Source organism: Nocardioides sp. (assembly GCF_030655615.1).
GTDB lineage: Bacteria > Actinomycetota > Actinomycetes > Propionibacteriales > Nocardioidaceae > Nocardioides.
Genome location: NZ_JAURVJ010000128.1, coordinates 1 through 41,069, shown reverse-complemented (window position 1 = coordinate 41,069; position 41,069 = coordinate 1). Strand labels below are relative to the sequence as shown.

The following is a 41,069-nucleotide window of genomic DNA, read 5'->3' as shown; positions in this document are numbered from 1 at the left end:
ATGAGCCAACCCACAGCTGACGGCCACGAGAATGACGACCGTCGACCCACCTGGACGGTCCAGAGCGTCTACGACCCCGACGGAGGCGGCAAGGACTTCGCCTACACCGTCGGTCTCGACGACATCGGCCACCCCGAGCTGCACCTGTGGGCACGCCCCGGGCTCGGTGACGACCCAGGCGACGACTGGATGTTCAGCCCCGCCGACCGGTGTCACATCCTCAACGAGCTGGCCTTCCAGCTCGTCGACGGCTCGATCACCGTCGGCAGCGAGATCGTCCGTCACTACGACGACGGCGACGCGACGGTGCGGTTCACGATCGGCCGGCCTGGCGACGTCCACGAGCTCGAGGCCTTCGGCGTCGCCCCGGGCGCTCTCGTGCTGCCCGTGCGATGGTCATTGAGTCGGGCCCCGGAGGGTCCGGCGAAGGCCCTGGTCGGGCGCGCGCTGGTCAGAGCCAAGGCGGCGCGTCGCGAGATCCTCGCGACGGTCGACCGCCGGCGGCCGGCACCGCCCGGCTGGGAGCTCGACGGGCCCGTGACGTGGCGACGGACCCAGCGATGGGGACCGCTCACCCCGGTCGTGCTGGCTCGCGCGGCGCAGCTGTGGCAGGCCGACGCCAACGAGCTGAGCTGGTTGCTCAGCAACGCTGTCGACGTGCGCGAGGCGGGGTCCCTGACCTGGCCGATCTCGCTGGCCCTGGCCGCCGCGCGGCCGGCTGGTCGCCGCGAGGCCATGGATCGGCTCCCGCTCGACGTGGTCGCGCTCGTCGACCACGTGGCCGACGCACCTGTGTCTGCGGCTCGCTGGTCTCAGTTGATGCAGCTGGTGTGGGGCGGGCCGATCGACGACCCGGACGACGCGCTGCGTGCTCGCCGCAGCATGAAGGGTCTGCTCGTCGACGTGACGTTGGCCTGCCTGGCCGTCGAGGTCGTCGCGGATGTCATCGATCCCCAGGTGCTGGTGCACGGACGCGGGCCCTGGGACGACGCTCTGGCACCCGGCGACGACACCGCCGATGGCTTGAGGGCGTCGCCCGAGGTCGTCGACGTCGTACGCCGCCTGCTCGACCCGCTGACGGTCCCACAGCTCAGCTCGCTCGCCACCCGGCACGCGGTGGCTCGCGACGGTGATGACGACGACGGCTTCGGTGCGGTGACGATGCGGCTGCGCGGCTGGGCGCTCGTGGGTCCGGCGGGGTGCCCGTGGCGACCGACGATTGGATCGGTCCGGGCGTGGCGCGAGCGCGCCGGGCTCGTCGGCGCGGTGCTCGGCACGGACCCCGAGCCGCACCAGGACCTGCGGGAGTGGGCGACGGTGGTCGCGAGCGCCCTCACCCACCGGGCCCGCTTGTCGGCGGACGAGGTGCACACGATCGCCCGGCCGTTCCGAGACCTGGTTCCCCACCTCGAGACCGTGCTCAACGAGCCCATCCTGCGGCTTGGCGACCAGGCCTCGTGACCGACGTGGTCACGCCGCAGGAGTTATCCACAGATCGCGAAACCCCACTACCGCTAAGGTTCTGAGCGGCGCAGGCTGCTGCCATGTCTCGGTCACGGAAGTCACCCAGGTCCCCGTCCACCCACCCGTTCCGCTCCGTCGCGAGCCAGATGACGATGGACGACCACGTCGCCGTCGAGGAGTCCGCGGCCGCTGAGCTGCGGGGTGACTGGGCGACGGCCTACGAGAGACATCGCGCGGTCCCGATGTTCGCGCAGTCTCTGCACGGCGGCCATCTCCGCGTGATGGCTGACCTGGGCGAGGCCGCGCCGGACTGGTTGCGCACGCGGTTCGTCACGACGTTGGTGCGGCGGTGGGAGGTCTACGGCCAGCCACGACGCGCCGGACGCGTGCTGCAGCACGTCGTGCCCGTCGTCTACCCGCACGGCATCCCCTTTGCCGCGATCGGGTGCGACCACGTCGAGCAGGTCATGACCTTCATCTTCGGGCGCGACTGGGTCCTGCGGCAGGCCGACACCTACGACCTCGGCGGGCTGAGCGACCTGCTCCACCTGCCAGCGGCGGCCGGGATGGTCGCGACCGCGAGCCACCTCGCCGCGTGGAACCGGGCACCGATGGGCGGCTACCGCGTGGTCGGTGCCGACGGCGAGGTCGCCGTGGTCGCCGATGCCGAGACCGGTGAGGAGGTCGAGCTGCTCGACCTCGGACTCACCCACCTGCACGAGGTGGGCACGCACGTGCTCGGGCGTGTCGTGCCCACCTCGTCCGCACCCGGCCGCCTCTTCGACTGGCGGGCGCTGCCGATCGACGGGCGTACGGCCGCTGCGGTCGCGAGGCACCCGGAGCGCTGGCTCAAGATCCTGGCCGCCCGCGGTGCGTCGCGAGCGCTGCCGGAGGCCTACTCGCACCTCACCGACACCTCGCTCACCGCTGACCTGCCGCAGCACGCGTGGGGCGCACTGCTCGGCCAACCGGTCGACGAGGACCTGCCACGGCCGCCCCGGTCGCTCGCCGCCGACGCGCTGCGAGCGGCGCTCGGGCTCGCGGTCGACGAGGCCGACGTACGCCGGCAGCGTCACCTGGTCGCCGAGCTGCTCCTCGACGAGGCGCTCGACGCCCGGACCTTGGCGCGGTTCGCGACGTCGAAGCACCGCACCGCGTGGCAGACCCTGGCGCGCGAGCTGCCGGCGTACGCCGCCCGACGCTGCGACGAGGCGCTGTGGATGATCGACGCGTCGACCACGGAAGGGCTGGCGGGCTGATGTCGAACCGGAGGAAGACTCGTCAGCAGCGAGAGCTCAAGCGCGCGGCGCGACCGGCCTCGCGATCGGAGGCTCCGCCGCACCCGCTCGAGGGGATGGAGCCGTGGATCTGGGCGATGCAGGACGCTGACGAGGCCGAGCGGCGTGGTGACGTCGCGGGCGCGCTTGAGGTGATCATGCGTCGTCCGCTGGACCAGAACGGCGACCTGTTCTGGAGGCTGGAGCGCATCCGTCGGCTGCGACAGCTCGACGAGCTGGCGCCGGTGCTCCCCGCCTGGGTGACGTCGAGGTGGATCCTCACCCAGGCGACGCAGATCATCGACGACCGGGACCCGGGCGCACGGTCCCGGCGACTACGTGCGCTCGACGTCGCCCAGGAGCTCTCCGGGCTGGACGCCGACGAGGCGTCGTCGGTGAGCCTGATGGACCACGACTGGTTCTACCGCCAGGTGCTCCTGTGGGAGGAGGGCGCCCTCGGCGAGTTCCTCAGCCGCTCGGCGACGCCCGACCTCGTGGCGGGGGCCGACCGGATCGCCGAGTGGGCCGCCGCGCCGATGGGGGGCTTCGTCTACCTCGGCGCGGCGGCCGGTCGGTCGCGCTGGACCGACCTCGCCACGGGCGAGGTCCTCACGCTCGACGACATCGGGTCGGGCTCGATGCTCGCGCCCGACGTCCCGGCCATCGGCCGGCTCGTCCCGGCGGGCGACGGCCGGATGTTCGAGAGCGCTCCGCAGGAGACCTCGCTCGACGTGGCCACAGCGGTGGCGGCCGACCCGGCGGGCTGGCTCGACGTCGTACGGGCGGCGGGCGACGAGTTCCGCTGCGGGGAGATCATCCCGCACGTCGACGACTTCGGCCTGGTGACCGACGTCGCGCGCATGCAGTGGCTGACCTGGTTGGCGGAGTGGCGCCCGGCTCGTGGGCAGGCCCTGCAGGTCGACGACCAGCTGCTCGCCCGCACCGTCGTCGACCGGGCGGCGCGCGAGCTCGGGCTGTCGGAGCACCGATACCTGCCGCCCGGGGAGGACTACGACGCGGAGGAGCAGGAGGGCTGGGAGCCCTGGGCCTGTCTGGGTGCCGCGCTGCTCGAGCCGGGCCTGTCCGAGGCTCTGCGCGCGGTGGTGACGACCGGCGACCTGGGGGTGCTCGACCAGCTGAGGGACCGCGTCGCCGACCCCGCGCGTTCGCTGCTCGGGCAGGTCATCGCCTCGGTGCAGCAGGCCGCCTAGTCAGTGTGGCGGCAGCGCCGCGTCGGGAGCCGAGCAGGCGGCCTACCAATGATGCCCGACACCGCGGTAGATCGGATCAACCTGGTTGATCCGATCTACCGCGTTCTTCGTGACGCGATCGCCGACTGCGATGCCTCGGTAGGTCGAGTCACAACCCGCCCGGCGGCTCTCACGGCCGGCTGGGCGCGACCAGGGTGGGCCGGATCTCGATGATCTCGAGCGTGCTCGGGGTGCCGGCGACGGTCAGGGTCTCGGGGATGTCGATCCAGCCGCCACCGTTGACCCGGTAGCGGCCGGCGTAGACGGTGTCGAGAGAGGGGCTGGCACTGCCCTTGTAGAGGTACTGGTGCGTGACGTCGCCGTTCGGATGCGGGCCGCCGGGGCTGCTGGTCGCGACGCCGTCCTGGCCGTCGAAGTGGTAGACGTAGCTGGTCGGCGTGGCCTCGATCTCGACGCTCTGGCCAATGATCTGGACGGTCTGGGTCGACGGTTTCGTGTTGTCGGTGAAGAAGTACGTCGTGAAGTTGACCGCGGTCCGCTGGCCGGGCGGCTCGATGGTCAGGGGACTCTCGGGCCAGGCGAGTCGTCGGAACTCCCTCAGCACCATGCCGGGCGTGATGACGCCGAGCCCGCCGGCCTGGGCGTCGCTCAGGCAGGTCTCGCCGTAGATCTCGCCGTCGCGGTAGAGGTCCATCTCGATGCCGGGCTGGCCGTCGTCCGCGATGCAGGGCTGGCCGCCGTAGCAGATGGCCTGGCCGCCCTGGTCGTCTCCGCACTGGGGTCGGACGTCGTAGGTGTGGCCGTCCCCGGTAGGGCCTGAGGTGGCAAAGATCGCGGTTGTTTCTGAGCCGGTGAACGTGCAGTCGTAGGCCACGCTGCCGAGGCCAGTGCGAACGCACTCACTTGGGTTGGGGTCTGCTGCCGCGGGAGATACGGGAAGCAGGGCGGTCCCACCAATAGCGACGGCGGCGGCCAGAAGAGTCCTCATGTCGCGAAGAGCCCGACGTCAAGGACGTGCCACTCACCAGCAGTCTTCGTGATTTTCATTCGAATGCGGTCGTCGCCGCCGGCAAACTTCTTGATCGGACCACTTGCAGTCTCTTTGTACCGGGTGGGAGCGGATGTTCTGTCGACTTCGAACTCCACCGCCCCATCGACTCGACCGACCCTTCTGATCCGCGTCACTATGGTGCCGCCGTACTGGATGAAGCCGCCGGCGGCGTAATACTTCGCGACGATCTCAGCCGTCTCCGAGCATGGGGTGCAGTCAAGGCCGAGCGCCAAGTACTCGGCGGTCTCGCCAGTGACCTGCATCTGGTCTCCAGCCTGGTGCCAGCGACGAATGAAATCCTCGGCCGTCTCGGGCTCGGGCTCAGGCGTCGTCGTACTCGTCGGCGGGTCCGAGACCGGCTCGGTGGTCGTTGAGGACGGCGGCTCGGAGGTGGGGTCGTCGGGGTCCGGCTTCGGGTCACCGCACCCGGGGAGCGTGAGCAGCACCAGCAGGGCAAGAGCGCCAGACAGACGGTGACGCATCGCATGACCTCGATCCCATGAGGCCGTTCTCCGAGAACGACGGTGTGGCCAGAGATTAAGTCAGACGACGCCCTCGAGAACAGAGCCCTGGACGAGCCTGTGGACAACTAGAGGTCGAGCCCGAACCGTTCGAGCAGCCCCGCGACCCGCGGCCAGGCCGCGCTGGCCGACAGGTCCTCCCGCGCGGCCAGGTCTAGCAGCGCCTGCTTGAGCGCGAGGTCCCCGGGCGGGAGGCTGGAGGCGTAGGCGTCGTCGAGCAGGTACGCCGAGGACAGCTCGTGCGCGTGGGCCGCCGTCCACGCGAGTCGGTCGAGGAACATCTCGAGCACCCGCCCGGCAGCGGCCAGGTCGGTCCCGCGCGACATCGGGACCATCGTGAGCTTCTGGTAGCCCGCACGGCCGGCGTCCCGGGTGGTCAGGGCGAGCGCCGTGCCGCTCGGCACCCCACGGCTGTCACGGACGACGTCGACCTGGCGCGCCAGGTCGAGGAAGTTGTCGTCGGTGAGGCTGAAGCCCACGAACAGCAGGTGTCCGGTCAGCAGCAGGGACTGGACGACGCCGTTGAGGGCCTGGTGGTCGGCGCGGTGGGCGTCGTACTGCTCCCGGGTCAGCATCATCGACGGTGGGTGGGCGACGTCGCCGTGCAGCTTGAGCAGCCACGGCCTGCTGCCGTCGGCGACGTCACGGGTGAGGACGTCGAGCCCGTCACCGCCCACGCCCGCAACCGCTGTCTCGAAGCAGGAGTCGAAGTTGGTGGTGACGCTCTGCCGTACGCCGAGCCCGGCCAGGAGCGCGTGCCCGATGCCGTGGCGCCGCGCGGACACGCGCGCCTCGACCGAGGTCAGGAACGACGTCTTGCCCCGGGACCGCACGAGCCGCGACGCGACGTCGAGCGGGCTGGTCAGTCCGGTGACGTCGACGGCGGGTGCCTCGGCAGCGACCTGGCGCAGCAACGTGGTCCAGTCGGGCAGGCCGACAGGTACCGAGACACCCGCGCCGAGGAAGAGCGACAGCCGTCCGGCACCGGCCAGCCGCCCGAGGCGGTCGGCCTCCTCGAGAAGGGCGGGTGGCAGGCCGAGCCAGTCATCGCCGGTACGACGCTGCTGGACCGCGGCGACGTCGCGCCGGTCACGCAGCACGAGCGCCGCGTCGACCGACAGCGAGCGGGCGCGACACCGCTCGAGGAGCGCGGTCACCACCTCGCCCCGCCGGTGGCGGAGACCGCCTGCCCCGGTACCGACGAGCGGCAGCGCGACCAGCGGTACGGCCCGCCCGTCACGTGCCGGGAGGCCTGTCCCCGCCTGGTCGATCGCGTCCCAGGTGCGGTCGGCGAGCGTGGTTGGCGAGGGTCGCCGGCTGTGGGTGTCGAGGGCGAGCACGCGGCGCCCGTCGAGCTCGCCGACGTCGACGACCCCGCTGCGGCCCGGTGCGCCGATGCGCCGCCAGCCCGGGAGGTCGCCGAGAGGCAGGTCGTCCGGGAGGAGCCCGGACCACGCCCCGGTGACGTTGCCGCGTCCGTCGCACGGGACCACCACCGCGTCGCACGCGAGGCGCGTCAGGTCGCCCTGGGCGACGAAGAGGTGACCGGACACCCGCGAAGCCTCGCGGGGCCGACGCCCGCTGTCGAGTGCTGTCGAGTGCTGGCGAGACCTGTGGAGGGGCGCCGTGTCACGTGCGCTCGACGGCCCGCCCTCACTAGCCTGGCGCGCATGCCTCCCCGACAGCGCCGTGCCCGCTCGGGCAACGTCACGGCCCTGCCTGGTGTCGACCTCGCCGCGCTGCTCGTCGAGCAGGGCATCGACCTCGGCGGTCTCGATCCTCTCGACCCGTTCGCGCGCCGCCGACCGGTGCCGCTCGACGTTCCGGCCGAGACGCAGACCTACCGCGTCCGCGTCGAGCTCGACGGCGTGCGGCCCGTGGTCTGGCGCCGCCTGGAGCTGGCCGGCGACCTGACGCTCGAGGACCTGCACGGCGTCCTCCAGGCCGCCATGGACTGGGGTGACATCCACCTGCACGCCTTCGTGATGGGTCCGGGTCGGCGCGACCCACGGCTCGCCCCGTTCCTCACCGAGTTCGACCTCGACGAGACTGACGACGGCGTCCCCGAGGCGGACGTCCGGCTCGACCAGGTCCTGCGCGAGGCGGGCGACCGCCTCTACTACGACTACGACTTCGGGGACGGGTGGGAGCACCGGATCAAGGTCGAGGTGGTGCTGCCGCTCGTCGACGGTGCCCCGCGCGCGACCTGCACCGGCGGGGCTCGTGCGTGCCCACCCGATGACGTCGGCGGTGTCGTCGGCTACGACGAGATGCTCCAAGCCCTCAGGAGCGGACCGACCGATGACTGGGCGATCGAGAAGCTGGACTGGCTGCCCGAGGGCTTCGACCCCGCCGCCTTCGACCTCGCCCGGACCGACGAGCAGGTCCAGCTCGCCCTCGACGGGGCCGGCCCGGTCCTCACCGAGCTCGTCGACGGCCTCCTCGACCGGCTGACCTCCAGCGCCCACACGACCGTGTCGGCGTGGGCGGAGGCGGCCAGCCGCACCCCGATCACGTACGACGAGCAGGCGGTCGTCGCGGTCGTCGCCCCGTGGATGGCGCTGCTCGACCACGTCGGCGACGGTGTGGCGCTGACCGGTGCCGGCTACCTCAAGCCCGCCTCGGTCGAGCACCTCGTGAGCGTGCTCCGCGACGGCGGCCGCCTCGGGCGCGGCTCGGACGTCGCGATGGGCAAGGGCAACCGCGAGGAGAACGTGCGTCCGGTGGCCTGGTTGCACGGCTCGGCGCGGACGTGCGGTCTGGTCCGCAAGGCCAAGGGCCGCCTGCTGCCCACCCCGGCCGGCAACGCCTGCCGCGGCAACCCGGTCCGGCTCCTCCTCCTACTCGCCGACCGGCTCCCGATCGGGCGCAAGGGCCACGAGCTCGACGCCGGCCTGCTGGTCCTGCTGGCCGCCGTGGCCGGCGTACCGATGCCTCGCGACGGACTCCCGCAGCTCCTGACCGCGGCCGGGTGGCGGACCCCCGACCGGCAGCCCGTACCGGCCGGGGCCGCCCACGACTGGGCCCGGTCGACCGACCAGGTGCTGCAGCTCGCCGGCTGGAACGTGGACGACAGCTTCGAGCTCGCCCACGACCCGCGCGCCTCGTTGCTCGCGCTGCTGGCCGTCCGAGAGGACCGCTGACGTCTCGCCGGAGAGGGGCGCTCCCGGTTCGGCCCCGCGGCGTGACGGCGTGGGGCAGAGTGGTCGGGTGAGCGAGCTGCCGTCCTTCGAGCTGGCCAACGCGTCGTTCGTGACGCCGAGGCTGGCGGTGGGCGGCGACCTCGACCAGTGGGACGACGGTCTCGCGCAGCGCCAGCTCGGCGAGCTCGTCGCGCGCGGGGTGACCCACGTGGTCGACGTACGCATCGAGGCCGACGACCGGGCCTGGGTCGAGCGTCTGACCGACCGCATCACCTACCTCTGGCACGGGATGGACGACCTCGGCCAGCGGGTGCCGCCGGCCTGGTTCGAGTCGGGCGTGACGTGGGTCGAGGAGGTCCTCGAGGACCCCGACGCCGTCGTGCTCACCCACTGCCACATGGGCATCAACCGCGGGCCCTCGTTGGGGTACGCCGTCCTGCTCGCCCAGGGCTCGGACGTCGTCGACGCGCTCGCGGCCGTCCGTGCAGCCCGCCCGATCGCGGCGGTCGCCTACGCCGAGGACGCCCTGCGGTGGTGGCACGCACGCAGCGGGGCGACGGCTTCGCAGCGGCGGGACGACCGCGCGCGGCTCAAGGCCTGGCGTCGGGAGAACCCGCTCGACGTGGTCCGGATCATCGCGCAACGACGACGGGCCGAGGGCGGCTGAGCGTTCACCAGAACTGTCGGTGGTCGCGTCTACCGTCCTCCACGAGGGCTCGGGAGATCGTCGAGGACGGGGAGGGTGCATGAGTCATGAGCAGGACCTGACGGTCATGACGGAGGCGGCGTGGACGGCGTTCCGCGTGCGGCTGGCCGACCACGTGGCGGCGATGGTCGACGACGACGTGCTGGTGGTGGACTACGCCGATGCGGTGGCTGCGGACGACGGCGATGCGCGTGCCTCGCCCCACGTCCGGCTCTGCGCCTACGACGGGGAGTGGGTGCACCTCGAGGCGTCGGTCGCGCTGGACGGCGAGCAGGAGGGGCAGCTCGTGGCCCTGGGGTGGCAGGAACCGGTCGACGAGGCCGGGTGGACCATCTTCCACGACGACGCCGAGCGTCGCGAGGCCGACCGGGTCGCGGTGCTCCTGGTCCGCACCCTGCGCGAGGTCTACGCCGTCCCGCACCCGGTCTTCCTGGTGGCGGACGGGCTCGAGGTCGACTCCGACCACGTGCTGCCGTCTGATCCGGAGCCGGGTGCCGAGGGTGCGTACGACGCGGTCGCCTTCCCGATCGGCTCCGACGACCTGCAGGTGATGGTCGACGACGCGATGCGGGTCGTCTTTCCCGACCTCAAGCACGACGACGACGGCGACATCCCCATCATCGCCGGGCGGAGCCTGGCCTACGTGCGGGTGCTGGCCTACCGGCCCGCGGTCGAGGTGTTCGCCGAGATCGTGCTCGATCCCGACGACCTCGGACGGCTCCCGCTCGAGCTGGGGCTGCTCAACCGCGACCTGCCGCTGTGGAAGGTCGTCCTGGCCGACGACCGCGTGATGATGCGCTACGAGATGGTGGCGGCGCCGTTCTCCGCCCACCTGCTGCGCCAGGTCGTGCACCGGTTCGTCGACGAGGTCGACGCGATCGCGGGCGACCTCGTGGCGCGGGTCGGCGGGCGGCGGGTGCGTGACCTGCTTGACGGACCTGCCACGGGTGACGACCCGGGCGGGGGAGAGGGTGAGATCGACGAGGCCGACCTCGCGATGACCGGGCTGCTCGAGCTGTGTCACCTCGGTCGGCCGCGGGCCGCGACGGTGGCCGGGCTCTTCGACCACGACCGGGCCGAGATCATCCGCCAGATCGTGCGCATCCGCACCGGCCGACAGCACTGCGACGGCCACGACGTCGACGACGTCCTGACCGCCCTGCGCAAGGCCCTGCGGCTGGTGTCCGACGGCGAGCCGCGGCCGGTGCCGCTGCCGCCCAAGCCGCGCACGGTCCAGGCCACGCTCCTCGACGACGAGGAGGTGGGGGAGGACTCGCTCGACCTGGGCTGGCCGGCGTGACGTGCCGGACCGGACCCGCCGGTGTCAGGTCAGCCGCAGTTGTCGCAGACGCCGGTGGGCGGGATCGCCATGAAGCAGGTCGGGCACACGTCCGGCTCGGCCTCCTGGCGCGCCTTGCGGCGACCGCGGGTCAGCACCATGTCGTAGCGCGGCGACAGCGCGGAGTGACCGCCGTCGGCCGGCAGCGTGGCGTTGGCCCAGCGGTAGCACTCCATCCGGGCCTCGGCGGCGTGGCGCTCGCGCTCGACCTCGTCCTCGATGGGGTCCTGGCCGGTGACGCGGAGGACCTCGTCGTAGGGGGCGCCGACGGTGCCGTTGACGCGGTGGACGACCAGCGAGGTGAGGGGCGGGCGGCCCTGCGCCACGTCGTCGGCCGACGAGACGGCGAGCACGCGGCCGAGCCACGTCTGCGGGTTGCTGCGGGTGTGCACACCGGTGTCGGCCTGCAGCCGGGCGGCGAGGTCGGTGTGGGTGATCAGGCCCTGGTAGGCCGAGGCCACCTCGGTCAGGATCTGCGGGGCGCGGGCGGCCCAGAGGGCCTCCGCCTCCGCCTGGTCGACGGCGACGGGGTCGCCGGGCTCGCCCTGCTCGTCCAGCTCGGTGGGGTCCGGAGCGCGCCAGTGCGGAGAGGTGACAGTCATGGGTCCCGGTCCTGGACTGCATGGGTCACACGTGGGCGTGCGGCCTCCACGCGGGTCCGTCCTCGTCAGCCTACCGGCCCACCAGGCGCACCGCGCCTTCGCGGCGGGGGTCGGCCGCCGCCACGAGGTGCCCGTCCGCCCCCACCAGGGCCGCACCGACCCCGCCGAAGTACATGGTCGGCTCGGTCTCCTCGCGGACGACCTCGTCCGGGCGGCCGGCGCGGTGCACGTGGACCCGCGGGTGGTGGACGGCCTCCTGGAGCCCGGCGCCGGCGGCGTACCTCGCCAGCACCTGGGTGATCGCCGTGGTGATCCGGTCGGCCCCGGGGGAGCCGATCGCCAGGGTGGAGCCGTCGTCGTGGCGGGCGACGGTGGGGGCCATGTTGGAGAGCAGCCGGGTCCCGGGGGCCGCGCCGTGGGGGCCGCGCGGGTTGAGCTCCTGCTCGCCGAGGCAGTTGTTGAGCCAGATGCCGGTGCCGCGGGCGATCATCCCCGAGCCGTAGCCCGACGACACCGTGACCGAGCAGGCGAGCCCGCTGGCGTCGACGGCCGAGACGTGGGCGGTCGAGCCTGACTCGAGCACCTGCAGGTAGGTCGCCGCGTCGGCCTCGAGGTCGGTGCTGTGGTCCAGGACGTCGAGCCGGTGGCCGAGCACCCGCCGCTGGGCGTCGACGAGCCGCGCCGCGGCGTCGGAGTCCCCGGGCGACCAGCCGTCGAGGAGCCGCAGGATCGCGCTGACGACCACGCCGCCGACGGAGGGAGGCGGGGTCGTCGCGAGAGTCCAGGGCCCGAGGCGGGAGCGCAGGGCCGGTCGCACGACGGGGCGGTACGTCGCCAGGTCGGCCGGGCCGAGCAGGCCGCCGCGCTCGAGGACGTCGCGGCTGATCGCGTCGGCGAGGTCGCCCTCGTGCAGGGCCCGCGGGTCGGACGCGATCTGCTCGAGCGAGTCCGCCAGGCCGGCCACGACGACCGGCTCGGTGACGAGCTCGCCGTCGACGCCCGCGAGTGCGGCCCGGCTGGCGTCGTCCCAGCCAAAGATGTCGTCACGCACGTAGTCGAGGTAGAACCGCGTCGCTGACCCGAGCCGGAACCCGTCGCGCGCGACCGCGATCGCAGGGGCGACGACCTCGCGCCACGGCAGCAGGCCGTCGCGCGCGTGCGCCTCGCCGAAGGCGGCCACCGACCCGTGGGTCGCCACTGACCCGGGCCCGATCGTGACCTCGACGCCCCCGCCGTACTCGGTCGTGACGTCCCAGGACCGGCCCGCCCGTCGCTCGTCGTCGGACCGGCCGCGGCCGGGCACGTCCATCCAGCCGTCGACGGTGTAGGCGAGGGCCTGGCCGGCGGGCTGCACCGTGACGAAGCCACCGGAGCTGAGGGACACGATCCCGACCTCGTTGACCATTGCCACGAGGGCGGCCGCGAGCGCCGCGTCGACGGCGTTCCCGCCGGCCAGCGCGACCTGCTCGGCGGCGTCGGCGGCCACCTCGCTGGGCGCTGCGACGGCGAGTCCGGACATGCGCGCCAAGGTAGCGGTGCGCGGAACGAGCAGCTCGTCCACGCTCCCATCCACAGGCTCGAGAGTTCCGGTTGTGGGCGCGTTGCCCGTCGGTGACGGTCTGCGGCATGACATCTCGGATCCGCCTCCTGCCCGCCGTCCTCACCGTGCTCGCGCTCGTCCTCGGAGTGCTCGCGCTCGTCGTCGTACCTCCCGGAGGCGCGCCACCGGCCGAGGCCGCGACCCGCGTCGCCAAGGACACCTGCCGGCGCATCGACCCCAACCTCGTCAACGGCGCCTGCCTCCGCTACCGGACCGCCCGCGACAGCGGGCTCACCTGGATCGGCACCTACCGCGCGCCCGACGGCCGGGTCTTCTTCTGCATCGACTTCCTCTACGACTCGCGGCTCCCGCGGCGGGCCGAGCGGGTGTCGACCGAGCGGCTGGTCAACCAGCTCGGACGCCGGGTCGGTGACCCCGAGGTCGCCGCGCTCAACTACGTGATCTCGACGTGGGCCGGGCACGGCTCGACCGGCAGCGACGACCGCGACGCCGCGATCGCGCTGGTCGTGCGCGAGGTGATGGGCGACGGGGTGCGTCCGGGCGGCCTGACGGTCTACCCGTCCGGGCTGATCGTCGGCGAGCGTGTACGCCCGCCGGCCGGTGGCCTCGACGCGGCCGTCATGCGGCTGGCCCGGTCGATGTGGCGCGAGGCCTCGCGGCTGCGGGGTCCCTGGCGGTTGACGTTCCAGCGGGTCGGCCCGGGGCCGGTACGGCTGGGCCAGGTGCGCGACTACCGGCTCTCGGTCACTTCGGCTGCCGGGCGACCGGTGCCGGACGCCCGCGTGCGCTTCGCGTGCACGGGTCCGGTGACGTGCCCACGTCCCGTGGTCACGAGCCGACGCGGTGCGGTCGTCCAGGTGCGCCCGACCGACGTGGGTCGCTTCCGGGTCGTGGCCCGGGCGACGGGTCCGGCGTCCGACGGCGTGCTCTACCGGCAGCGCGGCTGGTCGACCCACGGCGGCGCCACGGCCCGCCCGGCCGGTGTGCAACGCGGATGGATCGCCCAGTCCAACACCACGGTGGCTGCGGTCGCGGCCACCTCGCGGATCAAGCAGGCCCAGCCCGTGATCAGCACCCGTACGTCGGCACCCGTGGTCGTGCCGGGGTCCTCGGTCCGCGACGCGGTCACCGTGACCGGGCTGCCTCCGGGGTACGTCGGCACCGTCGTCGCCGAGCTGCACGGCCCGTTCGCCGCTGCGCCGGGTCCGGACGACTGCACCTCGGCCACCCTGGCGGGACGGGTGACCTCGCGCGTCACGTCCGACGGCACCTACGAGACCCCAGCGGTCGTCGTACCCGCCGTCGGTCACTACACCTGGGTCCAGCGGCTGCCGCGCGACGTCGACACGCTGCCGGTCAGCACTCCGTGCGGGCTGGCGGAGGAGACGACCGAGGTCGTGCCGCGCACTCCCGCCGTCGCCACCGTCGTCTCCGACCAGCGAGCGCTGGTCGGCGCGCGGATCTTCGACACCGTGCGGCTGAGCGGGCTCGCGCCCGACGACACCGTCGAGCTGCGCTGGCGGCTGCACGGACCACTCGCCCCGCGTCGCAACCTGTCGTGCGCCGGCCTGCGCTGGTCGCGCGCCGCCGTCGCGGCGTCGGGCCAGATGGTCGTGACGGGCAGCGGCTCCTTCAGCACGCCGTCGGTGCTCCTGCGCGCGCCGGGCTGCTACACCTACAGCCAGGAGGTCCTCGCCTCCGCGACCACCACGGCCGCGTCGTCAGCGCCCGGCCTGGCCGTCGAGACCTCGCTCGTGACGCGGCCCGTCACGCAGGTGGTGCCCGAGGTGCCGTCCGGCCGCTCGACCCTGGGCCGCCCGCCCCGGGCGCCAGTCGTGCGCTCGGCCCCCGACCCGTCGCCGTACGTCCCGCAGCGCCGGGCCGAGCCCCGCTGGCTCCACAGCGACTACCGCGCTCCGGCCGGGCGGGGCGCCCGCACGAACGGGGCGACCCTGACCGTCCCGCGCGTCGGTGTCCGCGTGGCGGTCGCGTCGGTCGGGCTCGACCACGGCGCCATGGCCGTCCCGAACCGTCGTGACCGCATCGGCTGGCTCCGCACCACTGCCGCCCACGGCGACCTGGTGGGCTCGAGCGTCCTGTCCGGTCACGTCTCCGACCGGCCCGGAGGCCTCGGTGCCCTGCGCGACGTACGCCGCGGCGACGTCGTCCGCTGGTCCGCCGCCAGCGGCACCGAGCGCTACGAGGTGCGCGCCGTACGTCGCTTCGCCCGGACCCGCGGCCTGCCGGCTGACCTCTTCCGCACCGACGGCAGACGCGTCGTCCACCTGGTCACCTGCACGGGCCTGCGACGCACCCCGGACGGCAGGGTCTACTTCGTCGACAACCTCGTGGTGACGGCCGTGCGGGTGGGCTGAGAAGAACCCTGCCCACATCCCTCAAGTCGGCGCCCACGGGGCCCGATGTAGAGGTCGTGGCGAAGTGGGACAGCGGAGGCCGTGGCGCGAACGACAGCGCGCCACGGCCTCCGTGCTTCGTCGGCTGAGCCACGTCGGTGGGCCCAGCAGGCGGTCTCAGACCTGGAGCACCAAGCAGAGCAGGGGTTCGACGAGCGACCCGTCGGGGTCGAGATCGAACCCCAACGGCGTCGAATCGTCGGCGGACCTCGCTGTGTCGAGGTTCATCGGCCAATCGGTCCACATCAGCTGCACGTCGTAGCGCTGACGCACGACCGAGTAGGCCTCACCGCTGAGCTGCAGCATCTCGGACGTGTTGAGTCCGCGCTCCATGCCCCGCAGGATCCAGACGAAGTGACCAACCAGGATCACGCCCTCGGACTCGAGCGTCTCTTGGATCTCGCTGAGGAAGTCCTCTAGCAAAGTCGATGTGTTCACAGCGTCGGATTCCCCTCGAGAGCGACTTTGACGGCACGTCCGTTCTGCGACACCACGACATAGTCCCCGGTCGTGATGATGTCGGGTCGCGAGCCGCGCGCATATCCCTGCATGATCCTGATCTGCCGCCCCCTGTTGATGGGGTCGTCGAACACCATCCCGACACCGTCTCGGGAGGGTCTCGACGGCCAGTGCTCGACGAGTTCGCGTACGTCGCGTCGTGACATCCCCCGGAACAGGTGGGGATCGAGCAGCTTGGGGTTGTTGATGGTGTTCCTGAGCCTCCGGAGCGCACCCCCGTCGAGCACCGCCGAGTGCCCCCATGTCCGAATCGGCGCGGCGTTGCGGAACCGGCTCAGCTTGATCTGCACCTGTGCGACCGCCGTCGTCGTCGTGCGCAACCCGTTGGCCGCGCCGGCGGCGTACAACCGCAACGTCTCGACGAACGCCTTGAACTTCGGCACCTCGGCGGCGAGCTTGCCCGAGTTGATCCAGGCCGCGACGGCGTTGGTGCTGCCGCCGGTGACGAGGCCGAGGACGAACCCGGCGGCGGCGATGAGGACGGCGTCGCGGATGAGGTCCTTGACGAGGTCGAGGATGAGGTCGCGCTGCTTCTCGACGGCGTCGGCGTACTCGTCGCACGCTGTGGCGAGCTGCTCGCAGGTGCCGGCGAGGTCGCGGATGCCCATCCGGAGGCCGGCGATCGCGTTGGTGGCGAGCGGGACCTCGGGCGAGCGTTCCTGGAAGAGCTCGAGCATCGCGCGCCCGGAGAGGTCGACGAGGTCGTCGAGGTGGGCGGCGGCGGTGCGCCAGGTCTTCGCGGTCGAGCGGAGCCGGTCGACGTCGGCGTCGGGCCAGACGAAGCCCTCGATGTGGTCGAGGATCACGTTGGCCCAGCCGGGGAGGAACGACGCGTCGCCGCCGAGCGACGACGGCGGGGCTGGCGAGGCGGACTCGTAGAGGACGTCGGCCATCGCCGAGGGCTCGCTGGACACCACGATCGTCGAGGCGATCGAGGAGCGCTCGGCGCGCTCGTGGTTCTCGAAGGAGCAGTACGCGATCCGGCACAGCGACCCGAGTCCGCCGACCACGTCGTCGAAGGCCCCGACGGTGGCTGCCGCCGCCTCGTCGTACGCCGCCGCGAACTCGCTCGCGAACGACGAGTCACCCGCCATCGCACCGCTCCCGGCGAGCGCCGAGCTCAGGGTGTCGACGTGCACGGCCGCCCACCGGTTGGCGTCGGCGAGCAGGGCGGAGCACTGCGTGTAGCCGACGCCGTCGACGTCGACGCGGGTCACAGCGACCACATCCGCACGTTGGCGTCGATCGCGTCGAGGTAGTTGGCCCGGGCGGTCGCCGCGGCGCGGCGCATGTCGCCGAGGCCCTCGCGCACCAGCGCGAATCCGGCCTCCCACTCGGCCTGCGCGGAAGCCTGGGCCTCGGCGGTCCGCCCGGACCAGGTGTCGTGGAGCGCCCGCACGCGCAGACCGACACGGTCGAGACCGTCGTCGCACGCGTCCTCGCAGCGGGCCAGGGCGTCGATCGTGTCGAGCAGCAGGTCGAGGTCGACGGCGTACCCGGTCACGACGTGCGCATCCCGCCGTCGACCTTGGCCAGCAGGTCGCCGGCCAGCGCGCGCAGCCCGGCCGCAGCCTGCTCGTCCCTCTCGACTTGGTCGGCGCGCGCGAGCGCGATCAGCTCCGCCATCGACGCGAGCGCGGCGAGCACCTGGTCGCAGCCGGTGCGCCAGTCCTCCCAGCCCTCGAGGTAGGCGGCGGCCGCGCGGCCCGACCAGCCGCCGTCGAGCAGCACGTCGACGGCGAGGTCGGTGCGCCGTCGTTCGGCCTCGAGCGTGGACGCCACGTCGCGCAGCTCGGCGACGGTGGTGAGGAGGTCGGTGTGGACGAGGTTGAGGGTCATGACGAGCTCCCGAGCAGGCCAGCAGGACACCCCCAGCCTCACCGCAGGAGACGGTCCGCAACGGCCCGCGGAGCAATCTGTGGAGAACTCCCTGAGTCGTCCACAGGCACGCCCAGAGCCCCTGCGACACAGGTGAATCCGTGCTCCGGCTGACACACTGGCGCCATGCCGGACGACTTCGTCATCGCCCGCAACCCCGACGGCGACTCGACGCTGCCCTACCTGTTGCGGATCCCGCTGGGGGAGCGCGGCGTGATCCTCAAGGCCCGCGACACCTGGCTGCGCACGGCGAAGATCTACTGCCACCGGGTCGAGGAGTGGCCCGCGGACGTCGAGGTGCTCGAGCGGGTGCCGGTCCGCAGCTGCATCCGGCGCGGCGCCAGCATCGACCTCGTGCTCGACCGCGGGCGCGAGACCGCAGCCAGCTCGTCATGACCACGGTCAAGGGCGGGCGGCAGGCGATCTTCTGGCAGTCGGCGCGCACGACCAAGCAGGCCCGCCCCGCGGGGTCCATCCCCCGCACCCGCGCCAGCGGTCTCAAGGACCTCGAGATCGTCGTCGACTCCCACGAGCGCTACGCCTACGGCTTCGGCGACCAGCAGGCGACGACCGTCAAGGCCGCCCTCACCGCGGGCGACTACGGCGTCCTCCGCGAGGGGGCTCTCGTCGCCACGGTCGAGCGCAAGAGCCTCGCCGACCTGGTGTCGTCGCTGACGACGGGCAAGCTCAAGTACCAGCTCGCCGACCTGGCCACCGTGCCCCGGGCGGCCGTCGTCGTCGAGGACCGCTACTCCCAGGTCCTCCTCCTCGACCACGTGCGTCCGGCCGTCGTGCTGGAGGGCCTCGCCGAGTGCCAGGTCCGCTGGCCCCAGGTGCCGATCCACTTCTGCGAGACCCGCAAGCTCGCCCAGGAGTGGACCTACCGCTTCCTCGCCGCCGCCTGGGTCGCCGCGGCCGAGGAGGGGCACGGGGTCGCGGCCGTCGCCGACCTCGCCGCCGCGCCCGTCCTCGCTCCGGCCCCGGCGACGCCGGCCGAGGTGCGCGCCTGGGCCGCGCTCAACGGCTACGTCGTCAGCGACCGCGGCCGTGTCCCCCAGGCCGTGTCCCGGGCCTACGCGGCGGCCCATCCGTGAGCCACGACCCCCGGGCCCGTCTCCAGGCCGAGCGCCGTCGTACGACGGACCGGCTCGCCCGGCTGCGGGGCGACTTCGACGAGGTGGTCGCCGCCTCGCGCGACACCAACGCCGACGACGAGCACGACCCCGAGGGCGCGACGATCGCCTTCGAGCGCTCGCAGATCGACACCTTGGTGCGCCTGGCCGACCGGCACCTGGTCGAGGTCGACGCCGCGCTCGCCCGCGTCGACGCCGGGACCTACGGGCGGTGCGAGGTCTGCGGCCGCGACATCGCCCCGGAGCGGCTCGAGGTGCGGCCGACGGCCCGCACCTGCGTCAGCTGCGCGTGACCGGGATGACCGGCGGCGCGGTGGGAACGTCGACGTGCACCTCGTCGCCCAGCGAGGCGCCGTGCTGCAGCTCGAGGTCGTCTCCGGACCAGAACTTGCCGGGGTCGTAGTAGTTGGAGGGCCGCTCGGGGTCGAGCAGGCCCATCTCCTGGTAGGTCGTCGCCACCACCTCGGCGCAGTAGGTCATCTCGACCCCGGCCTGACGGCGTACCCGCCCGCGGGCCCAGCGCCCGGCCAGCGCCGCCGTCGACGGGAACGGCGTGCCGTCGAGCCGCGCGATGGTCCGCAGCAGCCCGGCCTCCTGGTCGGGCGAGATGAACGCGTTGAGCTGGCGCAGCCAGGCACGCTGCTCGTAGCGCCCGCACCACTGCACGACGGCCTCGCGCAGGTCGTGCAGCTGGACCCCGCGGTGGTGCGTGCCCGTCCACACGTCCTGCAGGCCCTTGCCGAGCTCGGCGTGCCACATCAGGGGTGGCAGGTCGTCGAGCACGACCGCCATGCCCACGTGGTTGACGGGCGCGTTGGTGAGCACCCGGATAGCGTGGTCGGCAGCCGACCGGCCGCGGAACAACCACAGGTCGCCGGTGCGGGTGAGGTCGACGGCTGCGTCGAGCCCGATGCTGGTGGCCATGGGGGAGGAGTCTGGCGCATGAAGCTCTGGAAGTGGCTCGGGCTGGCCGGGGTGGCGGGAGTCGCCGCCACCGGGGCGGTGGTGGTGCGCGACCAGCGTCGCCGCGCACAGGTGACCCCCGACGAGGTCCGGGCCCGGCTGCACGAGCGGCTGGCCGAGGCCGATCGGTCCGACAGCGACTGATGGCGACCCTCGTCCCGACCACCTCGCTGCACGACCCCCAGGCATGACCAGCCACCGCCTGGTCGACGTCCGCACCCCGTCCCGCCCGGCCTGCGTGGTCCTCGTGCTCCACGGCGGCGCCCAGCGCCAGCAGCGGGTGATGGTCAGCCCGACCCAGCTCTCGGTGCTCCGGATGGTCCCGGTGGCCCAGCGCGTCGCCCGCGCCGGTGGCGGGCGGCTGGCCGTCGTACGCCTGCTCAACTCCTACCGCGGCTGGGACAGCGAGCACACCCCGCTCGAGGACGCCGCCTGGGCGATCGCCCAGGTCGGCGAGCGCTGGCCCGGGCTGCCCGTCGCGCTCGTCGGGCACTCCCTCGGCGGCCGCGCGGCCCTGCTCGCCGCCGAGGACGACGCCGTCCGCACCGTCGTGGCGCTCAACCCGTGGGTCTACCCGAGCGACGGCGTGCCGCTGCCCGGTCGCTCGGTGCTCTTCGTGCACGGCGACGAGGACCGGATCGCGCTGCCCGAGCGCTCCCGCGTCGTCGCCGACCGACTGGCGCGGTCGGCCGACGTCGACTACCGCGTCGTGCCCGGGGGCAAGCACGCGATGCTGCGCCACGGCCGGGCCTTCGAGAAGGCCGCCGCCGACTTCGTCGTGGGCCGGCTGTGAGCGCCGTACGGGTCGTGGTCGCCGGGGTGTCCGGCTCGGGAAAGTCGACCGTCGGCGAGGCCCTCGCCGCACGGCTCGGCGTCGCGTTCTGCGACGGTGACGACCTCCACCCGCCCGCCAACGTCGCCAAGATGAGGGCCGGTACGCCGCTCACCGACGCCGACCGCTGGCCCTGGCTCGACGACATCGGCGCCTGGCTCGCCCGTGACGCCGGCGGCGTGGTCGCCTGCTCGGCGCTGCGCCGCGCCTACCGCGACCGGCTGCGCTCGGCCGTGCCCGGGCTCGACGTCCTGCTGCTCGACGGCGACCCCGGCCTCATCCGCGCGCGGCAGGCCGCGCGCGGCCAGCACTTCATGCCGACCTCGCTCCTCGACTCGCAGCTCGCGACCTTCGAGCCGCTGGCGCCCGACGAGGCGGGCCTCACCGTCGACGTGGCCGACCCGGTCGAGGAGATCGTCGCGCGGTACGCCGGTGGGCCGCCCCCCGTTGTCGGTGGCGACGGATAACGTCGTCGTCGTGGACCTGCGCGACGCCTTCGCCCTGGCCGAGGACCTCCTCGAGCACCACGGGCTCACCGACTGGACCGTCGCGTTCGACGGGGCCAAGAAGCGGGCCGGCATCTGCCGGTTCGGGCCGAAGGTGCTCGGCCTGAGCGCGCCGCTGACGACGCTCCACTCCGAGCTCGAGGTCCGCGACACCGTCCTCCACGAGGTCGCCCACGCCCTCGCCGGCCCGCAGCACGGCCACGACGAGGTGTGGCGCGACATCGCCGTCCGCATCGGCTGCAGCGGTGAGCGCTGCGTCTCGCCCGACTCACCACGCGTCGAGCCGCCGTGGCTCGGGGCGTGCCCCGGCGGCCACACCTCCGGGCGCCACCGGCGCCCCGAGCGCGTGATGACCTGCGGTGAGTGCTCGCCGACCTTCGACCTCGCCCACGTCTTCACCTGGACCCACCACGGCCGACCGGCGGTCATGCACCCCAACTACGAGGTCGAGCTCGCCCGGCTCCGCGCCGGCCGCGGCCTCACCGTCCACGGCGTCGGCACCCGGCTGCGCATCACTGCCCCCGGTGACCACGAGGGCCGCGTCGGCAAGGTCGTCAAGCTCGGCCGCACCAGCTACCACCTGCGCAGCGGCCGCACCCTGGTGCGGGTCCCCTTCGCCCTCGCCGAGCGGGTCTAGCGGCACTCAACCGGCACCGGATCGCTCTCCCCACGGGGCCCTCGGCCCCCTACCGTTGCGCCCGTGAGCGACCAGGAGTGGCCGACGTACGACCCGGGTGACGGCGAGAGCGGCCACGAGTCCCCCTGGGGCCGCGAGCCGACCGTGACCCCGAGCGGCGGGGTGCCCTACGGCCCGCCGACGGCCCACGACCCGCAGCCCCTGCTCGTCCGCCCTCGCCGACGCCGCGGGTCACCGGCCGTGGTGGCGGGTCTCGTCATCGGTGTGGCCCTGGCCGTGGTGCTCGCCCTCGTCGCCTTCAGCACCGACGACGACCCCACCGCCAGCGACCCGACCGCCAGCGACCCGTTCGGTGACACGGGCGACCTCGGTGGCGTCGACGACCCCGCAGAGCCGGCCGTGGACGTGCCGCCGGACGTGCTCTCGGTCGAGGGCTACGCCGACCTGGTCGCCGCGGTCAGGGACCGCACCGGCTCGACGAGGGTCTTCGAGGCGGTCCTCTATCTCGAGTACGCCGTCCTCGACGTCCCGGTCGACCAGAGCTCCCTCCGCAAGGAGCTGCTCCGCTGGGACGGCGAGCTCGGCGACCTCGGCACCAAGGGCCGGGCGACGGAGCAGCGGATCGACCTCGCCGCGGTCGACCCGGCGCTGCTCGTCCGGCTCGTCCGCCGCGCCGCCAGGCTGGTCGAGGACCCGACCGCGTCCTACGTGATCATCCGGGGGAGGTCGACCGTGTTCGACGACGACGGTGCGCGCATCTACGCCTACGCCAGCAACGAGTTCGGCGAGACGGCCTACCTCGCGACGCGCCTGGACGGCACGCTGGTCCGCCGCTACGTGGGCTGACGGCTCACCAGGTGTAGAGGTAGCGGCTCGTCGGCACGAGGTCGAGGTCGCGGTCGGCGCCGAACCGGGCGACGCTCGTCATCAGCCGGGTGATCCGGTCGTCGAGCTCGGCGGCGTCGCCACCGCTGCCGTAGAACGCGTGGATGTCGGTGATGCCGGCCGTCGGGAAGAGCTCCTCGACCAGGGCCGCCACCGGGGCCACCCCGGGCGGCAGGTCGGTGACCGGCGCGACGACGACGTTCTGCAGGTAGCCGAAGGTGGCCTGCGTCGCGATGGCGACGGGGGTGTGGTCGACCAGCCACGCGTGGCGCCACTCCTCGACCGCGAGCTCGGCGGGCCGGCGGAGGACGGCGATGTTGGCGAGCCCGTCGAGACGAGAGCCGTCCCAGCTCTCGGGCGGGTCGATCGGCCGGCGCTCCTCGACCTCCCACCCCGCGACGGCGCCGGCCAGCGCCGCCAGCGCCGAGGTCACCACCGGGGCCACGTCGAGCGACGGCACCCACACGCTGACGACGGCCGCGATCGGGTCGGGACCGGCCGGGATGCGCATCGCGCGCGCCACCGGCTCGTCGTCGGTGTTGACCTGCAACCGGGTGGCCCCGGTGGCGGCCAGGGCGGCGCGCAGGTCGGAGGAGTGGAGGGCCGGGACGTCGGCGTCCCAGAGCGCATACATGAGCTTGCTGGTCACGCCGTCAAACTAAGGCACGTCAGGCGTATGCGCAGGTCGACGCTGGGTACGGACGGCTCGCCACCCCACCGCACCGCCTCCGCGCCCGAGCAGCCGCACGCACCCGGATCGGTCCCTCACGTCCTGCCTGGAGTACTCACGGTGTCCCGTCGCCCGTCCGTCGTGATCGACCCGCCGCTCGAGGTGGCCGAGATCGAGTTCATCGCCGCGTTCGCGATGGAGGCGGGGAGCAAGGGCGTACGCCGGGTCTGGCCCGGTCAGCCGAGCCGCCGCTGCCCGTGGCGGCCGACGCGCGACGGTCAGTTCCTCGAGCTCGACGTGGCCATGGCGACGTCCGACCCCGACAGCGTCGCGAGCTGGTTGCGCTTCCTGTCCCGCGAGTTCCTCGCGCCGAGCACGGCGGCGTCGCTCGACGCGGCCCTCACCCAGGGCCTGCGTGGCGGCCACCGGCTGACCGGCGAGGTCCTCGTCGGGGCCGACCGCCGGGTCGCGGTCGAGCTCGGCCGGGTCACCGAGGAGACGCTGCCGCCGCCCGAGCGCGACGCCGTCGTCCTCGACATGGACACGCACCGCAACGGCCACCCCCACGGTGCCGGTCGCCAGGGCCGGCCGGGTCAGACCGAGCGGTAGACCTCGACCGTGCGCTCGGCGATCGCGTCCCAGCTGAACGACGCGGTCGCGCGCTCCCGCCCGGCCCGGCCGTAGGCCGCCGCGCGGTCCGGGTCGGTCACGAGCGCGGTCAGCGCCTCCGCGAAGTCGGCGACGTAGCGCTCCGGGTCGAGTGGCGTCCCCGTCCCGTCGGTGGCCTGCTCGATCGGCACCAGCACGCCGGTCTCACCGGGCACGACCACCTCGGGGATGCCGCCGGTCGCCGTCGCCACGACCGCGGTCTCGCAGGCCATGGCCTCGAGGTTGACGATGCCGAGGGGCTCGTAGATCGAGGGGCAGGCGCAGACGGTCGCGGCCGACAGCAGCGCGACCACGTCGGCACGCGGCAGCATCTCGGGGATCCACACGACCCCGGTGCGCCCGGCGGCAAGGGAGTCGACCAGCCCGCGTACCTCGGCCTCGATCTCGGGGGTGTCGGGCGCGCCGGCGCAGAGCACGACCTGCACGTCGGGCGGCAGCGCCGCGACTGCGCGCAGGAAGAGGGGCAGGCCCTTCTGCCGCGTGATCCGCCCGACGAACACCACCGACGGTCGGTCCGGGTCGACGCCCAGCTCGCGCACCCGGTCGGGTGCGGAGACGGGCCTCCACAGCTCGGTGTCGATGCCGTTGTGGACCACCTGCACCCGCGCCGGGTCGATCGCGGGATAGGACGCCAGCACGTCGTCGCGCATGGCCGCGGACACCGCGATGACCGCCGCGGCCGCCTCGTAGGACGTCTGCTCGGCCCACGACGACAGCGCGTAGCCGCCGCCGAGCTGCTCGGCCTTCCACGGCCGCAGCGGCTCGAGGGAGTGCGCGCTCACGAGGTGCGTCACGCAGTGCAGCAGGCTCGGCAGGTGGCCGGCGAGGTTGGCGTACCAGGTGTGCGAGTGCACGACGTCGGTGCCGCCGCAGGCGTCGGCGATGGCCAGGTCGACCCCGAACGTGCGCAGTGCGGGGTTGGCCCCGGCGAGCTCGGCGAGGTCGGCGTACGACGACGTCCCGGCCTCGTCACGGGGTCCGCCGAAGGCGTGGACCCGCGTGTCGACGTCGCCCCGGGCGCGCAGCGCACGCACCAGCTCGGCCACGTGGACACCGGCGCCGCCGTAGACGGACGGCGGGTACTCCTTGCTCAGCACGTCGACCCTCACGCCCCACAACCTAGGGGATGAGTAACGTGCCTCACATGAGCGCCCGCAAGAAGGTCCTGGCCATCGTGCTCGCCGGAGGGGAGGGCAAGCGGCTGATGCCGCTGACGGCCGACCGCGCGAAGCCGGCGGTCCCGTTCGCCGGGATCTACCGGCTGATCGACTACGCCCTCTCCAACGTCGTCAACTCCGGCTACCTGCAGGTCGTCGTGCTGACGCAGTACAAGTCGCACAGCCTCGACCGTCACGTCACCCAGACCTGGCGGATGTCGACGATGCTCGGCAACTACGTCGCGCCCGTCCCGGCGCAGCAGCGGGTCGGCAAGCACTGGTACCTCGGCAGCGGCGACGCCATCTACCAGTCCCTCAACCTGATCAAGGACGAGAAGCCCGACATCGTCGTCGTGGTCGGTGCCGACCACGTCTACCGGATGGACTTCTCCCAGATGGTCGCCCAGCACGTCGAGTCGGGCGCCGCCGCGACGGTCGCGGCGATCCGTCAGCCGATCGAGATGGCCGACCAGTTCGGCGTCATCGACGTCGTCCCCGACTCGCCCGGCCGGATCCGCGAGTTCCTCGAGAAGCCCAAGGACCCGGTGGGCCTGCCCGACAGCCCCGGCGAGGTGCTGGCCTCGATGGGCAACTACGTCTTCGACGCCGACGCGCTGGTCGAGGCCGTCACGCGCGACGCGACGACCGACGGGTCCAAGCACGACATGGGCGGCGACATCGTGCCGGCGTTCGTCCGCCGCGACCTGGCCGGCGTCTACGACTTCAAGGACAACGACGTCGCCGGCTCGACCGACCGCGACCGCGGCTACTGGCGCGACGTCGGGACCCTGGCGTCCTACTACGCCGCCCACATGGACGTCGTCTCGCCGCTGCCGGTCTTCAACCTCTACAACTTCGACTGGCCGATCTACACCTCCTACGGCCCGCAGCCGCCTGCCAAGGTCGGCGCCGGCGGCGGCTCGCCCGCGACGGTCGACGACGCGGTCCTGGCGCCTGGTGTCGTCGTCAGCGGCAGCACGGTGCTCCGTTCGGTCCTCTCGCCGGCGGTGTTCGTCGCGCCCGGGGCGACGGTCGACGGCGCGGTGCTGATGAACGGCGTCCGCGTCGGCGCCGGCGCGGTCGTCCGCAACGCGATCCTCGACAAGAACGTGGTCGTCCCCGACGGCGCCCGCATCGGCGTCGACCACGAGGAGGACCGCGCCCGCGGCTTCCTCGTCGAGGACGGCCTCACGGTGCTGGGCAAGGACCAGCCCTTCCCCGCCTGACCCGTCGCTGGCCGAGCACTCCCGCGGCCCGCGCCGGCTCGGCGTACGCCGCCGCCAGCGTCTCGACCGTCTCGTGCGCGTTGAGCCCGCTCGGGTTGGGCACCACCCACAGCTCGCTGGCGCCCCACGGCTCCGGCTGGCGCCCCATCACGGCCTTCGGCCGCCCGAACGCCGAGCGGTACGCCGTGATGCCGGCGATCGCGACGACCGCGGGTGTCCTCAGCTCGACCAGCGCTCGCAGCTCGGCACCGCCGGCCCGCAGCTCGGCCGCCGTCAGCTCGGACGCCTTGGCGGTCGCCCGCGGCGCCACGTTGGTGATGCCGATCCCGCGCGAGCGGAGGTGGTCGCGGTCGGCGTCGGTCATGCCGGCGGCGGGGTCGATCCGGTGCTCCAGGATCCCCGCCGCGAGCAGCGCGGGGTAGAAGCGGTTGCCGGGGTAGGCGAAGTGGGTCTGGGTCGCCGCCGTCCACAGCCCCGGGTTGATCCCGACGAACAGCAGCCGCAGCGGCACGCCCGCCGGCGGCAGCAGGTCGGGCACCTCCGCGTCGCGGAACGTCTCCAGCTCGGCACGCGTGAATCCCACGCCGCCAGCCTGCCGGAACCCCGGTCGGCGCAGTAGCGTCCAACCACCATGCGACCCCTTCTCGGTGCCCTCCTGCTCGTGCCCCTCCTGCTCGCCGGCTGCGGCGACGACGAGGACCCGACCGCGTCCGACCCGGCTCCGTCGGGGGCGACGAGCACCGCCACGCCGGAGACCGCGACCGACCTGCCGACCACCGTCGACCCGTCGTCGGGCGAGCCGACCCGGAGCCCTCCGATCACCCCGGGCGGCGTGCCGTTCGAGCTCGTCGAGCTCGTGGACGGTACGGCGGGGCGCGGCCAGGCCACCGACGAGGCGGTCCCGATCGCCTCGGCGGCCGACGCGAAGGCCTTCGCGTCGGCGTTCTCGCCCGATCTCGCCGGCCGGGTCGAGGCCGCGCTGGCCGCCCCGGCCCCGGAGGGCACGTCGCTCTACGCCGCGGTCGTCGGCATGGGCTGCGACATCCCGCCCGGCGTCGACGTCACCGAGACCGCCGACGGCTACGCGATCACCGGCCTCAAGGTCGCCGACCCGCTGCCAGAGTGCTTCGCCCCGGTCACCACCGTCGCCGTTGTCGCGATCGGCAGCTGACAGCGCTATAAGGCAACCCGGGCGGTCACGTACCTGCCAGGGAGAACCGACCCTTGTCGGGGGTTGCAACCCCTGACAACGGTCGGAATCCCCGGCCGGCCGGGGAATCCGACACCCCCTGGGGTACCCCTCAGCGACGCGGCTTGCGGTACCGGATCGAGATCGCGTTGGCCACGGACCGCTGGAAGCCGTCGGAGGGTGAGTTGACGACCTGCAGCCGGCCGGCGCGGCGGGCGACCATGGTCGTCGAGCCGCCCCCGTCCAGGTTGAGGGACTCGTCGGCGCCGAGGTCGATCATCTTCTCGGCCAGCTCGACCATCGTGTAGCCGCGGCTGAAGGACTGGCGTCCGTCGATCGTGAGGAGCAGCAGGGTGCGGGTGTCGCGGTCGATGCCGATGGCGGTGCGGGGGTGCATCTCGAGGTCGTCGACGACGGTGACCAGGCCGTCGCGGACCAGGAACTTGTTGCCGGTGATGGCCATCCGTGGCTGGCCGTCGACGTACGACGTCACCGTGGCGCGCGAGCCCCGCCCGAGAGCCGCGAGCTGACGCGCGCCGTCGCCACGGCCGACGAGCAGGGTGTCGCGGTAGGGCCGGCCGGCGGGGAGCCGGGTGCCGACGAACGCGACGCGGCCGTCGATCACCTGCACGATCCGCACCTCGCGACGCTGGCCGCCGGTCCAGCGGTAGCCGGAGGCGTCACCCCAGGCGGGTGTGTAGACGCCGACCCCGTCGGGCTCGACCTCGGCGCTGTTGACGGACGTGATCGTGATGTCGGGGTGCTCACGGATCCGGGCGTGCGTCGCCAGCGGCCCGATGTCGGGCCAGCCGCGGCGGCCGAACGAGAACGCCGCGTTCCAGCCCTCGAGCCGACCGTGGAGCAGGCCGAGCTGGCGGTCGCGGCCCAGGCCGAGCGGGGCGCCGGTGTCGCCGATGTCGAAGAAGTCGCCGTTGACGCCGGCGACGGCCCGGTCGCGGGCCAGGATGCTCGAGACCGGGGCGGTGCGCCCGACCGAGCCGGGGTTGGCGTAGTCGACGGTCAGCCCGCGCGTGCGCCATTTGACGGTCATCAGGGTGGCCCGGATCGGACCGCGCAGCGTGCGCTCGTCCCAGGTCGTCACGGCGACGCCGGGGACGACCTTCCACGTCCGCAGCGACCGCGTCTCGCGGACCGACCGCAGCAGCAGGGGTACGTCGCGTGCGGCCGGGCCGACCACGCCGTCGCTGGTCTGGGGCCGGTTCGTGCCCTGCACGTAGCCGTCGGGCCGACCGGCGTCACGAGGCCCGTCGTGCGGGCGCGACCGGTCGGCGCTGGCGCTGGGGACGGCCAGCGTGAGCGCGCAGACGAGGACGACGGAGGGGAAGGACCGCACCCGCCCCAGGGTAAAGACGTGGGACGGGTGTGGCTGGTGTTTCGGGGGAGTGTTGGTCCCCTAGTTGACGACGGGCAGGTGCACGACCGTGTCGGCCAGCGAGATGACACCGGGGACGCGCGAGGCCATCCCGACGAACGTGTCACTGAGCGGCGAGACCAGCAGGTAGAGGTGCTGGCCCTTCGGGACGTCGACCGCGACCGACGGCAGGGCGATGCGCCGACGTACGCCGGAGACCGCGGTGGGCTCGCGCAGGGGGAGCACGTTGTTCTGCACGAGGTGGGCGTCGAGCGGGCTGGTGCCGACGGCCAGGCCGTAGAAGGCGCGGTTCTCGACGCCGGCAGCGGTGACCGCGGCGGTGAGGTAGGGCGTGCCGGCCACCTTGAGGGGACCGGCGGCGATCTCGTAGGGGAGCGGTACCCCGGCGGCCGTCGTGCTGACGACGGGGCCGGCGATCGGCACCGCTCGGTTGGCGTCGGGCGACTTCACCGTGATGCAGCGCGAGGCGGCCGTGGCGAGGTGGATGCGGCCGTAGCCGCCGAGCCGGCGGTCGCGACCCTTGAGCTGCTCGTCGAAGAAGCGGATCGAGAGCCGGCGGAAGTTGCCGCCGGCGAGCTGCTTGCTGCACGGGTCGGAAGTGACGTTGACCCCGGCCGGGAGCACCTGGGGCAGCACGTGGCCGCCGTTGTAGCCCACGAAGATGCTGCGCTTGCGGGCCTTGGCGGTGATCGCGGTGCGCCAGTTGGTCAGGCCCTGCTCGAGCGGGAACAGCCCGTCCGTGGTGCCCTGGCCGAAGAGCACCGGGATGTCGAGCTTGCGGCCCTGCGACACGTGCCACGCGGGTCCGTTGTGCTTGAAGAAGGTGTCGAGGTCCTGACCGGTCGGGCCGTTGCCGTCGGGCCAGGTGCCGGTGGCGGCGGCCTCGGTCAGCGCCGCGTAGACGTTGGTGGGCAGGGCGTTGCTCGGGAGGGCCGCGGCCGAGAGCGCGAGCGCCCACTCGGTGCGGGCGACGTTGTCGGGGGCCAGCGAGCCCTTGAGCGAGTTCCAGGTGATCTCGGGGGCGAGCGCGTCGAAGACCGGCTTGCCGTGGATCCGCAGCTCCTCGAAGGCGCCGACGAACTGGTAGCCGCCGCCATAGCTGCCGCCGACCGCGCCCAGGCGCGGGTCGCCCTTGGCGTCCTGCCTGACCCAGGGGAGCCTGCTGATCAGGCCGACCAGCCGGCGTACGTCGGCACCCTCGCGGCTCGGGCTCTCGACGTGCGCCTGACCGCCGGACTCGCCGAAGCCGCGCTGGTCGAACGACAGGACGCCGTAGCCGGCGGCCAGGTACTCCTTGAGGTCGGCCGCCTTGGTCACGCGCGACCCGCCCCAGCCGTGGCTGTGCATGAGCATCGGCACCCGCTTGCGCGCGGTCGCGCCGGCCGGCTTGAAGATCGAGTAGCAGATCTTGACCGGCGTGGTGCTGCCTGGTTCGGGCACGCTCTTGAGGCACCCGTCGGTCTTGGTCGGGCCCGCCTTGGCCGCGGCCGCGAGCGCGGGGCGCACGACTACGGCGTCGGCGCTCGGCGCCACGACGGGCGCGACGAGGCCGGTGGTCAGCAGGGCGGTCAGGGTGACGGCGGTCTTCCGGAGGTCCACGACGGGTCCAACGAGCATCTGTGCCGATGGTCACACGGCTGTGGCCTGCATCACCCGGCACGCGGTTCGTCCATGATGGCCGGGTGCGCGTGACGAACCGGCTCGCCGTCGGCGACAACCTCGAGGTGCTCGCCACCCTGCCGGAGGCCTCGGTCGACCTGGCCTACCTCGACCCGCCGTACAACACGGGCAACCCGTTCGCCTACGCCGACTCCTACGGCACCCACGCCGCCTGGACGGCGATGATGCGTCCCCGCCTCGAGGAGGTACGTCGGGTGCTCGCCCCGACGGGGGCGGTGGCGGTCTCGATCGACGACGGCGAGGTCGCGCACCTGCGGCTGCTGCTCGACGAGGTGTTCGGGGAGGCCTGCTTCCTGGCCCAGGTCGTGGTCAACCTCAACCCCAAGGGCCGCCAGCTCGGTCGGGGGTTCGCGACGTCGCACGAGTACCTCCTCGTCTACGCCCGGGACGCCCGCGCGTGCGTGCTCGAGGCGTCGACGAGCGACACCGTCGACCCCGGCGACTTCCCGCACGAGGACCCGGGGGAGCCGCGCCGCTACCGGCGGCTGCCGCTGCGCAACACCAACAAGAAGTTCAACCCGGTCACGGCGCCGACGATGCACTACCCGCTGTGGGGCGACCCTGAGAGCGGCGCGGTGCGGAGCAGCGCCTTCGAGGGGGCGTTCGAGATCCGGCCGGTCTTCGGCGACGGCACCCCCGCGGTGTGGCGGTGGAGCGCGCCGCGGGTCGACGCGCGACCCGGCGACCTGCTGTGCCGCCGGGTGCAGACCCGCGGCCGCGGACCCGAGAGCGGGGTCCGCGTCGACATCTTCCAGAAGGACTGGCTCGAGCCGGGACGGCGCAAGAAGCTGCGCACCATCTGGCTCGCCGAGGAGGTCGGCTCCACCGACACCGCCGTGGCCGAGCTCAAGGCCCTGGTGGGCCACCTGTTCGAGTCACCCAAGCCGACCGGGCTGCTGCTGCGGCTGCTCGCGACGATGCCCGACGACGTCCGGGTGCTCGACCCGTTCGCCGGGAGCGGCACCACGGGCCACGCGGTCGCGCTGGCCAACGCCGCCGACGGTGGGAGCCGGACGTGCCTGTCGATCGACGTCGCGGCCCCCGTGCGGCCCGGGTCCAACGCCGACCTGGCCGGCCACGCCACCGTCGCCGACGTCACGCGCGCGCGGCTGCGAGCGGTGGCCGACGCGGTGGGCGGCGGGTTCGCCGAGCTCGACGGCTGAGGTCAGCCGAGGAGACGCTGCGTCAGGCCGTGCAGCTGGTCGACCGGGCGCTGCTGCTCGCCGGCGAAGGAGCTGACGACGACGAGCACGCCGGTCAGCGCGGGGATGACCCACTGGAGCGCGGCGAGCTTCTTCTGCGCGGCGGCGACGTCGTCGGGCGTCTCGTGGCTCGGCTGCGTGCCGGAGGCGACCGGGACCGGCCCGTGGGCCGACACGGTCTTGCCCAGGCTGCGCGAGTAGGCGGTGACGCCGAGCGCGGCGACGGTCAGGCCGGTCTTGACCAGCGCCATCGTCGCGACGCCGTCCTGGCCGCCGAGCCGGCTCTTGTTGGCGCTGAGCTGGCCGACGCTGCCGACCAGGTGGGCGCCGATGGCGGCCGCGTTGACCGGCGTCCACCGGTCCCAGCCCTTGTTGGCGACCGCGCCGGAGTCACCGGCGCGGCCGGCCTCGCCGGCGGCGGCGTTGAGGGAGACGGCGTTGGCGAGCGTGCCGCCGAACCAGGCGCTGAGGCCGACGTCGTGCAGGGAGCGGGAGAGGGTGTTGCGGGCCATGAGGTGCCTCCGGGGCGTGACGGGATCGTGCGGGTCACGCGCCGGTACCCAGCGGTCGGGGGCACCGGCACCCCTCGGGGTGGCGGTGCCCCCCTGCTCCCGGTCGTCGCAGCCTCAGAGGCCGGCCGCCTTCTCCAGCGCCGCCACCTCGTCGTCGAGGTAGGTCAGCAGCCGCTGCAGGTGGGGCACGGTGCGCCGGCAGCCGGTGAGCCCGAACGCCATGTTGCCGTCGTAGGAGGAGCAGGTGATGTTGAGCGCCATGCCGTTGATCGGGATCGACAGGGGATAGGTGCCGACCAGCTGGGCGCCGTTCCAGTAGTGGGTCGAGCGCGGGCCGGGCACGTTGCTGATGATGAGGTTGTAGGGCGGGCGCACGATGCCCTGCATCCGCAGCATCGGGGTGAGGATCGCGGGTGCCTGGCCGATCGCGCTCATGGCGAGGATCTGTACCGGCGTCATCGACGACAGCGCCTCCTTGCCGTCCTTCATCGACTTGTGGATCGCGCCGAGACGCCGAGCGGGGTCGTCCTGGTCGGTGGCCAGCTGGACCATCACGGCGCCCACGGCGTTGCCGCCCTCGGCCGAGGCGATCTGCGACTGCTTGGCGTTGAGGCCGACCGGCACCATCGCGACCAGCGGCTTGTCCGGCAGCTCGCCGAGCTCGATCAGGTAGGTCCGCATCGCGCCCGAGCACATGGCCATCACGACGTCGTTGATCGTCGTGCCGGTGGCCTTGCCGATCGCGCGGAGCCGCTCGATGGGCCAGTCCTGGGCGGCGAAGCGGCGCGAGCCGGTGATGTCCTGGTTGAACATCGTGCGCGGGGCGTAGAGCGAGAGCGCGGACGTCTCGTTCTTGAGGCCCTTGCGGATCGTCTTGACGAGCGCGCCCGGCATGCCCGCTGCCTCGGCCGTGATCCCCAGGGCGCCCCGCAGCGCCGACAACGGCACCTCCGAGAGCCCGCCCCGGGAGTCGGAGCCCGCCTTGGGGCGACGGGTCGGCAGGACGCCCCACGGCGGCGGCATGTCGCGCTCGTCGGGATCGGTGGACAGGGTGCTCGCCAGCAGCCGCATCGCGGACACGCCGTCGACGAGGGCGTGGTGGGTCTTGGTGTACATCGCGACCCGGCCGTCGCGCAGGCCCTCGATCAGGGTGGCCTCCCACAGCGGTCGCTCCCAGGCCAGCCGGGTGCTGTGCAGCCGCGAGCAGAGCTCGAGCAGCTCGCGGACCCGACCGGGCCTGGGCAGCGCGCTGTGCCGGACGTGGTGCTCGATGTCAAACTGCTCGTCGGGCTTCCACACCAGCTGCGCGCCGGTGCGCACCGATCGGTAGGGGTGCTTGAGGAACAGCGGCGAGATCTCCTCGACGTCGAGCATCGCCTCGTACATCTCGCGCACGTAGTTGCGCCCCGCGCCCTCCGGCTTCTTGAACAGCTGCAGCCCGCCGACGTGCATCGGCATGTTGCGGTTCTCGGCCAGCAGGAAGCCGGCAGAGGTCGGGTCGATCGGAGTTGGCACCGGGGAGCCCCTTCGTATGCGTGTCGTTGTTCGGGGGTGGAGGTGTGGCGATCCTGTCGCGGTGTGACTCCGTCCACAAGCAACGCGCCCTTGTGCTGCCGGCCCCGCGGGGAGGACGCTCGTGTTGTGCCGGTACGCCGAACCGCCCGGGTCACGCCCGGGCCCGTCCCGTGGGTCGTCCCGTGGGTCGTGGTGGTCGCGCTCGTCGCGGCCCTGCTCGTCGTGCCGGCGGCAGCGCCGTCGTACGCCGCGTCCTACTCGGCCCCGCTGACGAGGGCGGTCGCCGACCTGCCGGTCGCCGCGGAGGTCCGCACCGGCTACGTCCGCAGCAAGTTCAAGCACTGGGTCGACGCCGACGGCGACGGCTGCTCGACCCGGGTCGAGGCGCTGGTCGCCGAGGCCGACGACCCCGTCACGGTCGGCGCCGGGTGCACGCTGACCGGCGGGCGCTGGTGGTCCTACTACGACGCAGCGTCGCGGTCGCCGGCCAAGGCGCTCGACATCGACCACATGGTCCCGCTGGCCGAGGCGTGGGACTCCGGCGCCCGCTCGTGGACCGCGGCCACCCGTGAGGCCTTCGCCAACGACCTCGGCGACGCCCGCTCGCTGGTCGCCGTCACCGCGTCGGTCAACCGTTCCAAGGGCGACCAGGACGTGGCCGAGTGGCTGCCGGGCCACAGCCGGTGCCGCTACCTGCGCGAGTTCGTGGCCGTCAAGCACCGCTGGCGGCTGACCGTCGACAGCGCCGAGAAGACCGCGATGACGTCGCTGGCGGCCTCCTGCCCGGCGGCGACCATCACCGTGACGCTGGCCCGCTGAGCCCTGCGCCGGACCCCCCGTCGGGCCCGCGGCCGGAGACTCCGCTGAGGGTTCTCCCTCGACCTGGGGCTCAACCGTTGTCGGCGTGCGGCCGCGTGGCCCAGGGTCGTGCCCGACCACCCACCTCGGACACTCGGAGTCCCACATGCGCCGGTTCCTGCTCACCTGTCTCGGCGCCGTCGCCGGGTCGATCGGCCTCGTGGCGGTGCCCTCCGTGGCCCACGCCGAGGACTACTCCGCTCCGCTCAGCAGCGCCATCGGCGACCTGACCGTGGCGACCGAGAGCCGGTCCGGCTACGACCGCGACCTCTTCAAGCACTGGGTCGATGCCGACGGCGACGGGTGCTCGACCCGCAACGAGGTGCTGATCGCCGAGGCCGACGACCCGGTGACGGTCGGGGCGTCCTGCGCGCTGAGCGGCGGGCGCTGGTACTCCTACTACGACGGCGTCTCGCAGACCTCCGCCTCGGCGCTCGACATCGACCACATGGTGCCGCTGGCCGAGGCCTGGGACTCCGGCGCCTCGTCGTGGTCGGCGGCGACCCGTGAGGCCTACGCCAACGACCTCGGCGACAGCCGCTCGCTCGTCGGCGTCACCGCGGCGGACAACCGCAGCAAGGGTGACCAGGACCTCGCCGAGTGGCTGCCGGACCTCGAGCAGTGCCGCTACCTGCGCGAGTTCGTCGCGGTCAAGCTGCGCTGGCGGCTCGCGGTCGACAGCGCCGAGAAGTCGGCGATGACGTCGCTGGCCGGTGGCTGCGCGGACTCCACGATCACGGTCACCCGGGCCCGCTGAACCCTGTGGAAACGACCACGAGTCGTCCACAGGCGGGGGAGCCGAGGCCGTCGTCCACAGGGGACGAGGAGGCCGGCCCGCGGCGTCGGTGAGCGCACCTAGCGTCCCTCGCGCCGCCGGAACCCGCCGGCGCACGATCCCTCGGGGGACCCATGTTCAAGCTCCTGCTCCTGCCCTCCCTGCTCCTGGCCCTGCTGTTCTCCTCGCTCTGCCTCGCCTGGTCGGCGACCGCCGACGCCACGACCGTCGCGCTCGACCGTGCCCCCGCCCGGCAGGTGGTCGTCGGGGTCGAGGGCGACCGGGGCAACGGCTTCACCGTCGTCCACGCCGACGGCTCGAGCATCAGCCCACCGACCGACTCCGAGGCCCTCGCCGAGTGCGGTGAGTACGACGACCAGCTCGACCGGGTGCGCTGCCGCGTCGAGGTCCGCACCTGGTACCGCGACCTCGGCGACCTCAAGCGCTCCCTCGCCTGGGTCCGCTCCCACCGCTGACGTGGCGCCCGCACCCTGGGGGTGGCGGGTGGCAGCATCGGGTCCGTGCCCCTGTCGACGCCCGTGCTCCACGTCGACCTCGACCAGTTCTTGGCCGCGGTCGAGGTGCTGCGCCGGCCCGAGCTGGCCGGCCTGCCGGTGGTGGTCGGCGGCCGGGGCGACCCGACCGAGCGGGCGGTGGTGTCCACGGCGTCCTACGAGGCGCGTGCCCTCGGTGTCCGCTCCGGCATGCCGCTGCGGAGCGCCGCCAAGAAGTGCCCCGACGCGGTCTTCCTGCCGGTCGACTTCCCGGTCTACGAGGTCAAGTCGGCGCTGGTCATGGCCACGCTGCGGGCGGCGCTGTGGTCGGGCGACCCCGTCGACGTCGAGGTGCTCGGCTGGGACGAGGCCTTCGTCGGCCTGCGCCCCGGGGCGGTCGCCGCCGACCACGACCCCGAGGCCTTCGCGGACCAGGTCCGCGCCGAGGTGCTCGCCGCGACCGGGCTGCACTGCTCGGTCGGGATCGGCGACAACAAGCTGCAGGCCAAGATCGCCACCGACTTCGGCAAGCCGCGCGGGGTCTACCGCATCAGCGACGCCACGTGGTTCGCCGAGATGGGTCAGCGGCCCACCCGGGCCCTGTGGGGCGTGGGCGCCAAGATCCAGAAGCGGCTGGCCGACCTCGGCATCCACACCGTCGAGCAGCTCGCGACCTCCGACGCCCGGGTCCTCGCCGCCGAGATCGGCCCGACGATGGGCCCCTGGTACCACCGCCTCGGCCGGGGCGTCGACACCAGCGTCGTCGACCCGACGCCCTGGGTGCCCCGCGCCCACGGACGCGAGGAGACGTTCCAGACCGACCTCGAGACCGACGCCGAGATCGAGCAGGAGGTGCGCCGCATCGCGCTGCGGGTGGTCGCCGACATCGACGCCGAGGGTCGCCCCGCCTGGCGGGTCGGGCTCAAGGTGCGCGACCGGGCCTTCCAGACCGTCCAGCGCAGCCGCAAGCTGCCCGAGCCCACCCGCGACCCCGAGGTGCTCGTCGACGCCGCGGTCGCGCTGCTGGCCAAGGTGGAGCGGCGGCGACCGGTGCGGCTGCTCGGCGTACGCCTGGAGATGGTCGAGCCCGAGGGCGGCTACGAGCGCTGACGCGCGTGGGTCAGACCGAGTCCCGCAGGTCGCGGACCACCGAGTCGACGACGGCGACGAGGTCGCCGTCGGTGGCGGCCGCGACGGCCCGCTGCCGCTGGTAGGACGCCCCGTCGGCCACCACGGTGGTGACCGACGCGAGCTCGGCCGAGCACCCCAGCCGCTCGGCGGTCGGCTCGAGCCGGGCCAGGAGGTCGGCGAGGTCGTCGGTGACCAGCCGCTCGGTCGAGGCGGCGTCGAGGATGACGATGGCGTCGAGGCCGTAGCGCGCGGAGCGCCACTTGTTCTCCTGCACGTGCCAGGGCGGCATCGTCGGCAGCTCCTCGCCGGCGGCGAGGCGGGTGTCGAGGTCGACGACCAGGCAGTGCATGAGCGCGGTGAGGGCGGCAAGGTCCGTGAGCGAGGAGACGCCGTCGCAGACCCGGTTCTCCAGGGTGCCGAGGTGGGCGGCCGGGCGCAGGTCCCAGCGGATCTCGTTGAGCTCGTCGATGACGCCGGTCGTGAGCTGGTCGTGGGCGAAGGACTCGAACTCCTCCCAGGTCTGGAACTGGAACGGCAGCCCGGCCGTCGGCAGCTGCTGGAACATCAGGGCCCGGTTGGAGGCGTAGCCGGTGTCGAGCCCGCCCCAGATCGGCGACGACGCCGAGAGGGCCTGCAGGTGCGGGTAGAAGTTGAGCAGCGACGACAGCACCGGCATCACCCGCGAGCGGTCCGGCAGCCCGACGTGGACGTGGACCCCCCAGATGAGCATCTGCCGGCCCCACCACTGGGTCCGGTTCATCAGCTCCTCGTAGCGGTGGCCGGCGCTGAGCTGCTGCCCGGTCCACGACGCGAAGGGGTGGGTGCCGGCGCCGAACAGGTCGAGGTCGAGGTCGTCGCCGGCCGCCAGCACCGGGTCGAGCGTGACGCGCAGGTCGTCCATCGCCTGACCGACGGTCGTGCAGACCCCGGTCACCAGCTCGACGGTGTTGCGGAGCAGCTCCTGGTGCAGCCGTTCCGGGTGCGGCAGCCGGGGCCGGGCCCGGGCGAAGAGGTGGGAGGCGTCGTTGCGCAGGTCGCGGGTGCGGCGGTCGACGAGCGCCAGCTCCCACTCCACGCCCAGCGTGTAGTCGGCCGAAGCGTGGAAGTCGATCCGCACCGGCTCAGCGTTCCACACCTGGCTCCCGGCGGCTGCCCGCCGAGGGGTGGCCGGGCGACGCCACGGGGTGACGGAGGTCGCGTGCGCGTCGGGTTGGGTGCGCCCGGCGGGTGCGCGACCATCGAGGAGTGCCCCCCGCAGAGTTCGTCGAGCCCCTCGAGCCCGAGGACCTCGACCTGCCGGCCACCCAGGAGCTGGAGCTGCCGCGGCGGACCACGCTCGTCCTCGACTTCTGCCTGCGGATCGGCGAGCTGCTGCTGGCGTCCGGGGCCGGCGCGGCCGACGTGACCGCGACGATGCTGTCGGTGGCGCGGGCGTTCCACGCCGACGAGGCCGACGTCGACATCACCTTCACCTCCCTGACGATGAGCCACCAGACCAGCCCCGACGAGGTGCCGCTCATCGCGACCCGCCACGTGCAGCGCCGGGTGATCGACTACCAGGACCTCACCCGGGTCGACCACCTCGTCCGCGGCGTCATCGCGGGCGAGCTCGGCCTGCGCGAGGGCCGCGCCGAGCTGCGCCGGATCGTCTCGACCGGGCACGACCGCCCGCGCTGGGCCGTCACCGGCGGCTGGGCCGCCATGGCGGCCGGCGTCGCCGTCCAGCTCGGCGGCGACGTCTGGGTCGCCCTGCTCGCGGCGCTGGCCGCCGTCCTGATCGACCGGCTCCAGCTGCGGATCGCGCGGCGACGGCTGCCGGTGTTCTACCAGCAGGTCGCCGGGGGCGGCGCCGCGACGCTGGTCGCCGTGGCAGCGGCCGTGATCGACGAGCAGCTCGACCTCGGGCTCGACGTCTCGCAGGTCATCACCGCCAACATCGTGCTGCTGCTGGCCGGCATCGGGTTCATGGGCGCCCTGCAGGACGCCCTGACCGGCTTCTACATCACCGCCGGCGCCCGGATCACCGAGGCGATGCTCTCGACCGCAGGCATCATCGCCGGCGTCAGCGGCGGCCTCAGCCTGGCCTCCGCCGTCGGCGTCGACCTGCCGACCGTCGAGCCGGGGGCCACCGGCATCCAGGGGATCGGGCTCGCCGCGCTCGGCTCGGCGGTGGCCGCGGCGGCGTTCGCGTTCTCGTCGTACTCGCCCCGGCGGGCGCTGCTGCCCATCGCGCTGGTCGCCGCCGTCGCGGTGACGATCTGGCTGTCGATCGAGGAGCCGGGCATCGGGCGCAGCTGGTCGGTCGGGTTCGCCGCCCTGTTCGTCGGCCTCGTCGGCTACGCCATCGCGGCGCGGCTCAAGGTCCCGCCGCTCATCGTCGTGGTGTCGGCCGTCGTCCCGATGCTCCCCGGCATCGCGATCTACCGCGGCCTGTCGCTCCTCGGCGAGGGCAGCCGCCGCGACACCTCGCTCGGGCTCGTCGCCCTCATCGGCGCCGCGTCCGTCGCCCTCGCCCTGGCCGCGGGCGTGATCCTGGGGGAGTACCTCGCGCAGCCGCTGGCCCGCGAGGCCCGCCGCGTCGAGTCCCGGCTCGCCGGGCCGCGCCTGGTCGGACCGGTCAGGATGCTCAGCCGGCGGTCTCGGTCAGGTCGGCGAGGCGGGCGAACCACCGGTCCGCACTCTCCCCGTCGAACGGCGCCCGCTCCTCCAACACCTGCTCCGACACCCACGCGCACGCGTCCTCCGCGAGGCTGACCACCTCGGTCGGGTAGCCGAACCGCACCTGGTGGTCGGCGAACTCGTCCTCGTCGTCGACGAACACGTGGCCGTCGGTCATGCGGATGACGTCGAGGTCGAGGTCGACAGCACGGCACGTCGTGCCGTCCCACCACGGCACCGACGTCATGTCGACGTAGGTCGCGACGTGCCACCCCGGGCCGTGGAACGTCGCCAACCACCCGGCGTCGCGTGGCACCAGCCCCACCTGCACGACCACGGTCGTGAACTCGGCGCCCGGGCGCGCCATGAAGGTGCCGGCCGGGATACCGATCCAGTCGCCGTGCTCGTCGGCGCCGAGGTAGGTCGCGTCGAACGCCCAGTGCGGCCGGTCGCCCCACTTCGTCATCTCCAGGCGGACGGGGGTCCCGAGGTCGAGGCTCACGCCGCCCACCGTGTCACGATCCTCGGACAGCCGGACACAGGGGAGACGTGACCGCCCGCTTCGAGCGCCTGTACGCCGCGCACGCGCGCGCCGTGCTGGGCTACGCCCTGCGCCGCACGGCCGAGCCCGAGGACGCTGCCGACGTCGTGGCCGAGACGTTCGTGGTGGCGCTGCGCCGGCTCGACGACGTGCCGGCCGAGCCGCAGGCCCGGGCCTGGCTCTACGCCGTCGCCCGCCGCACCCTGGCCAACCAGCGTCGCGGCCGCGACCGGCGGACCCGACTCGGCGAGCGGCTGCGGCACGACCTGCGTGCCACGCTGCCCGACCCGGCCGACGACGTCGCCCTCGCCGCCGACGCCCGGCGCGCTCTCGACGCGCTCTCCGCGAGCGAGCGCGAGGTGCTCGAGCTCGCGGCCTGGGAGGGGCTCGAGCCACGCGAGATCGCCGAGGTCCTCGACATCTCGGCCGCCGCGGCCCGGCAGCGCCTCAGCCGCGCCCGCGCCGCCCTGCGCCACACCGACCTGCTCGCCTCCGTCCCCCTCCGCGACCAGGAGCCCCGATGACCCTCCCCGCCCGCATCACCGACGACCAGCTGGCCGACCTGCCGCTCGCCCCGTCCCTCGACGCCCTGCGCGACGAGATCCTCGCCACCGAGTCCCGCACCGAAGGCCCGCGCCGGCGGTGGCCGGTCGTCGTCGCGGCGGCGGCGTCGATCGCGGTCGTCGCCGCCGTGCCGGCCTACGTCGCCACCCGGGGCGACGACCCGTCGCGCAGCGCGCCGGCGGGCCCCGTCCCG

44 protein-coding genes and 1 pseudogene are annotated in these 41,069 nt (G+C 73.4%); 26 read left to right on the top strand and 19 right to left on the bottom strand.

Features of this window, described 5'->3' with window-relative positions; all coding sequences use genetic code 11:
- The 3 genes from Q7T52_RS10950 to Q7T52_RS10940 form a co-directional block, all read left to right on the top strand.
- On the top strand, window positions 1-1,461 hold a 1,461-nt coding region (locus tag Q7T52_RS10950; protein ID WP_304802368.1), incomplete at its 5' end, for a hypothetical protein.
- Window positions 1,462-1,544: 83 nt separating this feature from the next.
- The gene (locus Q7T52_RS10945; protein WP_304802366.1) at window positions 1,545-2,723 is read left to right on the top strand and encodes a hypothetical protein; all 1,179 of its coding nucleotides are present in this window, start codon (window positions 1,545-1,547) and stop codon (window positions 2,721-2,723) included.
- A gap of 116 nt (window positions 2,724-2,839) precedes the next feature.
- Window positions 2,840-3,952: a hypothetical protein gene (locus Q7T52_RS10940; protein WP_304802364.1), complete on the top strand. Its 1,113-nt coding sequence runs from the start codon at window positions 2,840-2,842 to the stop codon at window positions 3,950-3,952.
- A 169-nt stretch (window positions 3,953-4,121) separates the two neighbouring features.
- Here the strand turns inward: Q7T52_RS10940 and Q7T52_RS10935 are convergent, their stop codons facing one another.
- From Q7T52_RS10935 to Q7T52_RS10925, 3 genes are all read right to left on the bottom strand, one after another.
- Window positions 4,122-4,826, bottom strand: coding sequence for a hypothetical protein (locus Q7T52_RS10935; protein WP_304802362.1), 705 nt, complete (start codon window positions 4,824-4,826; stop codon window positions 4,122-4,124).
- Window positions 4,827-4,936: 110 nt separating this feature from the next.
- Window positions 4,937-5,449, bottom strand: a complete 513-nt coding sequence (locus Q7T52_RS10930) for a hypothetical protein (RefSeq protein WP_304802360.1) — start codon at window positions 5,447-5,449, stop codon at window positions 4,937-4,939.
- A gap of 143 nt (window positions 5,450-5,592) precedes the next feature.
- Window positions 5,593-7,077 carry an SIR2 family protein gene (locus tag Q7T52_RS10925; protein WP_304802359.1) on the bottom strand — a complete coding sequence of 495 codons (1,485 nt, stop codon included), beginning with the start codon at window positions 7,075-7,077 and terminating at the stop codon, window positions 5,593-5,595.
- A 117-nt stretch (window positions 7,078-7,194) separates the two neighbouring features.
- Here Q7T52_RS10925 and Q7T52_RS10920 point away from each other — a divergent pair, with 117 nt between their 5' ends.
- The 3 genes from Q7T52_RS10920 (at window position 7,195) to Q7T52_RS10910 (ending at window position 10,673) form a co-directional block, all read left to right on the top strand.
- The gene (locus Q7T52_RS10920) at window positions 7,195-8,667 is read left to right on the top strand and encodes a plasmid pRiA4b ORF-3 family protein (RefSeq protein WP_304802357.1); all 1,473 of its coding nucleotides are present in this window, start codon (window positions 7,195-7,197) and stop codon (window positions 8,665-8,667) included.
- Window positions 8,668-8,734: 67 nt separating this feature from the next.
- Window positions 8,735-9,334: a dual specificity protein phosphatase gene (locus tag Q7T52_RS10915; protein WP_304802355.1), complete on the top strand. Its 600-nt coding sequence runs from the start codon at window positions 8,735-8,737 to the stop codon at window positions 9,332-9,334.
- 79 nt (window positions 9,335-9,413) lie between these two features.
- Window positions 9,414-10,673, top strand: coding sequence for a hypothetical protein (locus Q7T52_RS10910; protein WP_304802353.1), 1,260 nt, complete (start codon window positions 9,414-9,416; stop codon window positions 10,671-10,673).
- Between the two features lie 29 nt (window positions 10,674-10,702).
- Here the strand turns inward: Q7T52_RS10910 and Q7T52_RS10905 are convergent, their stop codons facing one another.
- Complete coding sequence (locus Q7T52_RS10905) at window positions 10,703-11,314, bottom strand: hypothetical protein (RefSeq protein WP_304802351.1); 612 nt, start codon at window positions 11,312-11,314, stop codon at window positions 10,703-10,705.
- Between the two features lie 70 nt (window positions 11,315-11,384).
- On the bottom strand, window positions 11,385-12,833 hold the full coding sequence (locus Q7T52_RS10900) for a gamma-glutamyltransferase (protein ID WP_304802349.1): 1,449 nt from the start codon (window positions 12,831-12,833) through the stop codon (window positions 11,385-11,387).
- 107 nt (window positions 12,834-12,940) lie between these two features.
- Between Q7T52_RS10900 and Q7T52_RS10895 the strand changes: the two genes are divergently transcribed.
- Complete coding sequence (locus Q7T52_RS10895) at window positions 12,941-15,250, top strand: class F sortase (RefSeq protein ID WP_304802347.1); 2,310 nt, start codon at window positions 12,941-12,943, stop codon at window positions 15,248-15,250.
- Between the two features lie 156 nt (window positions 15,251-15,406).
- Here Q7T52_RS10895 and Q7T52_RS10890 read toward each other — a convergent pair whose 3' ends face one another.
- Genes Q7T52_RS10890 through Q7T52_RS10875 form a run of 4 tightly spaced genes read right to left on the bottom strand, consistent with a single transcriptional unit; the run spans window position 15,407 to window position 17,647 of the window.
- Window positions 15,407-15,727 (bottom strand): hypothetical protein, encoded by a 321-nt coding sequence (locus tag Q7T52_RS10890; protein ID WP_304802345.1) that lies wholly within the window; start codon window positions 15,725-15,727, stop codon window positions 15,407-15,409.
- Window positions 15,724-17,025, bottom strand: coding sequence for a hypothetical protein (locus Q7T52_RS10885; RefSeq protein WP_304802344.1), 1,302 nt, complete (start codon window positions 17,023-17,025; stop codon window positions 15,724-15,726). The genes Q7T52_RS10890 and Q7T52_RS10885 overlap by 4 nt, the downstream gene beginning before the upstream one ends.
- The gene (locus tag Q7T52_RS10880) at window positions 17,022-17,312 is read right to left on the bottom strand and encodes a WXG100 family type VII secretion target (RefSeq protein ID WP_304802342.1); all 291 of its coding nucleotides are present in this window, start codon (window positions 17,310-17,312) and stop codon (window positions 17,022-17,024) included. Before Q7T52_RS10880 ends, Q7T52_RS10885 begins: the two co-directional genes overlap by 4 nt.
- Window positions 17,309-17,647: a WXG100 family type VII secretion target gene (locus Q7T52_RS10875; RefSeq protein ID WP_304802340.1), complete on the bottom strand. Its 339-nt coding sequence runs from the start codon at window positions 17,645-17,647 to the stop codon at window positions 17,309-17,311. The genes Q7T52_RS10880 and Q7T52_RS10875 overlap by 4 nt, the downstream gene beginning before the upstream one ends.
- Window positions 17,648-17,812: 165 nt before the next feature.
- Here Q7T52_RS10875 and Q7T52_RS10870 point away from each other — a divergent pair, with 165 nt between their 5' ends.
- Genes Q7T52_RS10870 through Q7T52_RS10860 form a run of 3 tightly spaced genes read left to right on the top strand, consistent with a single transcriptional unit; the run spans window position 17,813 to window position 19,112 of the window.
- Window positions 17,813-18,082 (top strand): hypothetical protein, encoded by a 270-nt coding sequence (locus Q7T52_RS10870; RefSeq protein ID WP_304802338.1) that lies wholly within the window; start codon window positions 17,813-17,815, stop codon window positions 18,080-18,082.
- Window positions 18,079-18,780, top strand: a complete 702-nt coding sequence (locus Q7T52_RS10865) for a histone-like nucleoid-structuring protein Lsr2 (protein WP_304802337.1) — start codon at window positions 18,079-18,081, stop codon at window positions 18,778-18,780. The genes Q7T52_RS10870 and Q7T52_RS10865 overlap by 4 nt, the downstream gene beginning before the upstream one ends.
- Window positions 18,777-19,112, top strand: coding sequence for a TraR/DksA C4-type zinc finger protein (locus Q7T52_RS10860; RefSeq protein ID WP_304802335.1), 336 nt, complete (start codon window positions 18,777-18,779; stop codon window positions 19,110-19,112). Before Q7T52_RS10865 ends, Q7T52_RS10860 begins: the two co-directional genes overlap by 4 nt.
- Here Q7T52_RS10860 and Q7T52_RS10855 read toward each other — a convergent pair.
- Entirely contained in the window at window positions 19,099-19,743 is a 645-nt protein-coding gene (locus Q7T52_RS10855) for a hypothetical protein (protein ID WP_304802333.1), read from the bottom strand. The two genes, Q7T52_RS10860 and Q7T52_RS10855, sit on opposite strands and share 14 nt — an antisense overlap.
- An 18-nt stretch (window positions 19,744-19,761) precedes the next feature.
- Between Q7T52_RS10855 and Q7T52_RS10850 the strand changes: the two genes are divergently transcribed.
- From Q7T52_RS10850 to Q7T52_RS10830, 5 genes are all read left to right on the top strand, one after another.
- Window positions 19,762-19,926, top strand: coding sequence for a hypothetical protein (locus Q7T52_RS10850; RefSeq protein ID WP_304802332.1), 165 nt, complete (start codon window positions 19,762-19,764; stop codon window positions 19,924-19,926).
- A 43-nt stretch (window positions 19,927-19,969) separates the two neighbouring features.
- Window positions 19,970-20,575, top strand: a complete 606-nt coding sequence (locus tag Q7T52_RS10845) for an alpha/beta hydrolase (RefSeq protein ID WP_304802330.1) — start codon at window positions 19,970-19,972, stop codon at window positions 20,573-20,575.
- Window positions 20,572-21,081, top strand: coding sequence for a gluconokinase (locus Q7T52_RS10840; RefSeq protein WP_304802328.1), 510 nt, complete (start codon window positions 20,572-20,574; stop codon window positions 21,079-21,081). Before Q7T52_RS10845 ends, Q7T52_RS10840 begins: the two co-directional genes overlap by 4 nt.
- Before the next feature lie 10 nt (window positions 21,082-21,091).
- Window positions 21,092-21,757: a SprT-like domain-containing protein gene (locus tag Q7T52_RS10835; RefSeq protein ID WP_304802327.1), complete on the top strand. Its 666-nt coding sequence runs from the start codon at window positions 21,092-21,094 to the stop codon at window positions 21,755-21,757.
- A gap of 63 nt (window positions 21,758-21,820) precedes the next feature.
- Entirely contained in the window at window positions 21,821-22,603 is a 783-nt protein-coding gene (locus Q7T52_RS10830) for a hypothetical protein (RefSeq protein ID WP_304802325.1), read from the top strand.
- A gap of 4 nt (window positions 22,604-22,607) precedes the next feature.
- Here Q7T52_RS10830 and Q7T52_RS10825 read toward each other — a convergent pair whose 3' ends face one another.
- Entirely contained in the window at window positions 22,608-23,291 is a 684-nt protein-coding gene (locus Q7T52_RS10825; RefSeq protein ID WP_304802323.1) for a hypothetical protein, read from the bottom strand.
- Window positions 23,292-23,432: 141 nt separating this feature from the next.
- Here Q7T52_RS10825 and Q7T52_RS10820 point away from each other — a divergent pair, with 141 nt between their 5' ends.
- Window positions 23,433-23,921: a hypothetical protein gene (locus Q7T52_RS10820; RefSeq protein WP_304802321.1), complete on the top strand. Its 489-nt coding sequence runs from the start codon at window positions 23,433-23,435 to the stop codon at window positions 23,919-23,921.
- Here the strand turns inward: Q7T52_RS10820 and glgA are convergent.
- Window positions 23,906-25,090, bottom strand: a complete 1,185-nt coding sequence (gene glgA, locus Q7T52_RS10815) for a glycogen synthase (protein ID WP_304802319.1) — start codon at window positions 25,088-25,090, stop codon at window positions 23,906-23,908. The genes Q7T52_RS10820 and glgA overlap by 16 nt on opposite strands.
- Window positions 25,091-25,125: 35 nt before the next feature.
- On the opposite strand from glgA, the gene Q7T52_RS10810 reads away from it, so the two are divergent.
- Window positions 25,126-26,364 carry a glucose-1-phosphate adenylyltransferase gene (locus tag Q7T52_RS10810; RefSeq protein WP_304802317.1) on the top strand — a complete coding sequence of 413 codons (1,239 nt, stop codon included), beginning with the start codon at window positions 25,126-25,128 and terminating at the stop codon, window positions 26,362-26,364.
- Here the strand turns inward: Q7T52_RS10810 and Q7T52_RS10805 are convergent.
- On the bottom strand, window positions 26,327-26,947 hold the full coding sequence (locus Q7T52_RS10805; protein ID WP_304802315.1) for a mismatch-specific DNA-glycosylase: 621 nt from the start codon (window positions 26,945-26,947) through the stop codon (window positions 26,327-26,329). The genes Q7T52_RS10810 and Q7T52_RS10805 overlap by 38 nt on opposite strands.
- Before the next feature lie 48 nt (window positions 26,948-26,995).
- On the opposite strand from Q7T52_RS10805, the gene Q7T52_RS10800 reads away from it, so the two are divergent.
- Window positions 26,996-27,535, top strand: a complete 540-nt coding sequence (locus tag Q7T52_RS10800; protein ID WP_304802313.1) for a hypothetical protein — start codon at window positions 26,996-26,998, stop codon at window positions 27,533-27,535.
- Between the two features lie 130 nt (window positions 27,536-27,665).
- Here the strand turns inward: Q7T52_RS10800 and Q7T52_RS10795 are convergent, their stop codons facing one another.
- Window positions 27,666-28,907, bottom strand: a complete 1,242-nt coding sequence (locus Q7T52_RS10795) for a phosphodiester glycosidase family protein (RefSeq protein WP_304802311.1) — start codon at window positions 28,905-28,907, stop codon at window positions 27,666-27,668.
- Between the two features lie 60 nt (window positions 28,908-28,967).
- Entirely contained in the window at window positions 28,968-30,545 is a 1,578-nt protein-coding gene (locus Q7T52_RS10790) for an alpha/beta fold hydrolase (protein ID WP_304802309.1), read from the bottom strand.
- 83 nt (window positions 30,546-30,628) lie between these two features.
- Between Q7T52_RS10790 and Q7T52_RS10785 the strand changes: the two genes are divergently transcribed.
- Window positions 30,629-31,789: a site-specific DNA-methyltransferase gene (locus Q7T52_RS10785; RefSeq protein WP_304802308.1), complete on the top strand. Its 1,161-nt coding sequence runs from the start codon at window positions 30,629-30,631 to the stop codon at window positions 31,787-31,789.
- 2 nt (window positions 31,790-31,791) lie between these two features.
- Here the strand turns inward: Q7T52_RS10785 and Q7T52_RS10780 are convergent, their stop codons facing one another.
- Window positions 31,792-32,340: a hypothetical protein gene (locus tag Q7T52_RS10780; RefSeq protein WP_304802306.1), complete on the bottom strand. Its 549-nt coding sequence runs from the start codon at window positions 32,338-32,340 to the stop codon at window positions 31,792-31,794.
- A gap of 114 nt (window positions 32,341-32,454) precedes the next feature.
- On the bottom strand, window positions 32,455-33,855 hold the full coding sequence (locus tag Q7T52_RS10775; protein WP_304802304.1) for a wax ester/triacylglycerol synthase family O-acyltransferase: 1,401 nt from the start codon (window positions 33,853-33,855) through the stop codon (window positions 32,455-32,457).
- Window positions 33,856-33,981: 126 nt separating this feature from the next.
- On the opposite strand from Q7T52_RS10775, the gene Q7T52_RS10770 reads away from it, so the two are divergent.
- The 4 genes from Q7T52_RS10770 (at window position 33,982) to Q7T52_RS10755 (ending at window position 37,092) form a co-directional block, all read left to right on the top strand.
- Window positions 33,982-34,674 carry an HNH endonuclease family protein gene (locus Q7T52_RS10770; RefSeq protein WP_304802302.1) on the top strand — a complete coding sequence of 231 codons (693 nt, stop codon included), beginning with the start codon at window positions 33,982-33,984 and terminating at the stop codon, window positions 34,672-34,674.
- A gap of 145 nt (window positions 34,675-34,819) precedes the next feature.
- A complete protein-coding gene (locus Q7T52_RS10765) occupies window positions 34,820-35,470 on the top strand; it encodes an HNH endonuclease family protein (RefSeq protein WP_304802300.1) in 651 nt (216 codons plus the stop codon).
- A gap of 152 nt (window positions 35,471-35,622) precedes the next feature.
- The gene (locus Q7T52_RS10760) at window positions 35,623-35,964 is read left to right on the top strand and encodes a hypothetical protein (RefSeq protein ID WP_304802299.1); all 342 of its coding nucleotides are present in this window, start codon (window positions 35,623-35,625) and stop codon (window positions 35,962-35,964) included.
- Between the two features lie 45 nt (window positions 35,965-36,009).
- The gene (locus tag Q7T52_RS10755; protein ID WP_304802297.1) at window positions 36,010-37,092 is read left to right on the top strand and encodes a DNA polymerase IV; all 1,083 of its coding nucleotides are present in this window, start codon (window positions 36,010-36,012) and stop codon (window positions 37,090-37,092) included.
- Between the two features lie 10 nt (window positions 37,093-37,102).
- Here Q7T52_RS10755 and Q7T52_RS10750 read toward each other — a convergent pair whose 3' ends face one another.
- Window positions 37,103-38,230, bottom strand: a complete 1,128-nt coding sequence (locus tag Q7T52_RS10750) for a glutamate--cysteine ligase (RefSeq protein WP_304802296.1) — start codon at window positions 38,228-38,230, stop codon at window positions 37,103-37,105.
- 128 nt (window positions 38,231-38,358) lie between these two features.
- Between Q7T52_RS10750 and Q7T52_RS10745 the strand changes: the two genes are divergently transcribed.
- Window positions 38,359-39,867 (top strand): threonine/serine exporter ThrE family protein, encoded by a 1,509-nt coding sequence (locus tag Q7T52_RS10745; RefSeq protein WP_304802294.1) that lies wholly within the window; start codon window positions 38,359-38,361, stop codon window positions 39,865-39,867.
- Window positions 39,868-39,919: 52 nt separating this feature from the next.
- Here Q7T52_RS10745 and Q7T52_RS10740 read toward each other — a convergent pair.
- Window positions 39,920-40,138: pseudogene (locus Q7T52_RS10740) on the bottom strand (DUF402 domain-containing protein); the annotation flags it as partial.
- A 182-nt stretch (window positions 40,139-40,320) separates the two neighbouring features.
- Here Q7T52_RS10740 and Q7T52_RS10735 point away from each other — a divergent pair.
- Both Q7T52_RS10735 and Q7T52_RS10730 read left to right on the top strand, forming a co-directional pair.
- The gene (locus tag Q7T52_RS10735) at window positions 40,321-40,836 is read left to right on the top strand and encodes an RNA polymerase sigma factor (protein WP_304802292.1); all 516 of its coding nucleotides are present in this window, start codon (window positions 40,321-40,323) and stop codon (window positions 40,834-40,836) included.
- A partial coding sequence (locus Q7T52_RS10730; RefSeq protein ID WP_304802291.1) for a hypothetical protein occupies window positions 40,833-41,069 on the top strand: 237 nt, incomplete at its 3' end. The genes Q7T52_RS10735 and Q7T52_RS10730, both read left to right, overlap by 4 nt.

Bases quoted from the DNA above. Each gene is read 5' to 3' on its own strand.
- Q7T52_RS10870 (WP_304802338.1), top strand. From the start codon at position 17,813: ATGCCGGACGACTTCGTCATCGCCCGCAACCCCGACGGCGACTCGACG.
- Q7T52_RS10940 (WP_304802364.1), top strand. From the start codon at position 2,840: ATGCAGGACGCTGACGAGGCCGAGCGGCGTGGTGACGTCGCGGGCGCG.
- Q7T52_RS10845 (WP_304802330.1), top strand. From the start codon at position 19,970: ATGACCAGCCACCGCCTGGTCGACGTCCGCACCCCGTCCCGCCCGGCC.
- Q7T52_RS10780 (WP_304802306.1), bottom strand. From the start codon at position 32,340: ATGGCCCGCAACACCCTCTCCCGCTCCCTGCACGACGTCGGCCTCAGC.
- Q7T52_RS10910 (WP_304802353.1), top strand. From the start codon at position 9,414: ATGAGTCATGAGCAGGACCTGACGGTCATGACGGAGGCGGCGTGGACG.
- Q7T52_RS10760 (WP_304802299.1), top strand. From the start codon at position 35,623: ATGTTCAAGCTCCTGCTCCTGCCCTCCCTGCTCCTGGCCCTGCTGTTC.
- Q7T52_RS10810 (WP_304802317.1), top strand. From the start codon at position 25,126: ATGAGCGCCCGCAAGAAGGTCCTGGCCATCGTGCTCGCCGGAGGGGAG.
- Q7T52_RS10895 (WP_304802347.1), top strand. From the start codon at position 12,941: ATGACATCTCGGATCCGCCTCCTGCCCGCCGTCCTCACCGTGCTCGCG.
- Q7T52_RS10865 (WP_304802337.1), top strand. From the start codon at position 18,079: ATGACCACGGTCAAGGGCGGGCGGCAGGCGATCTTCTGGCAGTCGGCG.
- Q7T52_RS10945 (WP_304802366.1), top strand. From the start codon at position 1,545: ATGTCTCGGTCACGGAAGTCACCCAGGTCCCCGTCCACCCACCCGTTC.
- Q7T52_RS10765 (WP_304802300.1), top strand. From the start codon at position 34,820: ATGCGCCGGTTCCTGCTCACCTGTCTCGGCGCCGTCGCCGGGTCGATC.
- Q7T52_RS10905 (WP_304802351.1), bottom strand. From the start codon at position 11,314: ATGACTGTCACCTCTCCGCACTGGCGCGCTCCGGACCCCACCGAGCTG.
- Q7T52_RS10855 (WP_304802333.1), bottom strand. From the start codon at position 19,743: ATGGCCACCAGCATCGGGCTCGACGCAGCCGTCGACCTCACCCGCACC.
- Q7T52_RS10900 (WP_304802349.1), bottom strand. From the start codon at position 12,833: ATGTCCGGACTCGCCGTCGCAGCGCCCAGCGAGGTGGCCGCCGACGCC.
- Q7T52_RS10875 (WP_304802340.1), bottom strand. From the start codon at position 17,647: ATGACCCTCAACCTCGTCCACACCGACCTCCTCACCACCGTCGCCGAG.
- Q7T52_RS10920 (WP_304802357.1), top strand. From the start codon at position 7,195: ATGCCTCCCCGACAGCGCCGTGCCCGCTCGGGCAACGTCACGGCCCTG.
- Q7T52_RS10850 (WP_304802332.1), top strand. From the start codon at position 19,762: ATGAAGCTCTGGAAGTGGCTCGGGCTGGCCGGGGTGGCGGGAGTCGCC.
- Q7T52_RS10800 (WP_304802313.1), top strand. From the start codon at position 26,996: ATGCGACCCCTTCTCGGTGCCCTCCTGCTCGTGCCCCTCCTGCTCGCC.